The organism is uncultured Rothia sp., assembly GCF_916715725.1.
GTDB lineage: Bacteria > Actinomycetota > Actinomycetes > Actinomycetales > Micrococcaceae > Rothia.
The window spans coordinates 57,672-115,342 of record NZ_CAKAPD010000001.1; the positions used below are offsets into that span (position 1 = coordinate 57,672).

Annotated in this window: 49 protein-coding genes and 1 tRNA gene (2 of these 50 cut by a window edge); 29 read left to right on the plus strand and 21 right to left on the minus strand. The window is 59.1% G+C overall.

The window, feature by feature from the left end; genetic code table 11:
* The 5 genes from zwf to QZ822_RS00195 form a co-directional block, all read right to left on the minus strand.
* A protein-coding gene (zwf, locus tag QZ822_RS00175; RefSeq protein ID WP_070830755.1) for a glucose-6-phosphate dehydrogenase crosses the window boundary here: on the minus strand, positions 1–30 show its start. The gene continues 1,518 nt to the left of window position 1, outside the view; 30 of the gene's 1,548 nt are visible here — the first part of the coding sequence; it begins with the start codon at positions 28–30; the stop codon falls past the left edge of the window.
* Between the two features lie 393 nt (positions 31–423).
* Entirely contained in the window at positions 424–1,524 is a 1,101-nt protein-coding gene (tal, locus tag QZ822_RS00180) for a transaldolase (protein ID WP_294641716.1), read from the minus strand.
* A gap of 202 nt (positions 1,525–1,726) precedes the next feature.
* On the minus strand, positions 1,727–3,829 hold the full coding sequence (gene tkt, locus QZ822_RS00185; protein ID WP_294641718.1) for a transketolase: 2,103 nt from the start codon (positions 3,827–3,829) through the stop codon (positions 1,727–1,729).
* A gap of 691 nt (positions 3,830–4,520) precedes the next feature.
* Positions 4,521–5,483 (minus strand): ABC transporter permease, encoded by a 963-nt coding sequence (locus tag QZ822_RS00190; protein ID WP_294641720.1) that lies wholly within the window; start codon positions 5,481–5,483, stop codon positions 4,521–4,523.
* Entirely contained in the window at positions 5,480–6,613 is a 1,134-nt protein-coding gene (locus QZ822_RS00195) for an ABC transporter ATP-binding protein (RefSeq protein ID WP_294641722.1), read from the minus strand. The genes QZ822_RS00190 and QZ822_RS00195 overlap by 4 nt, the downstream gene beginning before the upstream one ends.
* Positions 6,614–6,789: 176 nt before the next feature.
* On the opposite strand from QZ822_RS00195, the gene QZ822_RS00200 reads away from it, so the two are divergent.
* The 6 genes from QZ822_RS00200 to QZ822_RS00225 all read left to right on the plus strand — a co-directional run bounded on the left by QZ822_RS00200 (position 6,790) and on the right by QZ822_RS00225 (position 12,580).
* Positions 6,790–7,638: a metalloregulator ArsR/SmtB family transcription factor gene (locus QZ822_RS00200; RefSeq protein ID WP_294641723.1), complete on the plus strand. Its 849-nt coding sequence runs from the start codon at positions 6,790–6,792 to the stop codon at positions 7,636–7,638.
* Between the two features lie 222 nt (positions 7,639–7,860).
* A complete protein-coding gene (gene sufB, locus QZ822_RS00205; RefSeq protein WP_005506110.1) occupies positions 7,861–9,318 on the plus strand; it encodes a Fe-S cluster assembly protein SufB in 1,458 nt (485 codons plus the stop codon).
* Positions 9,318–10,592 (plus strand): Fe-S cluster assembly protein SufD, encoded by a 1,275-nt coding sequence (gene sufD / locus QZ822_RS00210; RefSeq protein WP_294628949.1) that lies wholly within the window; start codon positions 9,318–9,320, stop codon positions 10,590–10,592. Before sufB ends, sufD begins: the two co-directional genes overlap by 1 nt.
* Before the next feature lie 19 nt (positions 10,593–10,611).
* Entirely contained in the window at positions 10,612–11,370 is a 759-nt protein-coding gene (sufC, locus tag QZ822_RS00215; protein WP_294631093.1) for a Fe-S cluster assembly ATPase SufC, read from the plus strand.
* Between the two features lie 39 nt (positions 11,371–11,409).
* On the plus strand, positions 11,410–11,739 hold the full coding sequence (locus tag QZ822_RS00220; protein WP_005506103.1) for a metal-sulfur cluster assembly factor: 330 nt from the start codon (positions 11,410–11,412) through the stop codon (positions 11,737–11,739).
* 235 nt (positions 11,740–11,974) lie between these two features.
* Complete coding sequence (locus tag QZ822_RS00225; protein WP_294641725.1) at positions 11,975–12,580, plus strand: Ltp family lipoprotein; 606 nt, start codon at positions 11,975–11,977, stop codon at positions 12,578–12,580.
* An 81-nt stretch (positions 12,581–12,661) separates the two neighbouring features.
* Here QZ822_RS00225 and QZ822_RS00230 read toward each other — a convergent pair whose 3' ends face one another.
* Complete coding sequence (locus tag QZ822_RS00230) at positions 12,662–13,162, minus strand: HD domain-containing protein (protein WP_294641726.1); 501 nt, start codon at positions 13,160–13,162, stop codon at positions 12,662–12,664.
* Positions 13,163–13,711: 549 nt separating this feature from the next.
* Here QZ822_RS00230 and QZ822_RS00235 point away from each other — a divergent pair.
* Positions 13,712–14,566, plus strand: coding sequence for a DUF4253 domain-containing protein (locus QZ822_RS00235; protein WP_294641727.1), 855 nt, complete (start codon positions 13,712–13,714; stop codon positions 14,564–14,566).
* Positions 14,567–14,673: 107 nt separating this feature from the next.
* On the opposite strand, the gene QZ822_RS00240 is transcribed toward QZ822_RS00235, so the two are convergent.
* The 3 genes from QZ822_RS00240 to QZ822_RS00250 are packed head-to-tail and all read right to left on the minus strand — an operon-like array spanning position 14,674 to position 16,896.
* Positions 14,674–15,348, minus strand: a complete 675-nt coding sequence (locus tag QZ822_RS00240; RefSeq protein ID WP_294641729.1) for an energy-coupling factor transporter transmembrane protein EcfT — start codon at positions 15,346–15,348, stop codon at positions 14,674–14,676.
* Positions 15,338–16,231 (minus strand): energy-coupling factor ABC transporter ATP-binding protein, encoded by an 894-nt coding sequence (locus tag QZ822_RS00245; protein ID WP_294641731.1) that lies wholly within the window; start codon positions 16,229–16,231, stop codon positions 15,338–15,340. Before QZ822_RS00245 ends, QZ822_RS00240 begins: the two co-directional genes overlap by 11 nt.
* Positions 16,232–16,263: 32 nt before the next feature.
* Positions 16,264–16,896 carry a biotin transporter BioY gene (locus QZ822_RS00250; RefSeq protein ID WP_294641732.1) on the minus strand — a complete coding sequence of 211 codons (633 nt, stop codon included), beginning with the start codon at positions 16,894–16,896 and terminating at the stop codon, positions 16,264–16,266.
* Positions 16,897–17,189: 293 nt separating this feature from the next.
* On the opposite strand from QZ822_RS00250, the gene QZ822_RS00255 reads away from it, so the two are divergent.
* Positions 17,190–18,788, plus strand: a complete 1,599-nt coding sequence (locus tag QZ822_RS00255) for an ABC-F family ATP-binding cassette domain-containing protein (RefSeq protein WP_294641733.1) — start codon at positions 17,190–17,192, stop codon at positions 18,786–18,788.
* 795 nt (positions 18,789–19,583) lie between these two features.
* Here QZ822_RS00255 and QZ822_RS00260 read toward each other — a convergent pair.
* Complete coding sequence (locus QZ822_RS00260; RefSeq protein WP_294641734.1) at positions 19,584–20,312, minus strand: metal-dependent hydrolase; 729 nt, start codon at positions 20,310–20,312, stop codon at positions 19,584–19,586.
* A 139-nt stretch (positions 20,313–20,451) separates the two neighbouring features.
* The gene (locus tag QZ822_RS00265; RefSeq protein ID WP_294641735.1) at positions 20,452–20,679 is read right to left on the minus strand and encodes an acetone carboxylase; all 228 of its coding nucleotides are present in this window, start codon (positions 20,677–20,679) and stop codon (positions 20,452–20,454) included.
* 286 nt (positions 20,680–20,965) lie between these two features.
* Between QZ822_RS00265 and QZ822_RS00270 the strand changes: the two genes are divergently transcribed.
* From QZ822_RS00270 to QZ822_RS00295, 6 genes are all read left to right on the plus strand, one after another.
* Positions 20,966–21,682, plus strand: a complete 717-nt coding sequence (locus tag QZ822_RS00270) for a beta-ketoacyl-ACP reductase (protein WP_005509097.1) — start codon at positions 20,966–20,968, stop codon at positions 21,680–21,682.
* A gap of 73 nt (positions 21,683–21,755) precedes the next feature.
* Positions 21,756–22,499 carry an SDR family oxidoreductase gene (locus tag QZ822_RS00275; RefSeq protein ID WP_060824810.1) on the plus strand — a complete coding sequence of 248 codons (744 nt, stop codon included), beginning with the start codon at positions 21,756–21,758 and terminating at the stop codon, positions 22,497–22,499.
* 244 nt (positions 22,500–22,743) lie between these two features.
* Complete coding sequence (locus QZ822_RS00280) at positions 22,744–23,532, plus strand: ABC transporter ATP-binding protein (RefSeq protein WP_294641736.1); 789 nt, start codon at positions 22,744–22,746, stop codon at positions 23,530–23,532.
* On the plus strand, positions 23,529–24,407 hold the full coding sequence (locus tag QZ822_RS00285) for an RNA methyltransferase (RefSeq protein ID WP_294641738.1): 879 nt from the start codon (positions 23,529–23,531) through the stop codon (positions 24,405–24,407). Before QZ822_RS00280 ends, QZ822_RS00285 begins: the two co-directional genes overlap by 4 nt.
* Before the next feature lie 253 nt (positions 24,408–24,660).
* On the plus strand, positions 24,661–24,915 hold the full coding sequence (locus tag QZ822_RS00290) for a type B 50S ribosomal protein L31 (protein ID WP_005506069.1): 255 nt from the start codon (positions 24,661–24,663) through the stop codon (positions 24,913–24,915).
* A gap of 327 nt (positions 24,916–25,242) precedes the next feature.
* The gene (locus QZ822_RS00295; protein WP_049347609.1) at positions 25,243–26,430 is read left to right on the plus strand and encodes an LCP family protein; all 1,188 of its coding nucleotides are present in this window, start codon (positions 25,243–25,245) and stop codon (positions 26,428–26,430) included.
* Between the two features lie 221 nt (positions 26,431–26,651).
* Here QZ822_RS00295 and QZ822_RS00300 read toward each other — a convergent pair whose 3' ends face one another.
* Positions 26,652–27,908, minus strand: coding sequence for a hypothetical protein (locus tag QZ822_RS00300; RefSeq protein ID WP_294641741.1), 1,257 nt, complete (start codon positions 27,906–27,908; stop codon positions 26,652–26,654).
* Between the two features lie 389 nt (positions 27,909–28,297).
* Positions 28,298–30,970: an aminopeptidase N gene (gene pepN / locus QZ822_RS00305; RefSeq protein WP_294641742.1), complete on the minus strand. Its 2,673-nt coding sequence runs from the start codon at positions 30,968–30,970 to the stop codon at positions 28,298–28,300.
* Between the two features lie 219 nt (positions 30,971–31,189).
* On the opposite strand from pepN, the gene QZ822_RS00310 reads away from it, so the two are divergent.
* Positions 31,190–31,275: transfer RNA gene (locus QZ822_RS00310), tRNA-Leu, on the plus strand.
* Positions 31,276–31,428: 153 nt separating this feature from the next.
* Here QZ822_RS00310 and QZ822_RS00315 read toward each other — a convergent pair.
* Positions 31,429–32,514 carry a 2,3-butanediol dehydrogenase gene (locus QZ822_RS00315; RefSeq protein WP_294641744.1) on the minus strand — a complete coding sequence of 362 codons (1,086 nt, stop codon included), beginning with the start codon at positions 32,512–32,514 and terminating at the stop codon, positions 31,429–31,431.
* Between the two features lie 339 nt (positions 32,515–32,853).
* Between QZ822_RS00315 and QZ822_RS00320 the strand changes: the two genes are divergently transcribed.
* The 8 genes from QZ822_RS00320 to QZ822_RS00355 all read left to right on the plus strand — a co-directional run bounded on the left by QZ822_RS00320 (position 32,854) and on the right by QZ822_RS00355 (position 42,655).
* Positions 32,854–34,428, plus strand: coding sequence for an amidohydrolase (locus QZ822_RS00320; protein ID WP_294641746.1), 1,575 nt, complete (start codon positions 32,854–32,856; stop codon positions 34,426–34,428).
* A gap of 277 nt (positions 34,429–34,705) precedes the next feature.
* Entirely contained in the window at positions 34,706–35,665 is a 960-nt protein-coding gene (locus tag QZ822_RS00325) for an L-lactate dehydrogenase (RefSeq protein ID WP_294628501.1), read from the plus strand.
* Positions 35,666–36,013: 348 nt separating this feature from the next.
* A complete protein-coding gene (locus tag QZ822_RS00330; RefSeq protein ID WP_070830788.1) occupies positions 36,014–36,289 on the plus strand; it encodes a hypothetical protein in 276 nt (91 codons plus the stop codon).
* Between the two features lie 183 nt (positions 36,290–36,472).
* A complete protein-coding gene (gene recO / locus QZ822_RS00335) occupies positions 36,473–37,339 on the plus strand; it encodes a DNA repair protein RecO (protein WP_294641750.1) in 867 nt (288 codons plus the stop codon).
* A gap of 192 nt (positions 37,340–37,531) precedes the next feature.
* The gene (locus tag QZ822_RS00340; protein WP_049341241.1) at positions 37,532–38,323 is read left to right on the plus strand and encodes an isoprenyl transferase; all 792 of its coding nucleotides are present in this window, start codon (positions 37,532–37,534) and stop codon (positions 38,321–38,323) included.
* A 69-nt stretch (positions 38,324–38,392) separates the two neighbouring features.
* Positions 38,393–39,481 carry a quinone-dependent dihydroorotate dehydrogenase gene (locus QZ822_RS00345; protein ID WP_049341239.1) on the plus strand — a complete coding sequence of 363 codons (1,089 nt, stop codon included), beginning with the start codon at positions 38,393–38,395 and terminating at the stop codon, positions 39,479–39,481.
* A 304-nt stretch (positions 39,482–39,785) separates the two neighbouring features.
* Entirely contained in the window at positions 39,786–41,804 is a 2,019-nt protein-coding gene (locus tag QZ822_RS00350) for an AIPR family protein (RefSeq protein ID WP_294641752.1), read from the plus strand.
* Positions 41,805–41,998: 194 nt separating this feature from the next.
* Complete coding sequence (locus QZ822_RS00355) at positions 41,999–42,655, plus strand: DUF6318 family protein (protein ID WP_294641754.1); 657 nt, start codon at positions 41,999–42,001, stop codon at positions 42,653–42,655.
* Between the two features lie 173 nt (positions 42,656–42,828).
* Here QZ822_RS00355 and QZ822_RS00360 read toward each other — a convergent pair whose 3' ends face one another.
* Complete coding sequence (locus QZ822_RS00360) at positions 42,829–43,458, minus strand: DUF3043 domain-containing protein (RefSeq protein ID WP_219101443.1); 630 nt, start codon at positions 43,456–43,458, stop codon at positions 42,829–42,831.
* A gap of 126 nt (positions 43,459–43,584) precedes the next feature.
* On the opposite strand from QZ822_RS00360, the gene QZ822_RS00365 reads away from it, so the two are divergent.
* From QZ822_RS00365 to QZ822_RS00390, 6 genes are all read left to right on the plus strand, one after another.
* Positions 43,585–44,979, plus strand: coding sequence for a M20/M25/M40 family metallo-hydrolase (locus QZ822_RS00365; protein ID WP_294641757.1), 1,395 nt, complete (start codon positions 43,585–43,587; stop codon positions 44,977–44,979).
* A gap of 234 nt (positions 44,980–45,213) precedes the next feature.
* Positions 45,214–45,567, plus strand: a complete 354-nt coding sequence (locus QZ822_RS00370; protein ID WP_049358261.1) for an iron-sulfur cluster assembly accessory protein — start codon at positions 45,214–45,216, stop codon at positions 45,565–45,567.
* Positions 45,568–45,677: 110 nt separating this feature from the next.
* Positions 45,678–46,751, plus strand: a complete 1,074-nt coding sequence (gene trpD / locus QZ822_RS00375; protein WP_294641759.1) for an anthranilate phosphoribosyltransferase — start codon at positions 45,678–45,680, stop codon at positions 46,749–46,751.
* A gap of 533 nt (positions 46,752–47,284) precedes the next feature.
* Entirely contained in the window at positions 47,285–47,734 is a 450-nt protein-coding gene (locus QZ822_RS00380) for an NfeD family protein (RefSeq protein WP_005506036.1), read from the plus strand.
* A gap of 80 nt (positions 47,735–47,814) precedes the next feature.
* Complete coding sequence (locus QZ822_RS00385; RefSeq protein ID WP_294641761.1) at positions 47,815–48,810, plus strand: SPFH domain-containing protein; 996 nt, start codon at positions 47,815–47,817, stop codon at positions 48,808–48,810.
* Between the two features lie 189 nt (positions 48,811–48,999).
* Positions 49,000–49,338 (plus strand): RNA polymerase-binding protein RbpA, encoded by a 339-nt coding sequence (locus QZ822_RS00390; RefSeq protein ID WP_005506034.1) that lies wholly within the window; start codon positions 49,000–49,002, stop codon positions 49,336–49,338.
* Between the two features lie 201 nt (positions 49,339–49,539).
* Here the strand turns inward: QZ822_RS00390 and QZ822_RS00395 are convergent, their stop codons facing one another.
* The 6 genes from QZ822_RS00395 to QZ822_RS00420 all read right to left on the minus strand — a co-directional run.
* The gene (locus QZ822_RS00395; RefSeq protein ID WP_294641763.1) at positions 49,540–50,274 is read right to left on the minus strand and encodes a polyprenol monophosphomannose synthase; all 735 of its coding nucleotides are present in this window, start codon (positions 50,272–50,274) and stop codon (positions 49,540–49,542) included.
* Between the two features lie 134 nt (positions 50,275–50,408).
* Positions 50,409–51,587, minus strand: coding sequence for an amidohydrolase (locus QZ822_RS00400; protein ID WP_294641765.1), 1,179 nt, complete (start codon positions 51,585–51,587; stop codon positions 50,409–50,411).
* A 233-nt stretch (positions 51,588–51,820) separates the two neighbouring features.
* Positions 51,821–54,850, minus strand: coding sequence for an RNA helicase (locus QZ822_RS00405; RefSeq protein WP_294641766.1), 3,030 nt, complete (start codon positions 54,848–54,850; stop codon positions 51,821–51,823).
* Positions 54,851–55,118: 268 nt separating this feature from the next.
* Positions 55,119–56,000: a twin-arginine translocase subunit TatC gene (tatC, locus tag QZ822_RS00410; RefSeq protein ID WP_294641768.1), complete on the minus strand. Its 882-nt coding sequence runs from the start codon at positions 55,998–56,000 to the stop codon at positions 55,119–55,121.
* A 133-nt stretch (positions 56,001–56,133) separates the two neighbouring features.
* The gene (gene tatA, locus QZ822_RS00415; RefSeq protein WP_005506024.1) at positions 56,134–56,379 is read right to left on the minus strand and encodes a Sec-independent protein translocase subunit TatA; all 246 of its coding nucleotides are present in this window, start codon (positions 56,377–56,379) and stop codon (positions 56,134–56,136) included.
* Positions 56,380–56,816: 437 nt separating this feature from the next.
* Positions 56,817–57,671, minus strand: the end of a protein-coding gene (locus QZ822_RS00420; RefSeq protein ID WP_294641770.1) for a WYL domain-containing protein. The gene runs 1,407 nt beyond the window's last position; 855 of the gene's 2,262 nt are visible here — the last part of the coding sequence; its start codon lies off the right edge, out of view — the gene reads right to left on this strand; the stop codon is at positions 56,817–56,819.

A 57,671-nucleotide genomic window follows, 5' to 3' on the forward strand; every position in this document is an offset into this window, starting at 1 on the left:
CAGGGGGTTCGCTTCATGACCGTTAGTCACAATATATTCCTTTGATTGCCTTGGTTGGTTCGTGCGGCGCGCGGTTCGTACCTTATTCGCGCGGAGGCGATGCCGCATTCTGGAAGGTGTGTCCCTGTATTGTACCGGTTTTTGACGGAATGATATGAGGGGCACCTAACCCGCCGAGATTCTCTGGGACGCCGCGGGCGGTGAAGCCCTGCGGGAACCCTGGCGAAAATCCCGGTCAGAATCTCTACGAGAATCCCGGCGGATTGGTGCTGTGCCCACAATATGTTGGGCGTGCATATCGGTTGGTGTGCGTCGGGTGGCGCATACCGGGAACGCATTGGTCATGCGCTATATTTCAGCGGCTGCTGAACTTCAGTGGCTTCCGAATTTCAGCAGCTATAGATTCGGCTGTGTCGCCTAGTTCTACTTAGCCTGCTCGAGTGCTTCGCGGACGGTCTGCAGCAGCTCTTCCCAGGAGACATCGAACTTGGACAGGCCCTCAACCTCGAGCTTCTCCACGACCTCCGCGTAGGAGACGTAAGCGGAGATAGCGTCCAGAACCTTATTCGCTTCGGAGTAGTTCGGCACGATGGTGTTGTCGGTGATTTCGCCGTGGTCGGCAACAGCGTTCAGGGTTGCCTCGGGCATGGTGTTCACGGTGTTGGGTGCGACCAGACCGGTGACGTACAGGGTGTCCGGCAGGGAGGGGTCCTTCACGCCGGTGGATGCCCACAGCGGGCGCTGTACGTTCGCGCCGTGTGCCTGCAGGCGTGCCCAACGCTCGGAGGAGAACATTTCCTCGAACACCTCGTAGGCGAGGCGTGCGTTTGCCAGGCCTGCCTTGCCCTTGAGCTGCACAGCGTCGCCGCCTGCAGCTTCGAGGCGCGCATCGATTTCGGTGTCTACGCGGGAGACGAAGAAGGATGCGACCGAGTGGATGGTGGACAGGTCCTTGCCGTTCTCCAGCGCCTGCTCCAGGCCGAGCATGTAGGCGTTGATAACCTCGCGGTAGCGGGTCAGGGAGAAAATCAGGGTCACGTTCACGCTGATGCCAGCTGCCAGGGTCTCCGCGATGGGGCGCAGACCTTCCTGGGTTGCGGGGATCTTGATCATGACGTTTTCGCGGCCCACGCGCTCGTAGAGTTCGCGTGCCATCTTGGCGGTGCCCTCAGCGTCGCGTGCCAGGCGGGGGTCAACCTCGATGGAGACGCGGCCGTCAAAACCGTTGGATGCCTTGTAGACGGGTTCGAACACGTCGCAGGCGTTGCGTACGTCGTCGCAGGTTGCAGCGAAGACTGCTTCTTCAACGCTCGCGCCAGCAGCGGCAAGTTCACGCATCTGCTCGGCGTATGCGGCGCCCTTGGAGAGCGCACCAGCGAAGATGGTGGGGTTGGTGGTCACACCGACGACGTTGTGGGTCTTGATGAGTTCGGCGAGGTTGCCGCTGGTCAGACGCTCACGGGAGAGGTCGTCAAGCCAGATGGAGACACCGGCGTCGGAAAGCTTCTGAGTGGACTCAGACATGTGAAAACCTTCGATTCTTTGTCGAGATTGAAATATCGAAATTGAAAATTGAGATATCAGTGAAATCTTCTGGGCGGCGGGAGGCTCCGGCTGAGTGGTCAGCCGGAGCCTACCCGTTGCGTCTGCACCCCACCCGTACAGAGGAGCCCGCACAGGAGGGGGGGCGCAGTGTGCGCGGCAGTTACCGCGGCGTTGTTATTGCTTACTTGGCAGCGTCGATGGATTCCTTAGCGGCGGCCACGACAGCCTCCGCGGTGATACCAAATTCGCGGTACAGGGTCTTCGCATCGGCGGATGCACCGAAGTGCTCGATGGACACGGCGCGGCCGGCGGTGCCGAGCAGGTCGTACCAGCTCATTGCCAGGCCAGCCTCGACGGAGACACGCGCTGCAACCGAGGAAGGCAGGACCGACTCGCGGTACTCTGCGTCCTGCTCAGCGAACCACTCGCGCGAAGGCATGGAGACAACGCGAGCCGCGATGCCCTGCTCAGCCAGGGTTGCGCGAGCCTGGATAGCAAGCTCAACCTCGGAGCCGGTAGCGATCAGAATGACGTCCGGGGTGCCCTCGGTGTCAGCCATGATGTAGCCGCCGCGTGCGGTGCCCTCAGCGGATGCGAACTTCTCGCCCTCAGCGTCCGCGTGTACGTCTTCACGAGCCCAGACGGGCAGGTTCTGGCGGGAGAGTACGAGGCCTGCGGGGCGGTCGGACTTCTCCAAGATGGTGCGCCATGCGACGGCGGTTTCGTTAGCGTCCGCGGGGCGAACCACGTCGAAGCCGGGGATAGCGCGCAGGGAGGAGAGGTGCTCAATCGGCTGGTGGGTGGGGCCGTCCTCGCCCACACCAATGGAGTCGTGGGTCCACACGTACAATGCGGGAACGCCCATCAGCGCGGAGAGGCGAACAGCCGGGCGCTGGTAGTCGGAGAACACGAAGAAGGTACCCGAGAACGCGCGGGTCGGGGAGGAGAGCACAATACCGTTCACGATGGCTGCGGCAGCCTGCTCACGGATACCGAAGTGCAGAACGCGACCGTAGGGGTTCGCGGTCCAGTCTTCGGTGCTGCGCGAAGCCGGGTTGAAGGACTCTGCACCCTTGATGGTGGTCAGGTTCGAGCCGGCGAGGTCAGCGGAGCCGCCCCACAGTTCGGGGAAGGTGTCAGCAATAGCGTTGATGACGGTGCCGGATGCCGCGCGGGTTGCCACGGAGGTGCCAGCCTCGAACACGGGGAAGGCAGCCTTGTAGTCTGCGGGCAGTTCGCCTGCGACGAGGCGCTTGTACAGTTCGGCGCGCTCGGGGTTTGCCTTTGCCCACGCCTCGAACTTCTCGTCCCATGCCTTGTGTGCCGCAGCACCGCGCTCGACGAGCTGGCGGGTGTGCGCCAGGACGTTCTCCTCGATGAAGAAGCTCTTGGCGGGGTCGAAACCGAGCAGTTCCTTGGTTGCGGCAACCTCTTCAGCACCGAGCTTGGAGCCGTGCACTGCGCCGGTGTTCTGCTTGGTGGGGGCGGGGTAGCCGATGATGGTGCGTAGCTCAATGAAGGAGGGCTTGTCGGTGACAGCCTTCGCACGCTCAATAGCGGCGTAGAGCTCTGCGACGTCCTCAACGTAGTCACCGGTGCGGGTCCAGTCCACGCGCTGAACGTCCCAACCGTAGGACTCGTAGCGCTTTGCCACGTCCTCGGTGAAGGCAACGTCGGTGTCTTCTTCAATGGAGATGTGGTTGCGGTCCCACACGACAATCAGGTTGCCGAGCTCCTGGTGACCTGCGAGCGCGCACGCCTCGGCGGTGACGCCTTCCTGCACGTCACCTTCGGAGGCGATGACGTAGACGTGGTGGTCGAAGGGGGAGGTGCCCGGTGCTGCTTCGGGGTCGAACATGCCGCGCATACGGCGCTGTGCGTAGGCGAAACCAACGGCGGATGCCAGGCCCTGGCCGAGCGGGCCGGTAGTGATTTCTACACCCTTGGTGTGCTTGTATTCGGGGTGGCCGGGGGTGAGGGCACCCCAGGTGCGCAGGGCTTCCAGGTCCTTCATTTCCAGGCCGTAGCCGCCGAGGAACAGCTGAGTGTACAGGGTGAGGGAGGTGTGGCCGGGGGAGAGGATGAAGCGGTCACGGCCTTCCCAGCGGTCGTCGGAGGGATCCTGGTTCATGACCTTCTGGAAGAGCAGGTAGGCGACCGGCGCCAGGCTCATTGCGGTGCCGGGGTGGCCGGATCCGACCTTTTCTACGGCGTCTGCGGCGAGGATACGTGCGGTATCTACGGCGCGCTGGTCGGTTTCTGTCCACTGGAAGTTCTCTGCCACGTGGGTGTCCTTTCACAACGTGAGTGGATGCGCCAGCAGGCTTGTGCTAGCGCGCTGTCAGTCGGGTGTAACGTGCCTTCGGGGGCGCTTATTCCCGCGCCGGTAGGTGACCGGGTAGGTACCAGGGTAGGTGCGGGGCGCCGGGAGGTTTGTTTCGACCCTTTCGTTTTAACAGGATAGTTCACTGGGCGGAAGTATCCGGTGTGTGAATGCAGACATTCACAGGGTGATACGGGGCTGAGATGGAGAAAAAGCGACGCTACAACGCGAGCGCTGTGGATTTCACGGTGCACGTTTGAGCTGTGTTTCTGAGCTATGCGCTGAATATTGTTCAGTAACGTAACAATTTTTGTGTAAGTGGTGAAGCTCATGTTAAGGTTGAGCAGGAAGGTTGCAGACCGAAACAGTGGTTGGGTCGGTCTGCATCTCGGTGATTGAAGCCCCTCCTCCGCGTAAGAACCATTGATTATCTTACTGTGGTGGTGAGATAAAAGGTTCTGGAGGAGGGTGCTTTCTTTTAGTCTCGGACCGTGTACATGGTGCAAGGTTGAGGCTAAAGGTTTGTGTTATATGAATGGGCGCCGGATATGTATCGGAACATATCCGGCGCCCGCCTTTTAATTTGCAATTAGAAGAAGCTCTGTCTGCTCTTGCACTGTCTACGCTTGCGTTGTCTGTATTTGCGCTGCTGCTAGTCGGACCACTTGAACTTGCGTGAGGCAACAAACCCAATGACCACGGTCCACACGATGATTACCCAGTGCGGGTCGGCAAGCCACTGATGCTGAATGAAGTTGCCGCGCAACGCATCGCCCAGAGCCGCCGAGGGCGACCACGCCACGATTCCGGCGTACCAGTCGGGGAAGGACTTGAGCGGGAACACCACGCCGCCGGCACCGGCAAGAATCACCCAGGCAATATTCACGATGGCGAGGGTCGCCTCCGCACGTACCGTACCGGCAATGAGCAGACCCAGCGCTGTAAACGCGCCGGCGCCCATGAGCATCGTGATGATGGAGCGTGAGACGGCGATAGCGTCCGGGCGCCAGCCCAGACCGTACCCGAGCGCCGCCACCAGTGTGAACTGAATCGCCACGACCACCAGCACCGCAATGCACTTGCCCATGATCAGGCCGTTACGGCCCAGGGGAGTGGTCGCAAGGAACCGCAACACGCCGTAGCGGCGATCAAAACCGGTGGCAATGCCCTGGCCTGACAGTGCCGTAGAAATCACGCAGAGCGCCAGAACGCCGGGGACCGCCGCATCCATGCGGGATACCCCCACCGAGTTCGCGTACTCATCAATCAGACCGGTGAACCGCAGGGCGATAAGCGCCATGACGGGAAAAATAATGTTGAGCATCAGCTGTTCGCCGTTGCGGAGCATCGCCATCGTCTCGTAGCGGCCCTGCTCAATCACGCGCACGAGCGGGTAGTTCGCGCGCGGGGGAATGTACTCCTCATCTTCGTCAATAGAAGAGACCTTGGGGTGGGTGTCTACGGGGTGGGTGTTCGCGGCGCGTTCTTCCATTCGGTTCCCTTCCGCTTGGTTCTCTTTTGCTCGGTTCTCTTCTGCGGACTTTTCTTTTACTTGGTTTTCTGCCGCCTGGTTGTTGGCCGCCCGGTTGTTGTTAGTGCGTGCGGTGTTACTCATCGGATATCACGTCCTGAAATGTCGAGGAAGACATCCTCAAGAGTCTTCGGTTCCATGGTCAGAGAAATCGGCATGAGGTAACGTTCGGCGAGCGCCGAGGTGAACGCCGCCAGGTGCTCGGGACGCAGTGTGCCGACCAGCTCATACTCGCCGGGTACGGAGGGTGCGCCGTCACGAGCCGGGGTGTAGGGCACCTTTTCGATGAGCTCCACACCGGCACGCAGATGCGCGGGCAGCAGTTGCTCACGGGTGGGGGTGGGTGCATCCAGTGTGTACTGCAGGCGGTTCGTGCCGTCGCTGGCGATAAGCTCGGAGACGGTGCCTTCCTGAACGGTGGTGCCGTTTTCAATGATGTAGACGTAGTCGGCGAGTTTCTGCGCGTCGTCAATCAGGTGCGTGGTGAGCACGATCGCGGTGCCGAGTTCACGCTGTTCACGAATAATGTCGAAGACCACGTTGCGGGATTGCGGATCCAAGCCTGCGGAGGGCTCATCGAGGAAGAGCACGTCCGGGCGGCCAATGAGGGCTGCGGCGAGAGAGACACGCTGCTTCTGACCGCCCGAGAGGCGGCGAATCGTGGTGCCGTTAAAAGTATCAATGCCCAGGCGTTCTGCGAGCTCTTCGACCGGGTACGGGTCGGTGTACATGGTCGAAATGTGCTCGAGCAGCGGGATGGGGTGCATGGCGTTGGGCAGGCCGCCGTCCTGGAGCATAATGCCGACCTTGGCGCGTAGCTCCGGGTCCGCCTGCAGCGGGTTTTCGCCGAGGAGGCGCACGGTACCGCGGGTTGGCTTGAGCAGGCCCTGAGCGCAGGCGAGGGTTGTGGTTTTGCCGGCGCCGTTAGCGCCGAGCAGGACGACCACTTCACCGGGGAAGACGCGCAGGTTGACCTTGTTGACGGCGCGGTAGAGCCCGCTGGCGGTGAGCCGTTCGGGGTATTTGGTGCGGAAGGCGCGTGAGGGCTTGAACTCTTTGATGAGGTCTTTAATGCTGAGCGCTGGTTCTTCTGCGATGGTGCGTCGTCGTGCGGTGGGGGAGGCGCTGGGCTCCGTGTGGTGCTCAGTGCGCGCCGTTGGTGCGGCGGATGCACGCCCCGGGTGGTCCTGCTGGCCCGCGGTGGTGGTCTCCATAGACAGTCACTTTCGAGTTTTTCGATGAATGAGCGTGTGTGCACCTTTCATCTTATGCCCTAACTCACGTTTAAGGCACACCCGTTACGACTCAAATGTTCACCTTCAGGTTGAAAAGTTATCAAGTAGGGGTACCTAACTAGCCAAATAAAAAGTAATTAGGACATACTTTATTTGTGTATTCCGTGAATAAGACCTCTCAGCGCGCCTCAATGAACGAGGCGCAGACCCGAAACGGCACCCGAACCGCCGCCTCGGGCTCTACTGGTGCTTCCAGTACAAAGTCCTCCGCGGCACGCACATCCAAGCGCAAAGCCGAGGCAGAAGAACGCACCAGGGATCGCGTTCTCCGCGAAGTTCTCAACAACGGCCCCGTATCCGCAGCAACCCTCGGTGAGCTCCTCAGCCTCACCCCCGCAGCGGTACGCCGCCACCTCGACGCCCTCGAATCCAACAACATGATCGAGGTCGCGCCCATCAAAAAGCACGGCGCCGGAGCTGGACGACCCGCCCGCCGCTACGTGATCGCCCCCCAGGGCCACGAACGCCTCGGCAACGACTACCTCATCATCGCCCGCGACGCCCTGCAAATGCTCCGCGACACGGTTGGGCAGGAAGCCCTCGAAGCTTTCGCCTCCGCCCGCGCCGCAGAAATGGAAGCCCGCTACCGACCCGTCGTAGAAGCCGCCGGTGATGATGTGGCAGCCAGAGCGCAGGCGCTCGCAGAGGCAATGAGTAAGGACGGTTTCGTGGCGACCGCTCAGGTCACCGCGCCTCCTGCAGGGCGGACCGTTCCCGAGCATTTTCTGGCAAGTATTCAGCTCTGTCAGGGTCACTGCCCGGTACGCGACCTCGCTGGAGACTTCCAAGTATTCTGCGAGCAGGAAACCGGGATTATTTCTGACCTGCTCGGCGTTGATGTCCGTAGGCTTTCAACCATGGCTTCGGGTGCTCACGTGTGTACCACGCACGTGCCCCTGAACCGCGTCACCGCCGAGGGTGAGAAGAACGCAGAAGAATCCTAGAGAAACCTATTCCTAGAGAAACCTTCCGCGTAACACTTACCGCAGTACCCCGCGGCGCACCCCGATGAACCCCTTATAAGGGTGCGACCCGCACGCTTGAACCCGCCTACACCACGCACCGCTACGCGTCGTGGTTGAGCGCGGCATCAGCCCCCTAAACTACCGCGCCTGCAACCGGCAGGTGGCGGCGAGAAATGTAATAACCATCGAAGAAAGGCCGTAATGACTGAGAAAGTTGGGCAGAACGCCAACGACACCGTCATTTCAGAGATCCTGGAGATGAACCCCGAACTCGAGGGCATTGGCAACTACGAGTACGGTTGGGCAGACTCCGACGAAGCAGGCCAGGTAGCAAAGCGCGGCCTGGACGAGAACGTCGTGCGCGACATCTCTGCAAAGAAGAACGAACCCCAGTGGATGCTGGATATGCGTCTGAAGGCGCTGAAGTTCTTCGAGCGTAAGCCTATGCCCACCTGGGGTGCGGATCTTTCCGAAATCGACTTCGACAACATCAAGTACTTCGTGCGCTCGACCGAGGGTCAGGCGGCTTCTTGGGAGGAACTGCCCGAGGACATCCGCACCACCTACGAGCGTCTGGGCATTCCCGAGGCGGAGCGTAACTCCCTCGTCGCGGGTGTGGCTGCACAGTACGAGTCTGAGGTCGTGTACCACCAGATCCGTGAGGACCTGGAGAAGCAGGGCGTGATCTTCGTCGACACCGACACCGGTCTGCGCGAATACCCCGAACTGTTCAAGGAATACTTCGGCTCCATCATCCCGATTGGTGACAACAAGTTCTCCGCACTGAACACCGCCGTGTGGTCCGGTGGCTCCTTCGTGTACGTTCCCCCGGGAGTTCACGTGGAAATCCCGCTGCAGGCGTACTTCCGTATTAACACCGAGAACATGGGTCAGTTCGAGCGTACCCTAATCATCGCTGACGAGGGCTCCTACGTTCACTACATTGAGGGTTGCACCGCCCCCATCTACAAGTCCGACTCCCTGCACTCCGCAGTGGTTGAGATTGTGCTGAAGAAGAACGCACGCGTTCGCTACACCACCATCCAGAACTGGTCGAACAACGTCTACAACCTGGTGACCAAGCGTGCGGTTGCGCACGAGGGCGCCACCATGGAATGGGTGGACGGCAACATCGGTTCGAAGGTCACCCAGAAGTACCCGGCTGTTTACATGGTCGGCGAGCACGCTAAGGGTGAGACCCTGTCCATCGCATTCGCGGGTGAGGGTCAGCACCAGGACACCGGCTCGAAGATGGTTCACATTGCACCGAACACCTCCTCGACCATTGTGTCCAAGTCCGTGGCACGTAACGGCGGCCGTAGCGCATACCGCGGCCTGGTTCAGGTTCGTGAGGGCGCTAAGCACTCCAAGTCCTCCGTGGTCTGTGACGCACTGCTGGTGGACACCATCTCCCGCTCCGACACCTACCCCTACGTGGATGTCCGCGAGGACGATGTGACCATGGGTCACGAGGCGACCGTTTCCCGCGTCTCCGAGGACCAGCTGTTCTACCTGATGCAGCGCGGCCTGAGCGAAGAAGAAGCAATGGCGATGATCGTCCGCGGCTTCGTTGAGCCTATTGCCCGCGAGCTGCCGATGGAGTACGCACTCGAACTGAACCGCCTGATCGAACTTCAGATGGAAGGATCTGTGGGCTAATGCCGACCAACGAAGAAACCCTGGGTTACCACTCCCCGATCATCCCCGGCATGGACCAGGAGGGCGAGAAGCTCGCCACCGAGTTCGCCCACGATGACACCCTGTACCGTGCCACCGAGGCACACCACCAGGGCTCCAACCCGAACAACGTCCAGAAGGTACTCGAAGCATCCCGTGCAGAGCGTAAGACCTCCTTCAATGTGGAGGACTTCGCGCCCCTGACCGGTCGTGAAGAGGACTGGCGCTTCACCCCGCTGAAGCGTCTGGGCGGTCTGCACCTGGAGAAGCTGACCGGCACCGCACCGGCACCGAAGGTGACCGCACCCGAGCAGGTTCAGGTTGAGACCGTCTCCCGCGAGGATGCACGCATCGGCTCCGCAGGTATCCCTGAGGACCGCGTGGCAGCAAACGCATGGTCCAGCTTCACCGAAGCAACCGTGGTGACCATCCCCGCCGAGGCTGAGCTGTCCGAGCACGTGGAAATCGACATCACCGGCACCGGTAACGAGGCAGCCGCACAGCACATCGTGATTGAGGCTAAGCCCTTCTCGAAGGCTGTCGTGGTTATCCGCCACACCGGCTCCACCGTCCTGGGCCAGAACATTGAGTTCGTGGTGAACGACGAGGCTGAGCTGAACGTTGTTTCCGTGCAGCAGTGGGCTGATGACGCAATCCACGCCTCCGCACAGTACGCTAAGCTGGGCCGCAACGCACGCTTCAAGCACGTTGTGGTGTCTCTCGGCGGCGACCTGGTGCGCGTGACCCCCTCCACCAAGTTCACCGCTCCCGGCGCTGAGACTGAAATGTACGGCCTGTACTTCGTAGACGCTGGCCAGCACATTGAGTCCCGCCTGTTTGTGGACCACTCCGTACCCAACTGCAAGTCCCGCGTGACCTACAAGGGCGCGCTGCAGGGTAAGGGTGCGCACTCCGTATGGGTTGGTGACGTTCTGATTGGTAAGGATGCAGAAGGCACCGACACCTACGAGCTGAACCGTAACCTGCTGCTGGAAGTTGGCCCCCGCGCCGACTCCGTGCCGAACCTGGAGATTGAAACCGGCCTGATTGAGGGCGCCGGCCACGCATCCACCACCGGTCAGCTCGATGAGCAGCACCTGTGGTACCTGCAGGCTCGCGGTATTCCGGAGGCTGAGGCACGCCGTCTGGTCGTGCGCGGCTTCCTGAACGAGATCATTCAGCAGATTCGTGTTCCCGAACTTGAAGAGCAGCTCACCGAGGCCCTTGAGGCAGAGCTCGCCCTCAGCAACAACTAAGCTTTACCAGGAGAAATCAATGTCTACCCTTGAAATCAAGGACCTTCACGTCTCGGTTATCCTCGACGACGAAACCACCAAGCCCATCCTGAAGGGCGTTAACCTGACCATCAACTCGGGCGAAATCCACGCAATCATGGGCCCGAACGGTTCCGGTAAGTCCACTCTGGCTTCCACCATTGCTGGCCACCCCAAGTACCAGGTTGACTCCGGTCAGATCCTGCTCGACGGTGAGGACATCACCGAGATGAGCGTGGACGAGCGTGCACGCGCAGGCCTGTTCCTGGCTATGCAGTACCCGGTTGAGATTCCCGGCGTGACCATGTCCAACTTCCTGCGTTCCGCTAAGACCGCTGTGGACGGTCAGGCTCCCTCCCTGCGTACCTGGACTAAGGACGTTAAGGAAGCCATGAAGAACCTGGAGATTGACCCTGCGTTCATCGCACGTAACGTGAACGAGGGCTTCTCCGGTGGTGAGAAGAAGCGCCACGAGATCCTTCAGCTGGAGCTGCTCAAGCCCAAGTTCGGCATCCTGGATGAGACCGACTCCGGTCTGGACGTTGACGCACTGAAGATCGTGTCTGAGGGCGTTAACCGTGCGCACGAGGCAAACGACATGGGCGTCATGCTGATTACCCACTACACCCGCATCCTGCGCTACATCAAGCCGCAGTTCGTGCACGTGTTCGTGGACGGCAAGATGGTTGACCAGGGCGGCCCCGAGCTGGCTGACCGCCTGGAAGAAGAGGGCTACGTAGCTTACGTAGGTAAGAAGTAAGCTTCTTCCCTGACCGGATTCTGACAGAAAGATAGAACTATGACTGAGACTGTGCAGGGTCGTGTTCCTCAGGAAGAGATTGAGGAAGCCCTCAAGGAGGTCATTGACCCGGAGCTTGGCGTCAATATTGTTGACCTCGGTCTGCTCTACGGTCTGCGCTGGGATGAGGATGGAACCCTCATTCTGGACCTGACTCTGACCACTGCGGCGTGCCCGCTGCAGGAGGTTATTGAGGAGCAGGTTCAGAGCAACCTGGATAACCTGGTTGATTCTTGGCGTGTGAACTGGGTTTGGATGCCGCCGTGGGGCCCGGAGCGTATTACTGAGGACGGCCGCGATATGATGCGCGCGCTGGGCTTCAACATCTAAGCTCCTGACTCGCAGATAGGTGCCCGCCCGGTGCGGAAGGTGTATGCCTTCGGCACCGGGCGGGTATTTTTATGCGATATCAGATATGTCAGCAGTGGATGCTTGTTCTGAGCAACGCCAATTTTTGCCACTTTGACAATGGGGGGGGTCAAGTATATTTCCTTGTGAATTATCCACTCACTTCATATTGGTTTTCTTCATGCAACGGTTGCTTGAGGAAAGCCGAAAGGAAATCATGGCACAAAAGATTATTGCCGCTGACGGTTCTGTCTACGTTAAGAAGAAGCCCTTCTACCTCCGTTGGTGGTTTATCACTCTCGTAATTATTTTTCTTCTTGGTGGTTGCGCTTCGATGATGGGCGGCGGCTCTAAGAGCTCCACTAAGGTAAGTGCCCCCTCATCTTCGGCAGCTACTGATTCGTCGGCACCTAGCGCTTCTTCCGCTACGGTAGGTACGGATACCTCTTCTGCGGCAGATGCCGGTACCTCTGCGGCTCCTGCTACCACTGCTGCGGAATCCAAGGCAAAGCAGGGCGATAAAGTACCGACCGAGTACAAATCAGCGTTGAATTCGGCACAGTCGTACTCCCGCCTTATGCATATGTCGAAGCAGGGTATCTATAACCAGCTGACAAGTTCTGCCGAAAAGTTTAGCCCCGAGGCGGCTCAGTACGCCGTGGATAACGTGAAGGCTGACTGGAATGCAAATGCTTTGGAATCGGCAAAGAGCTACCAGAAGACGATGAACATGTCTCCCGAGGCAATCCGTTCCCAGCTGACTTCATCTGCTGAAGGATTCACCGAGGAAGAAGCTGATTACGCAGTCTCTCACCTGGACTAATTCAATAGATGATTCATAGAAGCCGCCCGGCATGGAACACATTCCATACCGGGCGGCTTCTATTTTCGGTTAGCGCTGAACCTAATCGTTCAGGTGCAGCAGCTTCAGCGAGTGCTCATACTTGATCATGAGGCAGGTACGAGTCGGTTCCTCCAGAAGCGCCAAACGCTGCGGGTCAGTATTATCCGCAATATCGGCAAGCTTCACCAGACGAGCCAAATCATTCACACGCACCCGGCTCAGATACGACTCACGAGACTCACCCGGGCGGCGAGTCAACGCCTCAATCGCATCCACAATACGCGCCGAGAAATAACGTCCCAGATAGGGGAGAGTCACCCCCGTATCCTCAACCGTGTCATGCAGCAGCGCCACAATCTGAGCCTCGGTCTTCAGCTCTTCCAAAGACACATCGGGATGAACGGCGGCAGCCATTTCAGAGGCAAGCTTACGCGCCCCAAGAGCCACACGGCGGGGGTGGGAGATGTAGGGCCAGCCGTTACGGTCAGTCTGCCCCTCATGCGCCTTATCAGCGATGCTGTCAGCCAGGCGAATCATCTCTTTGTAGTAGCTATTCGACATGAGAACCTCCATTGGTTAAAACTCTTACGAGTTCACGGCACCCGCCACCGTGCCGGTACGTTGCGCTAAGCCGATACGGAACGGTAGCTGGTACCAACACTCTACGCCAGCTGTGGGGAGGCTGTGGCGTAACTCGCCCAAAATACCCGTAATACGTCAAATATGACGCGCCGAAGAAGAAAATAGGGTGTTTATCCTCAAAAAATGGTGGGTTTGGTACCCGTTCTGCCTCGTATCTGCGGTTGAAGATAGCGCCGCAGGAGGCGCCCGTCACCTCCGCGAAAGTGTCCGCCGAACCCTTTCATGCCGCCCGGCATAACCGACCCAAAATCTCACATGGTGGCGAAAAATTTCTAACTTTTTCTGACGAAAACAGGCGCACAAACCGCCCAACACTATGGCAGTTTAAGCGTGTTTAGCACACACCGATACACACTCATCAAACGAAAAAAACACTCGCCCTGCGTGCCCTCCTAAAACCTCCAGAAACCCGTATTTTTCCGCGAAAATACGCGCTAAACTGGGGGCAACCAAACATCGGAGAACACCATGGCAGAGCTCTACGAGCGCTTCGTCGCTTTGTATCCCTACCCACACGAGCGAATCCGCCACGGCGCCCCACGAGCCGAACTTAACCGGCGATACCTCGAACACCTTTACGAGGGCAAGAACCGGGGAACAACCCCCATCGTGGTTGCCCTCGACCCGACCCTGCTCGGGACTATTGAGAATAACGTCTCCCTGCGCACCTCAACGCCCGTGCAGAACATCACTGCCGACACCATCGAGCGGTACGCACACGACCTCATCACCGACCAGCACCATTACCTGGACCAGGTCGGTGTAGAAGTCGCCGCGCACGAAGCCTTCCGGCACCTGAACGAGAGCGCCTACCTGCAGACCTACCGCCTCCTCATGGAGAACGGCGAACTCGGTGAAGATGACATCGGCACGCCCCTGAAAGCGGAGTACCCCTTCGAACTGACCGCCGGAATCATCAACGAGAAGGTCAAAGCCACCGACATTGATCGTGCCGCGGAACTGCTAATCATGGACCTGCCGCTGCGGGACGTATCCGGGGTGTTTGCCTACCTGCCCTTTGGCGGGTGGGACTCCAGCCCCAGTCCCGAGGCGATGCTGTCTATCGCCCGCTACTGGTTTGAACGCGATGACGCCTACCCGGCTGTTATTGCCTCGGACTTTATCGAGTTCTACACGCCGGTGCCGGTCACGACCCGCCGCGACGCAGAGATCCTGGCGGCCGAACACACGATGGTTTCCTCGGCGATGCCGGTGCGCGTCTACCGCGGCTTCGACAAGCTCGTGGAGGCGCTCTACGGTCAGCACGACTGGTATCTGTGGTGGGAGCAGCTCCCCGCGGCACTAGTTGTTGAGACGCCCTAAAGCGCCTGAGTTACTTGAAATAAAGTAAGGGGCGGGGTGAACTTTACGGTTCACCCCGCCCCTTTTCACGTATTTGTGCAGGTCCGCTCCGGGCTACATGCTCTGCGCTATTTCAGCTCGTCCACGTGCCGCGCCCGCAACGCCTTAGCGGTCGCCGCCGCGTAATCCACCGCCTGCACAACCCACGGAATCAGCAGTCGCCAATACGTGCGCTTAGGCAGGTTACGCGCCACCGCCGCACGACGCAGCGCACCCCAGCGGTCCATGAGCGCCGGAATTGAGCGGACCATCAACGCAATCAGCAGACCCAGGCGCTCGGGAGACAGACCCACAAAACGCAGAGGCGAACAGAGCCGCACAAAGCCGTCAATCAGAACCGGCAGGGGAGTGCTCACCAGCAGCGCGCGGGACGCGTAGAAAGCCGTCAGCATGGTCGCAATAGCATCCGCACCAGAGGCGTACTGTCCCGTGAACACGTAGTAGGCAACCATGATCAGCAGCAGCAGAGACAGCGTGCGGACCACCAGCCACAGCTGGGAGGCGGGCACACCAGCCCACAACGCGCACAGCGTGGACGCGACCAAAGCCACCAGCGCCACCTGCCAGCCGGTCACCGCCAACAGCAGGAACAGCCCAAAGAAGAGCGTGCCCTTGAGCCACAGCGGCGCCCGATGCACCGGCGTGTTCAACGGCTGGTAGAAACCCACCAGCAGGGTACCGGGGTTGAAATCCGAGCCCTGGGAGGCGGGACGAGGGTTCACGCGCGGCGTGTTAGCGCCCATGCGCGCCTCCTGACGAGTCCAGACCTTCGGTAGCGCCCTCGTTGGGGAACCCCTCGGCACACCACGTGCGGTACTGCTGCACCAGCTGCGCCGCATCCCCCTGAGCGAGCAAACGGCCGTCATGAATAATCACGGCTTCATCGCAGGATGCCGCCAAATCCAGGTCGTGCGTGCTGAGCACCAGCATCTGATCCAGCGACTCCAAATGCTTCAGCAACCGCGCGCGATTGCGCAAATCCAGCAGGGTGGTCGGCTCATCGAGCAGAAGAATCTGCGGGCGCGCCGCCAGCACACTGGTGAGAGCGACCAGCTGCTTTTCGCCTCCTGAGAGAGTGAAAACGCTCTGGTCCTCCAGACGTTCGAGGCCACGCTCACGGAGCAGTTCACGAATCCGTTCGCGGCGCTGCTCACCTCTGAGGGAACTACCTTCAACGGCTGCGGCACGGCGCAGACTCAGGTCAATATCCTCGGCAACGGTGGGCATAATCAGCTGCGCCTCCGGCTGGGCAAAGAGCATGCCCACACCCTCAAAAGCGACCTGTGAATTACCGCGAGCACCCGCACCCTTCGAGCTGCGGCTCGGCGCCTCCAGGGTGTCGACACCGTTCACGCGCACGACACCCTCATCCGGGTGGGTGAGCCCATTGAAAAGCCCCAGCAGGGTAGACTTGCCGCTACCGTTCAGACCCAGAACCGCGGTGCGCTTCGCCGTGAACCGCAGGCTCACATCCTTGAGGATACGGCGATGCCCGCCTTCGGGCAGCTCGGTGAAAACACTCACCGATTCAAGCTCAAGGGCGGGCATGCTGGTAGAGGCGCTCACCGCCTGTTCGCCCTGTACCTGCTGCGGTGCAGGCTGGCGCGTGGAGCGGCGAAAAAACATAGCTATCCTCTCGTGCGGCACATTGTGTGCCTTTAACGCTGGGTAGAAGCCAGAGACGGGAAGGCGCGGCGTACCGACAAACCAACCAGAACCGCGATCGTGGACTTCACCAGATCCCAGGGAACGAACACCATTGCCGCGCTGAATGCGGCGTCAAAAGTCATGTGGGCGTTCACCATCATACCGGCGATACCGCAGGCGGTCAGAACCACAAAACCGCAGAAGTTCGCGAGCAGAGCCATGAGGAAGGTTGCACCCACCGAACGGGTGTTGCGGGTGAACAGGTAGGCGAGGGTACCGGCAATAGCGGCGAAGGGCAGGAAGCCGAGCAGGTAGCCGGCACTCGGGGAGGCGAGCGTACCCAGACCAGCGCCGCCCTTAGCGAAGATAGGCAGGCCCGCGAAACCAACCAGCAGGTACAGTGCCACGGAGGCGGTGGCGCGCTTGCCGCCGAGCACCTGAGCGGTGATGTAAATGCCGAGGGTCTGGAAGGTGAAGGGAACCGCAACGCCACCCAAGCTGACGGCGGGCATGATGGCGAGCGCGGCGATGAAGCCTGCAAACACTGCGATGAGGGAGAGGTCGGTGGCGAGCGAGGTCTTTGCCGCTACGTTACGGCGCGGTGCCTGGGTTGCTTGGGATGATTCGCGCACGGAATCGGTCATTGGGGTGGTGCTCCTTTGGTACGTATTTCTCCGCAGATTTTTCTGCGGAGTTGAGGGTAGCGGTGGTTGACTTGCTTGTCACAACCCAGTTTTTGAACAATGTTCTATGAATGGTGTCCGGTATGTATAGTACACCGCACACCATGAAAACAAAAGGTGCCCCACATGCGCACTCGGCACACCTGCACTAAAATTGATGAGGTGCTCCGCGCGCTCGCCGCTTCTAACCCGGCGAATCCCGCCTACCGAGCATTACCAGCCCACACACCAGACCGCCATCCGGAAAGGCACCCATGATTGCTGTACAGAACCTCGAATTGCGTGCAGGCGCGCGCCTGCTCATGGAAGAGGTCACCTTCCGCATCGATAAGGGCGACAAGATCGGTCTGGTGGGCCGTAACGGTGCCGGCAAGACCACTATGACTAAGGTGCTTGCCGGTCTGACCCTGCCCGCTGACGGTACGGTCACCCGCAGCGGCACTATTGGCTATCTTCCGCAGGACCCGAAGGTAGATGACATGAGCCAGCTGGCGCGTGACCGTATCCTTTCGGCGCGTGGCCTGGACGGTGTGGCGCGCAAGATGCGTCAGGCGCAGGACGATATGGCGAGTGAGGACCCGGCGGTGCGCGCTAAGGGTATGCGCCGCTACGACCGTCTTGAGGCTGAGTTTATTGCCGGTGGCGGCTACGCGGCTGAGTCGGAGGCGGCGGTCATCACCTCCAATTTGGACCTGCCGGAGCGTGTACTCTCTCAGCCACTCTCAACCCTTTCGGGTGGTCAGCGTCGCCGTGTGGAGCTGGCGCGCATCCTCTTCTCTAATGCAGACACCATGCTGCTGGATGAGCCGACCAACCACCTGGATGCCGACTCGATTCTGTGGTTGCGCGATTTCTTGAAGAACTTCTCGGGCGGCCTGATGGTCATTAGCCACGATGTTGACCTGATGGAGCTGGTCGTCAACCGCGTCTTCTACCTGGACGCGAACCGCTGCGTGATTGACCAGTACAACATGGGCTGGAAGAACTACCTGACTCAGCGTGAGCAGGATGAGCACCGCCGCAAGCGTGAGCGTGCGAATGCGCAGAAGAAGGCGAATGCTCTGATGGAGCAGGCGAATAAGATGCGCGCGAAGGCGACGAAGGCTGTTGCTGCTCAGCAGATGATTAAGCGTGCTGAGAAGCTTCTGCGTGGCCTGGAGGAGGAGCGTCAGAGCGATAAGGTTGCGGCGATTCGCTTCCCGGATCCGGCACCGTGCGGTAAGACCCCGCTGTCTGCGCAGGGGCTGTCCAAGTCCTATGGTTCGCTGGAGATTTTCACGGATGTTGACCTTGCCATTGACCGCGGTTCGCGCGTGGTGGTGCTGGGTCTGAACGGTGCCGGTAAGACCACTCTGCTGCGTATGCTGGCGGGTTCGACTCAGCCCGATACGGGTGAGGTTGTGTACGGTCACGGCGCGAAGCTGGGCTATTTTGCGCAGGAGCACGAAATCCTGGATGGTGACCGCACCGTCTTTGAGAACATGAAGTCTGCCGCGCCGGATCTGGACGACACTCGCGTGCGCACGATCCTGGGTTCGTTCCTGTTCTCCGGTGATGACGTGGATAAGCCCGCCGGCGTTCTTTCCGGTGGTGAGAAGACCCGTCTGTCGTTGGCTACTCTGGTGGCGTCGAGTGCGAATGTGCTGCTGCTGGATGAGCCGACCAACAACCTGGACCCCGCCTCGCGTGAGGAGATTCTGAACGCGCTGAAGGCGTACCAGGGCGCTATTGTGATGGTTTCTCACGATGAGGGCGCTGTGGAGGCACTCGACCCGGAGCGTGTGCTGCTTCTGCCGGATGCGGTGGAGGACCTGTGGTCGAAGGATTACCAGGATCTAATTTCGCTGGCGTAAAGCGTGATCCGCTGACATAAGAGTACGGGGAGGCCCCGGTACCGTGTGGTGCCGGGGCCTCCCCTGTGTATTGCGGTTCTGTGTATTGCGGTGTATTGCGCGCTGTTTTATTGTTCTCCGCGTATTTTCTGTGGTCTAAACATGTGTTGCGGATATATTGCAGTCATTTTTCTGGTGCATATCGCAGAAAAATGTGACCTGACCCGTGGGGTTGTATTGTTTTCTGATCATATGTGGTGTAATTGCTTTCCCGTGCATGTGACTTGTGGGTTCTGACACACGAAACTCGCGGCGTATTTGACGGGAAATCATGTTGCCTTGTGGGTTTTTCTGAGTAAAAGAAAAGCTCTCAGTCGATATTTCAGGGGGTCTGTGTGGGCTTTTTGAATTTTTCGTGTGTCTCTACATACATTGTGGGAAAAATGGTAGAAACACAACATGTACGAGGCGTAGACTTATAACTGTTCCCGCCATTGCGAGGACGCAAATGCGAAACATTAGGGCTCACTACCGATGGTGAGCTAACGCGGGGGAGAAGAGATTCCCGCCCGCTCACGAAGGAGAACTACCAATGCACAACACTGAGTTCGAGAAGTACCCCACCTCCGGTGAAGAGAACGTTGAGGTTGACGTCTTCTGGCCCATCCAGGACGCTTAATCTCTCACCCCGATAGGTCGGGATAAGGATTAGAAAAGCGCCCCGCCGCTTCCATAGGGAAGTGACGGGGCGCTTTGCTGTCTAAATTCTGTTATCTGAACGCTACTGTCTGAGTCATGTTGCCTGAGCTCTGTACGTTATGCGGCGTGAATACCCAACCCAAACATTTGCAGGGGGTATTCGATAAAGCCCATCATGGCTGCCGCGTACCAGGCAACGTAGCCGGTCAGCGCTAGAACGAGTGCCTTCTCGCGCACGCTACCGGCATCACCCAGAATAGGCAGTGCCATGTACCCGCTCTTTTTCCATAAGGGAGACGCCACCAGAGGCTTGATAACAATGGGGTAGAGGGGTAGTAGTCCGCGGGTGGTGAGCAGGTCGCCAATCAGGTGAATAGTCGCGCCGACTGAAATAGCCCAGGGGAGTAGCGCCAGCGAATCGGTCGTGTAGGCGGCGTATCCGAGGGCAACGGCACCGATCCATCCACCCGGTGCACCGAGCACACGCAATGCTAGACCGCCCGAGAACGCCGCAAGGAGCAGTGAAGCCCAGGGGATTCCGTTATAGCTCAGGTTGGCACTGAAATAGGCAATCGCCCAGAAGGCTACCAAACCCAGGATGGAGTGCGTTCCCTTACGATGCCCGCCGCTGACTGCCCCGACAAAGTGCGCTACCCAGCGTGAAATGGGCGGAATGGAGTTGGCGATACTGCCGTTGTGGTGGTCAATATCCGGCAGCATTCCGGCACCGGCACACGCCAGGGTGGTCACAATGAGGGTGGGTGTGTCGGGAACCTGCACTACTCCCGTCTCGACGAGCACGAGCCAGCCAGCTGCGGCGCTGACGGTGTGCGAATAGCCCATCATGGGGGAGGTGCCTCCTTGAGTGTGATGACTCTGTGTCCCGGGATGCTATACCCGAATGTATTAGAACAAATATAGCATATATCGAAATTACTTTCGATAGCGCTTGGGTCGCCGCCTCAGCCAGAGACCTCAGCCGGCGCTACCCCTCAAACGGCAGAGTCTGCTTCCAGAAATCGCGCTCGCGCAGGTAGTTCTCCAGCCAGCCCACGTGCTCCGAGCATGCCAGCCAAATCTTGCGGCGCTCGGGGGTGTGCACCTTCGGGTTGTTCCAGAGCAGCTGAAATTCTGCCGCCTGCTGGCAGCCCTTGCGGGAGCACTTGGCGTACTCGGGCTGTGCGTCCTGTGAGAGTGAGCCGAGCAGATCCATGTCTTCTTATCCTTACTATTGCGCCTCTACGTGCGGTATTACTCCGTGCCTGTGCAACCCCGCAGAAAAGGGGTGCGGGCAGTTCCGCTTCAGCTAGTGTACGCGCCCGATGAGGCATGTAAAAGAAGGGGAGTAGGCGTTCAGTGTTCAAAAGCGGAGTGTAGCCTGCGGCACCATCACCCTAAAACGCGGTAAAATAAGGTTCGACTGTCCATCCGTCCACACCCCGACCGCGGAGCCGCTGCATCGGCTCCGATTGCGAGGGGTCGACTCATCAAGGAAGCTCATGAGCGAGAACACTCCCAAGACCGTGCTGGTCACCGGCGGCAACCGAGGCATCGGCTACGAAATTGCCAAGGAATTCCAGGCAGCAGGCCACAATGTCTGCATCACCTACCGTAGCGGTGAAGCCCCCGAAGAATTTTTCGCCGTCAAGGCAGATGTACGCGATGCCGACAGCATTAACGAAGCTTTCAAGGAAATTGAAGCAGAATTCGGCCCCGTGGAGGTGCTGGTCGCCAACGCAGGTATCACCCGCGACATGCTGCTGATGCGCATGAAGGAATCCGACTTCACCGACGTGGTCGACACCAACCTCACCGGTTCTTTCCGCGTGGTTCAGCGCGCCATCAAGGGCATGCTGAAGCTCAAGCGCGGCCGCATCATTCTGGTTTCCTCCGTGGTGGGTCTGTATGGTTCTCCCGGCCAGGTCAACTACTCCGCGTCCAAGGCCGCACTGGTCGGTATGGCACGCTCCATCACCCGTGAGCTGGGCGGCCGTAACATCACCGCTAACGTGGTGGCACCGGGCTTCATTAACACCGCAATGACCGAGGTTCTGCCCGAAGAGACCAAGAAGAACTACCTGGCGTCCATCCCGGCTGGTCGTTTCGCGGAGGCGGAAGAGGTCGCTCGCGTGATTCGCTGGCTCGCATCCGATGAGGCTAGCTACATTTCTGGTGCTGTCATCCCCGTTGATGGCGGCCTGGGCATGGGCCACTAACCCCACCCCGTACGGACTGCACGAAGCGCCTGAACGTGGGCGCACCCCTTTCTAAACCTAAGGACATAAAACTATGGCACAGCTGACCGGCAAGACCATCATCATTACCGGCTCCTCCCGCGGCGTTGGCGCAGATACCGCACAGATTCTCGCCGCTGAGGGCGCGAACATTGTGGTGAACTACCGCTCCAAGGCACCGCGCGCGAACAAGATCGTCAAGGCTATTGAAGAGGCTGGCGGCAAGGCAATCGCAGTGCAGGCTGACGTGACCAACAGCGAGGACCTGCAGAACCTCGTCAACACCGCCGTGGAGACCTTCGGTTCCCTGGACTACCTGATCCTGAACGCTTCGGGCGGTATGGAAACCGGCATGGGCGAAGACTACGCAATGCGCCTGAACCGTGACGCACAGCTGAACCTGGCACGCCTGGCTGCAGAGAAAATGCCCGAAGGCGCACGCATCGTGTTCGTGACCAGCCACCAGGCGCACTTCATCCGCGAGGTTGAGACCATGGACGAGTACAAGCCCGTCGCAGAGTCCAAGCGCGCAGGCGAAGACGCACTGATCGCCGAGATCCCCGCACTTTCCGAGAAGGGTATCTCCCTGGTCGTCGTGTCCGCTGACATGATTGAAGGCACCGTCACCGCAACCCTGCTGAACCGCCTGCACCCCGGCGCTATTGAGCAGCGCCGCGAGACCGCTGGCAAGCTCTACACCGTCAACGAGTTCGCGCAGGAAATCGCGAAGATGGTCACCGCAGACGTTGAGACCGGCCACGTTGAGCTGGTCGGCGGCGCACGCGGCTTCATCGACTAATAACTTCAGCTGCTATAGGTGCCGTTGCGGATGCGCCCGCCCCTCTGACAAGGTACATTTGATGAGGCGCGCCGCCCCTTACGCGGCGGCACCTATAGCCCCTAAGGCTCCTATAGCTTCTAAGATTTTGCGCGAGGAACCCAATGTGGGGTGCCGCGCACTATGCGCCAACCACTCCGATAACCCGGTACGGGTTGCGGGGTGGGGGCGCATCCCATCCATCTAACTCACTGGAAGAAGAACCATGAGCACCGTACTCAACCTTCAGAATGTCTCCGTGATTCGCGGCGGCCGCCCCATCCTTAACAACGTTTCGTGGACTGTGAACGAAGGTGAACGCTGGGTCGTTCTGGGCCCCAACGGCGCCGGTAAGTCCACTCTGCTTTCGATTGCGGCAGCCCGCCTGCACCCGACCAGCGGCGAGGTTGAAATCCTTGACGAGACCCTCGGCGCTGTTGACGTATTCGACCTGCGCCCGCGCATTGGTCTGTCCTCCGGTGCTTCGGCTACCCAGATTCCCGCCAACGAGAAGGTTTCCGACGTTGTCGTGACCGCAGCGTACGCTGTGTCCGGCCGCTGGAAGGAAGAATACGACGTCATGGACGACGAGCGTGCCACCGAGCTGCTGGCTGAGTGGGGTGTCGATACCCTCGCGGACCGCACCTTCGGCTCCCTCTCCGACGGTGAGCGCAAGCGTGCACTGATTGCCCGCGCCCTCATGACCGACCCGGAGCTGCTGCTGCTGGACGAGCCCGGCGCAGGCATGGACATCTCTGGCCGTGAGGACCTGGTTGAGCGTCTGACCGCACTTGCCGCTGATCCCTACGCACCGGCTACCGTGCTCATCACCCACCACCTCGAGGAAATCCCGGCGGGCTTCACCCACGCCCTGCTGATCCGTGACGGCGGCGTGGTCGCTGCCGGCCCGATCCTGTCCACCATCACCGAGGCGAACCTCGCCGCAACCTACGACATGGATCTGGCTCTGACCGTCACCTCCGCGGGTCGTTACTCCGCGTTCAAGCGCGCATGAGCCGTGCCCCGAAGCAGCTGAGCGCCGAACAGATTGCTGAGCGTGCCGAGCGTGTCTTCGCCATTGAGTCGGTCACGGCTCTGGCGCAGGCACCCGAGCAGGCTTTGCGCTACTACACGCAGCTGACCGACGTGAAGCTCCGTAGCGCCATGGAGCCGCAGTGGGGTATTTACATTGCGGAGTCCTCGAAGGTGATTCGTCGTGCGCTCGCTGCCGGTCATCAGCCCGTTTCTTTCCTGATGAGTGAGAAGTGGGCTGATGATTTGGCGGATGTTCTGCGCGCCCATCCTGACACTCCCGCGTATGTGGGTAGTGAGGAGCAGCTGGAGCAGGTGACCGGTTTTCATCTGCATCGTGGCGCGTTGGCGGCGATGGCTCGTCCGGAGCCGCAGCCTCTGGAACGGTTGCTACAGGGTGCCTCTCGCGTGGCAATCCTGGAAGATATTGTGGACCACACGAATGTGGGAGCTATTTTCCGTTCGGCTGCCGCCCTGAACGTGGATGCTGTGCTGGTGACTCCGCGGTGCGCTGATCCGCTGTATCGCCGCTCGATTCGCGTGTCGATGGGTACTGTTTTTCAGGTGCCGTGGGCTCGACTGGAGTCGTGGCCTGCTGACCTGCAGACTCTGCACGAGCTGGGCTTTAAGAGCGCGGCGTTGGCTTTGGAGGAGGACTCGCTGACCCTGGAGGAGCTGTCTGCCCGCCGGGATGAGAAGCTGGCTCTGATTCTGGGCACAGAGGGGCACGGTCTGTCGCCCCGTACCCTCGCGGCGTGTGACGATACGGTGATGATTCCGATGTCGCACGGCGTGGATTCTTTGAATGTTGCGGCGGCGAGTGCCGTGGCGTTCTGGGAGACCCGCCCGCGTTCATAACCTGAGTTCCTAGCTTGATTCTTAACCCCCGTGAGCGCCTTCTTCGGGTGCTCTTGCGGCAGCTAGGTTGGTGCCTGTGAGGGAACGTACTGGGATTTAATCCGTGAAGGTGGTACCCTTAATGGGTTGTGCGCGCCCTATGCGTGCACAATGGTGATGCGCTCTGAGATTTTCTCGATAGCTGCACATCGAAAAACCTACTCCATCTATATAAGGGCTACTGGCAAAATCCAGTAGCAGAAGAAGGTAATCAATGAAGGCAGAAATCCACCCGGACTACAACCTGGTTCTGTTCCGCGACCTCGCATCCGGCAAGGTCTTCCTGACCCGTTCCACCATGACCTCGGACAAGACCGAGAAGTGGGAAGACGGCAACGAGTACCCGATCGTCGAGGTTGAAATCTCGTCCGAGTCGCACCCGTTCTACACCGGTAAGCAGCGCATCATGGACTCCGCAGGTCGCGTCGAGCGCTTCAACGCACGCTTCGGCAACTTCGGTAAGAAGTAAATCTTCTTTCCCAGTTTTGCTTTTTAGCGAAATCAATGCCCCGTTCTCCTTGGTTTTCAGGGAGGCGGGGCATTGTGCGTTCTGCGAACCATCGCAGAATAGCTCGCGCGAACGTGAGGAAAGTTGTAATGTAAAACCTTTCGTTCACTGGTGCGTAGACCCGCTGACGGCGTTACAATGGGAAAGTATTTTGCGAGCTGTGCATTTTCTGTGCCCTCCAGCACCGCCCCACATCGGCGGGTTATTTTCCGGCTCTCTGCACTCTAGAGACTTCGCTGGATGCGCCGCGCACCTCGCGTATCACCACCTCAAACAAAGGACAACTTAATGAGCGACGCTCACTCTGAACCGTCGCAGAAGAAGAAATGGGTCAAGCGTATTCTGCTGATCCTGCTGATTCTTCTGCTGGTTATTACCCTCGGTATTGGTTTCTTTATCTGGCGTGCTGGCCACACCTGGGATAGCAAGACCGAGAAGTTCGACTCCATCACTAAGGTGGATGAAGACCTCAGCAAAATTAAGGAGCAGCTTGGCGAGGCTAAGAAGCTCAACGTGACGGAGCTGAAGGCTCCGACCGTGACTAACTCGGATACTGGCAAGAACGGCACTAACGCTAACGGCTCCGATGCTGCCGCGGCTCTTGCAGCGAACGCTAGCGAGCACGATAAGGACGGCGACGGTATCCTGGATAACGGCTATAATTACGGCGTTATCAAGGGCCCCGGCAAGAATATCCTGCTGCTCGGTAGCGATACTCGTACCGGCGCTGATGCAGCTCTGGTGAGCGGTTCCCGTGCAGACACCATTATGCTCATGCACATCCCGGCTGACGGCAAGGGCGTGTACATCATCTCGATTATGCGAGATACCTGGGTTGATATTCCCGGATATGGTACGGCTAAGGTGAACGCAGCACTGAACTATGGCGGTGTTTCCCTGCAGGTTGCTACCATCGAGAACTTGGTGGGCGTCAAGATCGACCACGTGGCTGAGATTGAGTTTGAAGGCTTCAAGTCTCTCGTGAACGCTATTGGCGGCGTGGACGTTCAGGTTCCCTTCGCATTCACCAGTAATGTCTGGACTTTTACTCCGGGTCTGATGCACCTCAACGGTAGTGGCGCTCTGAGCTTTGTTCGTGAACGTTACTCTTTCGCTGATGGCGACTACCAGCGTGTCCGTAACCAGCGTGCGTTCCTGCGCGGTCTGTACAACACGATGAAGGCGAAGGGCGCGTTGAGCAACGTGGCATCTTTCCAGTCTTCTATCGAGTCTCTGACTGACTATATGCGCGTGGACCAGGGTCTAAACGCAGCGCAGATTGCTCAGATTGCGGCTCCGGTGCTGACTAGTGGTGACACCACGATGCGTATGACCACCCTGCCGAACGCGGGTCCGGGCTGGTCTTACGATGGTCAGTCAATCATTTTTGTAGACCAGGCTGCAAATGCGCAGCTGGCACATGCTCTGCAGAATGACACGATGGATCAGTTCATGGCGACTTACGGTCAGGACTAAGGTCTGACTCCTTGCGGGGGGTGAAAGCTGATGAGGCTTTTACCCCCGCTGGTTTTTAACCGATTCCGGAAAGTCCTGGAACGCGGGCACCCGCAGGGGCTTTCGTTAGCGTGTAGAGAAACGTTCATGAGAGCTGCTGGGCGCACGAAAGGGGCGGCTACCTCACCGTGATGGTGGGGTAGTCGCCCCTTTCGTATTTTTACGTCCTGTTGGGAAGGAGTTTATGCCTTCGAGTCTGCTTCTTCAGCCTCGTCAGTCTCTTCGTATTCTTCCTCGTACTCGTCGTATTCCTCGTAGTCGTCGTAGTGGGGCTGGCGACCAAAGTAGAACGCTACAGCCGCGACAGCGCCACCCAGAATCGCGATGAGCATGCCGAGCATCGGGGTCCACAGCATCGAAATCAGGCCGGCGACCAGAACTGCGAGGCCTGCACCCTTAACCAGATTCAGAAGACGCTCACGTTCGGAGGGCTCGTAGTATTCCTCTTCCTCAATGCTGTACTCGATGGCAGGCTTCTCTGCGGCGGGTTCGCTGCGGGTCGGCTCGGGGGTGGAGGAACCACCGGTCAGGGAGCTCATGAAACCGCGACGCTTCTTCGGAGCCTGCTGTGCGGAAGACTCCAGGTAGTGGCGTTCACCTTCGGTGGGCACGAATGCCGGGGGCACATCGTAGTCTTCACCAACGGGCAGTAGAGCCGGAACGTTGTTGGGCAGAGTCTCGTACCATTCCTGCGGAATATCTGCGGGGCGTGCCGCCTGAACGGTCAGCGACAGCTCAAGGGTGTTACCGCGAATAGTGCCCCATGCGCTGGTGAGGCGGTCGTTCTCGAACGCGTAGCGAATCACGGGTGCGAGCTGCTCAGACATCTGGGTGCTCAGGCGACCGACGAGCTTGCGGTCGTGGCGCACCTCCACGCTGTCAACAACGCGGCCGTCGGAGGTCTTCAGCTGGTTCGCTTCCAGGGTCAGAATGACGCGACCCTCACCGCTGGGCGGCAGGATGCTGTGCAGGTATTCGGAGTGTTCCTTCTCGTCCAGCACCTTCATAGAGGGGCCCTGGGGCAGCAGGGTCGCGCGGGTCGGTGCGTCGTTGAGGGGGAAGAGGGACCCGGGTGCGGACAGGGAGAGCACGCCGGTGCTCTTCACGTGCATGCCGCCGCCTTCAGCGCGTACGGCAACAGCGGAGAGCTGCAGGTGCGCGATGGGTTCGTAGCCGGAGGCGACCACGCGGGTAATGGAATCCCAGTACGCGGCGGAGTCTGCCGCGCTCATGCGGCCCACCTTGAATTCGTCAATGTAGACGGCAATGCTATTGGGCTCGTAGGGGTTATCCGGTTCGGGCACGAGACGCGCTTCACCGTACCAGATACGTTCACGGTCGATGTGCAGTTCCTCGAAAATTTGGAGGGTTTCTGCTTCGTAGTAATCATCGGTGACAATGTCAACGCTACCGCGGTCACCGAGTGCGTAATCGACCACTGAAAACTCCTTCTGATATGTCTAAGCGAGCGGATACCTAGTCTATTCTCTCATGCTTTCAGAGCGGACAGCTCACAAAAAAGGGGTGACATTTATCTGTCTTTTAGCACCGGGTGCATATAGTTTTGTGTCCCAGTGAAACTGCCCCGGTAATGAGTGCCCACGTCAGTACGTGAACCACCGCATGAGGGAAATATTTAGACGGCACACCGCCGCTGTGAATTCTATAGATGAGTCAGAAAAAGACCACCGCCCGGCACCTCCCGGTGCGTTACCGGGAGCGTGCCGAACGGCAGTCTCTCACAGCGGATTGAGAACCTGGCGGGGGAGAACGGAACCTAGTCTAGGCACCGGTCCACACCCCGCCTCAGCTACTCAAACCATGCAGCTTAGTCCTGCAGGGAAGCGTTGAACTTCTGAGCCACAATCGAACGACGACCGTGGTCCTGAGCCTCCAGAACCAGACGACGCAGAGCCGACGGAGCCTCGGGGTTCGCCTCCAGCCAACGCTGAGCCAGCGCCACGGAGGGGTTGCCCTCAACGCCCAGACCCTCGGTGGAGCCGGTGTTGTACGGAGCCTTCGGGTACAGGCCACGCACAATGCGGGTCGCCATACCAATCGAACGAGACGCCCAAAGGGGCAGCAGAGCCTCGAAGTAGGAGTCGTAGTAGGACTCACGCAGCTCAACCGGACCGCGAGCAAAACCGTTAATGGTCGAAGCCAGAGCGTCGTTCGACAGCGACTCGTCTTCCATGATGGTCTTGTACGCCGCAGCCTTACGCTCAGCAGAAGGCAGGGCAACAATCGCGTACGCGTAACCGTTCGAAGAAATCGAGGAGGGGCTGTACTTAGCCGCACGGTCCAGATCCTCAACGGTCACCAGGTTACGGCTTGCGAGCGCACCCAGTGCACTCCAACCCAGGTTCTGGTCGTAAGGAATGCCGGTTGCATCAGCGATGTCGCCGGTGGTGTCTTCGAAAGCACCGCGGGCAATATCGCGGCAGAGCTCCTCGCCCTTGGTCGCGTTGGTGGAGACCGAAATCAGGCCGCGCAGCAGAATCAGCTGCTCATCGGAGCCGGGCTTAGCCTGTGCCAGTGCGGCTGCGAATGCGTCGTAGAGAGCGTCGTAGAGGCGCTCGCGGCCGGTGGGTGCGGAGAAGGTTGCGATAGCGACCTGTGCGTTGTTGACCATGGTGCCCAGCAGGGATGCGCTCGGCTCCTTGGAGACGTTGCGGACCACTGCGTCGACGTAGGTGGTGACGGGCAGGCGTGCATCGCGGACGTTCTCCCAGAGGGAGCCCCAGATGAGGCCGCGGGAGAGCGCGGACTCGAGGGTGGAGACACCTTCGATAGCTGCCTGCAGGCCGTCTTCGTCGGTCAGGGCAACCTTGGCGTAGGTGTGGTCTTCTGCGTTGAGCATGAGCAGGTCTGCTTCGCCAACGAGCTTCTTCTGCTCGTCGGTGAGCTCTACGCGGTACTCGGAGACGGGTTCTGCCGGGTACTCGAGGGAGAGCAGGCCGGTGGAGACGAGCTTGCCGTCGGTCAGTGCGAAGGTTTCCAGCTTTGCCACGTGGGGGCGGCCCAGACCTGCGGGCTGCTGTGCGGGCAGTTCCTGGGTGAGGATCAGGTCGGTGAGCTGACCGTCTTCGCCGTAGACGCGCTTGGTGCCCAGTGCGGACACGCCGGAGGTCTGCAGCCATGCGTTAGCCCATGCCTGCATGTCGCGGCCGGAGACCTCGTTGAGTACCTGCAGGAAGTCGTTCAGGGAGGTGTTGCCCCACTCGAAACGCTTGAAGTACACGCGTGCTGCCTCGATGAAGGTATCGAAGCCGACGTAGGCGACCAGCTGCTTGAGCACGGATGCGCCCTTTGCGTAGGTGATGCCGTCGAAGTTCTGCGATGCTGCTTCCAGGTGGGGGATGTCAGCGACGATGGGGTGGGTGGTGGGCAGCTGGTCCTGCATGTATGCCCATGCCTTGCGGTTGTTCGCGAAGGTGACCCATGCGTCGTTGAAGTTGTTGGCTTCCTTAGCGCCGAGGGTGCCCATGAAGTCTGCGAAGGATTCCTTGAGCCACAGGTCGTCCCACCACTTCATGGTGACGAGGTCGCCGAACCACATGTGTGCCATTTCGTGGCAGATGGTGTTGGTGCGGCCTTCGAGGTCGTCCTCGGTTGCGCCGGAGACGAAGATGTAGTCTTCGGTGAAGGTGACCAGGCCGGGGTTCTCCATTGCGCCGATGTTGTATTCGGGCACGAATGCCTGCTCGTACTTGGGGTACGGGTAGGGGTAGTCGAAGAGGTCCTGGAAGAAGTCCAGGCCGTTTTCGGTGACCTTGAAGATGTGGTCGTAGTCGAAGTGCGGCTTGAGGGACTGGCGGCAGTAGACGACCAGGGGAATATCACCGCTGTTGACCTTGCTCTTGGGCTTGTAGGTGGTGGTTGCGGTGAAGTATTCGCCAGCGACGATTGCGGTGATGTAGGTGGAGATCTTTGCGGTGGGGGAGAAGACTCGCTTGGTGATGGAGTCGTCGGTGGGGTCTACGACCTGGGATTCGAGTACGCCGTTGGAGCTGACGACCCAGTCCTTGGGTGCGGTGATGCGGAAGTTGAAGACTGCCTTCAGGTCGGGCTGCTCGAAGTTCGGGAAGACTCGGCGGCAGTCGGAGGGTTCGTACTGGGTGTACAGGTAGACGCGACCGTCGGAGGGGTCGAAGTAGCGGTGCATACCTTCGCCGGAGCGGGAGTAGTAGGAGCGACCGTGGATGGTGAGCACGTTTTCTGCCTGCAGGTTGGGCAGGGTGATACGTGCGCCGTTGACGACATCTGCCAGGTTCAGTTCGGTGCCGTTGAGCTTAACGGAGTCGACGCTGTGGTGGATGTAGTCGATGAAGGTTTCTGCGCCGGGGGTGTTGCAGGAGAATCGGACAGTGGTGACGGTGGGGTAGGACTCGAATTCGGGGTCCTTGGCGTTGGTCAGGTCGACATGCACGTCGTAGGTGTCGACACTGATGAGAGCCGAACGTTCTGCGGCTTCTTCGCGGGAGAGGTTCTCATTATTCATGCTCTTTATTCTAGTCGGTATGACCGGAAATATGGCAGTTGAACGGGCGTGCCCGTCATATTAGTTGAGGTGGGAGGGGCTGCGACGCGGTTTGAAATAAACGATACTCAATATGTGACACAGAACATACTCTTTCGATTTGCGGAGTATCCAGAAAGCCCGTATAGTATTACGTGTTGCTTCGAACGGCACCGAAAGGAAAACGTTCGAAAGTCACCTGCGCGGGTGGCGGAATAGGCAGACGCGCTAGCTTGAGGTGCTAGTCCTCGTATTAGAGGGTGGGGGTTCAAGTCCCCCCTCGCGCACAGATAATCCCCGGTTCTTCGGAACCGGGGATTTTTGTATGCCCAGTAAAAAGCACACAAAAAAGTAGTGGGGTGAGGCTCCTTCAAGGAACCTCACCCCACACTAGCTACGCTAAGGAAGCTAGAAGAGCAGCTACATCAGCTGAAACTGAATTACTCAGCCAGACGCTCCGGGTCGGTGGTGACCAGAATCTTCACAGCGGTCTCGTTGTGGTGAATCAGGGTGTCGAAGCCCTTGTCAATCAGGTCTTCCACAGCGATCTTGCCGGTGATGAAGGGCTTGAGGTCAATCTTGCCGGACTCAACGAGCTTGATGGTCTCCGGGTGGGAGTTCACGTATGCGATGGTGCCGCGGATATCGAGCTCCTTGAGCACAACCTTCTGAACATCCAGGGAAGCGGGCTTACCCCAAATGGAGACGATGACGACCTTACCGGTGGGCTTGAGAGCATCCAGGATCAGGTCCAGTGCGGGCTGAACGGAGGTGCACTCGAACGCGATGTCAGCGCCACGGCCGTCGGTCAGCTTGTGAATCTCAGCCAGGACGTCAACCTCTGCGGGGGAGAAAGCGTAGTCAGCAACGCCGGAGTCCAGAGCCTTCTGGCGGCGCAGCGGGGACAGCTCAGAGATGATGACCTTAGCGCCCTTAGCCTTCAGAACTGCGGAGGTCAGCAGGCCGATGGGGCCGGCACCGGTCACCAGTGCGAATGCGCCCTCTTCGAACTCGCCTGCACGCTCAACAGCGTGGTAGCCAACGCTCAGGGGCTCAATCAGTGCAGCTTCGTCCAGGGGAATGGTGTTGGGGATCTTGTGAACCCAGCGGCGCTTGACAGCAACCTTCTCGGACAGACCGCCACCGCGACCTGCCAGGCCGATGAAGTTCATGTCCTTGGACAGGTGGTAGTCCTTGGAGTCGGGGCCGGTGTAAACGTCATCACGAATGATGTAGGGCTCGACGACAACGTGGTCGCCAACCTCAAGGTCGTCTACGCCTTCGCCCAGTGCCTCAACAACACCGGAGAATTCGTGACCGAGGGTGACGGGGGAGTCTTCACCAGAAATGGGGTGGGGATGACCGTGCTGGGGGCAGAAGATGGGGCCGTCCAGGTATTCGTGCAGGTCGGTACCGCAAATGCCGCACCATGCGACCTTGACCAGAACCTCGCCCGCAGCGGCTTCGGGTGCGGGGATGTCTTCAATGCGGATGTCGTGGCGGTCGTAGAAGCGTGCTGCCTTCATGGGATGGAGCTCCTTAGCGTGGTTGTGGCGCTCACTGCGGTGTGTGCTTGCCGGTACGGTTCGCATCCATGGGTCTGTCACAGTATTGACAGAGGCCCAAACGACATGGTCTGGACCGGTTGTGAACTGTCCTGCCGGCATTCGCATCGCTAGCGCCGGATGGTGATGGGTGCGGCTGGATTGTCGCTCCCATGTGCTTAACGCTACTCCTATGAATCAAAGATTCCTAGGATATATACAAATTTTCTTTTATGTGACACAAATTTCTTTTTGGGTGTTTTCGACTCCATCACGCCCGAGCATCTAGCGCCCGGCGAGCGCAGACGGTAGCGTAGAAGTATGACTGACGCGAACGCACAGGGCACCGCCGCCCACACCCAGCCCACTTCTGACAGCTCCGGTCGAACGGCACCGAACCGACCCGCCGCAATAACCCGCCACTATGACGCGCCCGATGCTGATTGCGTGCGCGGTAGCGAGTACTCCGAGATTCTTGCCCTCGAAACCGAGCGGCGTAAGCGTGCCGCTGAGCACCGCCGCAAGCGCGGGCACGCGCATCCCGAGCAGGAACATGCTGACCACGGTCAGCCCGAGCAGGAACGTAGCCACGGCAACCGCCACGGTCATGGAAAGGGGCACGGTCACCGCCTCGACGAAGACAGTGGGCTGGCGCATATTCGCCGCGACCTCGCCGAATCCGTCGCCACCCGCGCGGATTCTTTGACCGCAATTCTCAAGGCGATTCATGCGCATCCTGAGACTGCCTACGAGGAGTATTTTGCCTCCCGCACGCTCGTTGATGCGGTCCGCGAAGCCTACCCGAACCTCAGGATCGAGTACCCCGCCTTCGGTCTGGATACCGCGTTCAAGGTGGAGCTCACCAGCGCCGACTACGACCCCGCCAAGCACCGCACCATCGCGATTCTCTCCGAATATGACGCACTGCCGGGCATCGGTCACGGCTGCGGCCACAACGTCATCGCGGTATCCGGGCTGGGCGCTTTCCTTGCCCTGGCGGATGCGCTCGCTACCAGCCCCGAGGCGTTCAGTGGCAGGGTCCTCTACTACGGCACACCCGCCGAAGAGTCCGATGCCGGTAAGGAGCTGATGGCGCGTGCCGGCGCGTTTGAGCAGGTGGACGCCGCCATTATGGTGCACCCCTACTTTATTGATGTGGCTGATCAGGCGTGGTTGGGTCGCCGTGAATGCCGCGTGACCTACACGGGCGTGAGCGCGCATGCTTCCTCGCACCCGTTTATGGGTCGTAACGCCCTGGATGCGGCGAACCTGGCGTATCAGGGTTTGGGTTTGTTGCGTCAGCAGATTCCCGGTTCTGACCGTATTCACGCGATTATCGACCACGGCGGGGACGCCCCGAACCTGATTCCTGCCTCCGCGAGCTTGCACATTAATATCCGTTCTAAGCACGCGCCGACTCTGCGCGCGCTGTCGCGACGGGTTGAGGAGGTGCTGCGCGGTGCGGCACTCATGGCTGGCGTGAGTGCGGAGGTGACTTGGGATTCTTCGCCGATGACCATGCCGGTGCGCACGAACCGTCCGCTGCTCAAGCGTTGGGTTTCGGCTCAGCGTTCGGTGGGCCGTCACCCGTACCCGCCCGGTACGGTGAGCGACACGCTGGCGGCTTCGACCGATTTCGGTAACGTGAGCCTGCGCGTGCCCGGTATTCATCCGCTCATTCAGATTGCGCCCGAGGGCACCGGTATGCACACCGTGGAGTTCGCGCACTGTGCGGATACTCCGGCGGCGGTGGATGCTGCCCTGGATGCGGCGTTCGGGTTGGCTTCTGTGGCTTTGGACTTCCTGGTTGATGACGAGTTAGCTCAGGCGGTCCGTGCCGATTTTGAGGCTTCTGGAGGCGCGGTAGATGTGGAGGGCTACTTTAGCGACATGTGACCTTGCTCAAAAGGTCAGAACGTCATTATTTGGTTTTGTGAGTGAAAAACACCCCCTAGAACCCATAAAGTCACCAGCACCCATCGAAAAAAGCAAAATAACCCAACACAAAACGCAAAATCTGCGGCATAATAGAAAGTAACGAAGCGAGCCCACCGGGGAAGAACGACCACCCTAAGGAAATTCACCCCCGAGGCACACACCCGCTTCCTTATAGACCCCGCGAGAATCCTCTCGCACCACACGGATAACTCTCACGAAAAGAGGGCATACAGCAATGAACGGTGTCAACAACCCCACCAAGCTCGGCGTCATCGGTGCAGGCGGCGTCGGTAGCGCAACCGCATACGCAGCTATGGTCCGCGGCTCCGCAGACGAAATCGTCCTGTACGACATCGACGGCAAGCGCGCACACGCTGAAGCACTGGACATCGCACACGGCGCAATGTTCGCACACGAAGCAACCGTAACCGGTGGCGACGACATCGAACTGCTGCGCGACTGCGACATGGTCATCATCACCGCTGGTGCTCGCCAGAAGCCCGGCCAGCCCCGCCTCGAACTGGCAGGCGCAAACGTCGCAATCCTCGAGAAGCTGCTGCCGAACATCCTGTCCGTAGCACCCAACGCGATCATCATGCTCGTCACCAACCCCTGTGACGTTCTCACCATCGTGGCTCAGAAGATTACCGGCCTGCCCGCAAACCGCGTGCTGTCCTCCGGTACCGTTCTGGACTCCTCCCGCCTGCGTTGGCTGATCGCTAACAAGGCTGGCGTCTCCATCAAGAGCGTTCACGCAAACGTTGTTGGTGAGCACGGCGACTCCGAGTTCCCCGTCTGGTCCGCAGCAAACATCGGTATGGTTCCCCTGACCGAGTGGGAGCAGGACGGCAAGCCCCTGTTCACCGAAGAGGTCCGTGCAGAACTGGCAACCGAAGCTATGCGCGCAGCATACAAGGTCATCGAGGGCAAGGGTTCCACCAACTACGCAATCGGTATCTCCGGTGCACGTATCGCTGAGGCATTCCTCGGCGGCCAGAACGCAGTGCTGCCCGTCTCCACCACCATTGCAGGCGAGCTGTACGGCTTCAAGGACGTTGCACTGTCCCTGCCCACCATCGTGAACCGCGAGGGCATCCAGCGCGTGCTCGAGGTCCCCATGAACGAGGCTGAGCTGGCACAGCTGAAGGCATCCGCTGAGGCAATCCGCGCATCCGCAGCTTCCCTGGGCTTCTAATTCTCTCGGGTTCATAACCCGTATGAAGCAACCATTCAGTAGGCGCAGCGTCAAGCTGAGCTAACCGATAGAAGAACCCGCCGCACCCGGCACTCGCCCCTTTGAGGAGCAGGGAACTGGGGACGGCGGGTTCGCTGTGCCTGTGAAGCGTTTTTATGCGGTACTTTATGTGCCGCGTGCATGCTTGGCTTACCCAGCCTGGCTTTACCGCTCTGGCTTTGGCGTTCTCTATTATTGCCGCGATTTTATCTGCTGCTTTACCTGCCACGCCCGTTCATAGTTCCGCGTTTAAGCCGCCGCATGACCGCCCGGCGCACACCATAGGCGCGTAGGTAGTAGAATAATGGCATGAGCATTGATCCTCGCACCGAACTCACCCGCCTCCTTGACGCGCTGGAGGCGCACCTGACCGCCGTTGTTAACCGAAGCGGCGAGCACGACCCTGCCGTCGATGAGGCATACGTAGAAATCGCCAACGCCTTTGAAGCCTACGAAGATGCCCTCTTCGAGGCATACAACGAGGTCACCCCCTTGAGCGTCTACGGCGATGAAGACGAGGACGACCTCGAAGAGATCCTCGACGATGAAGACGACATCGACGACGATATCGAGTACGAGGACTAACTAGCGCCTCGCCCATACGTTACGGACCGACCCCTGACCGGTACCCCCTATGCGGGGTAATACGGCAGGGGTCGAACCGTACCCGCAACACCCGCGCAGCTCTTGCCCTCAGCGTCTCCGGGCGGCCGCAGAAAACCTACCCACCAGATACCCACCGAGCATGTACCGAGAACGGAGACACCCGTGAGCGAACCCCGCACCTGGCGCGATGCCGCCCTCATCCTCCGCACCCAAAAACTCGGCGAAACCGACCGCATCATCATCATGCTCACCCGCGATAACGGAATCACCCACGCCGTCGCCAAAGCCGTACGCAAACCCACCTCCAAGTTCGGCGGGCGACTCGAACCGTTCATGCACACCGACCTGTCCTTCAGCCGCGGCAGAACCAACCTGCACACCATCACCCAGGCGGCGACCCTGCACGCCTATACCGCACCGATCATGGCGAACTACGATGCGTACACGTGCGCCTCCACCATCGCCGAACTGGCGGAAGCACTCACCAAAGACACCGACAGCACCTCCGATATTTACACCCTGACCCACGGGGCGCTTGCCGCGCTCGCGCACGGCCAGCATGTGCCGCAGAGGATTCTGACCCGCTACCTGGCGCGCAGCATGAACGCCGCCGGCTGGCCCCTCATCGGTGAGAACTGCACCCGATGCGGCAACCCGCTCGTGAACACAAATTACCCTGGCGATAACGGAGCAGACACTAGCACCCCCGGCACTACAATCCCCGGCGCTACAGGCGGAAGCGGCAGGTACATTGCCTTCCACACCGCTCACACCTACGGGCACCACACGGTCCTCTGCCCCCAATGCGCACCCGCCACCGACACACCCCTAACCGGTCTGCGTGCCGAAGAGCTCGGCTATGCGCTCGCCACCGCATCGGCGGATCCGCGCGCCTGGGCGACTATTGATGCAGCACCCGTGCCGGTTGCCTCCAAAATTCTGGGGCTCTACCTGAAAACCACCCAGAACCTGCTCGAACACCCCCTGAAAACGGCGAGCGCCCTCGAGAACGAAAGTCCTTCGCTGTAAAGAACCGCCCGCACAGTGTAGATGCACGCCGGTGCTTCAATCGCGCGTCAACCAGGACGCAAAATAACCCCGAAGCACCCGCCCATGCGCGCTATGTCACGGTAAAATAGCTAACAGCACGCCAGGTTTATATCTGGCGCATATCTAGGCAAACGACCCCGGGGGAGAACCCGCCAGGGAAGAAAGGCACACATGGCACGCACCCAGCCCGTACCCCCGCCCGCCCACCCCACCGGGGCAACCCCGCCGCCAATCCCGAAGAAGTTCATTCCGCAGCACGTCGCCGTCGTCATGGACGGTAACGGCCGCTGGGCGAACGAACGCGGCCTGCCCCGCACCGAGGGCCACCGCGCCGGCGAGGCGGCACTGCTGGACGTTGTTGCGGGCGCTATCGAAATGGGTATCCCGTATGTGACCGCCTACGCGTTCTCCACCGAAAACTGGAAGCGCTCACCCAGCGAAGTCGCGTTCATCATGCGTTTCTCCACCGAGGTGCTGCAGCGTCAGCTGGCAACCCTCAAGACCTGGGGTGTGCGCATCCGCTGGGCTGGCCGCCGACCCAAGCTGTGGAAGAACGTCATCGAAGAGCTCGAACACTGCGAGCGCGAAACCATCGACAACACCGTCTGCACCCTCACCATGTGCGTGAACTACGGCGGCCGCGCAGAAATCGCTGACGCGGCGGCAGCTATCGCAGCGGACGCTGTGGCGGGCAAGATTAAGCCCGGCAACATTACCGAAAAGACCATCCAGAAGTACCTGGACGAGCCCGATCTGCCCGACGTTGACCTGTTCCTGCGTTCCTCCGGTGAGCAGCGCATCTCGAACTTCTTGCTCTGGCAGAGCGCCTACGCCGAGATGATTTTCATGAACGTGCTCTGGCCCGACGTTGACCGCCGCACCCTCTGGGAAGCTGTCGAAGAGTATGCGCGCCGCGACCGCCGCTACGGTGGCGCTGTCGACGCCGTCGCCAACGACAAGTAGCGGCCCGGCAGACAGTCCCGGCTCATAGCCCCATAAACCACCCACACCCTCCAACACTAGGGAGAACAAATGCGCATCTACCCGACCTTCTTCAACATCTTCTTCAAGGGCATGGACCCCGAGAAGGCACACCACGTCGGCTTCTGGGGCGTTCAGACCCTGCGCAACGTCGGAATCACCCGCGCGCTGCGCAAGTACTTCCAGCCCGCACCGGAACTGGCAACCACCGTCATGGGCATTACTTTCCCCTCGCCGTTCGGCCTGGCTGCAGGCTTCGATAAGGGAGGTAAGGGCATTGCCGCGCTGGCTGGTATTGGCTTCGGCCACGTCGAGATCGGTACCATCACCGGTCAGGCGCAGCCCGGCAACCCGCAGCCGCGCCTCTTCCGCCTCGTGGAAGATAAGGCGGTCATCAACCGCATGGGCTTCAACAACGACGGTGCCGCAGCGGCAGGCCCGCGCGTAGCCGCTGCCCGCGCAGACCTCGAAACCGAATACCGCGGCGCCGTACGCCCCGTCATTGGCGTGAACATCGGCAAGACCAAGGTTGTTGAGCTTGAGAACGCTATCGAGGACTACCTGATCTCTACCCGCACCCTGGCACCGCAGGCAGACTACCTGGTCGTCAACGTCTCCTCCCCGAACACTCCGGGTCTGCGCACCCTGCAGGCTATCGAGTCGCTGCGCCCGCTGCTTGCCGCCGTGCGTGAAGAGGCAGACCGCGTATGCCCCAACCGCCACGTACCGCTGACCGTGAAGATCGCGCCGGACCTGGTCGATGAGGACGTTATCGAGGTGGCAGCCCTTGCGAAGGAACTGAAGCTGGACGGCATCATCGCCACCAACACCACCATCGCCCGCGACGGCCTGGGCCTGACCAGCGACATGACCAAGGTTAAGGAAATCGGTGCCGGCGGTCTTTCCGGTGCGCCGCTGAAGCCCCGCTCCCTGGAGGTGTTGCGCCTGCTCAAGCGTGAAATCGGCGACGACCTCGCCATCATCTCTGTTGGCGGCGTGACCACCGCCGAGGATGTGCAGGAGCGCCTGGACGCTGGCGCCGACCTGGTGCAGGGCTACACCGCGTTCCTGTATGAGGGTCCGCTCTGGGCGGCACACATTAACCGTGGCCTGGTGAAGCTGCGCCGCGCTCGCCGCTAGAAGGTTTGCAGGCGGGAGCGTTATGCTCCCCGGCGCGCTGACATGGCGTGTTGACTCTGCGTGCTGAATAGGGGCACCGTTCTCTACCCGTAGGGGTGGAGGCGGTGCCCCTTTTGTATGCCTATTCAACATGTAAGGGGTGTGGTTGTGCTGGTATCTGAGGGAGGTGGCTGAAGCTTTACTTGAGATTCTGTTAGCGTTTGGTGTGTTGTGGATTGCACTCTGACATGGAGCGATAGTACTATCAGAGTGGTGTAGCACCGACGATTGCACCATCACACTACACATTCAAAGGAGATTAAACATGAGTTCTAGCAGTGGCTATCAAAAGAATGCATTATTGAAATCTAGCATTAATAGTTTTGCAAGAAAATTCAATATATCTACCGGCAGTGAAGATGATTTGTTTGAATACTTTACTGGTTATGTCATTTCGTCAAAACATAGCGACTATGAAATACGCGACCCTAAATCTATCCATAATGGTGGAGCAAATGATCAGGGGATAGATTCAATAGCCATTATTATTAATGGAAAACTGGTAACAAAAACATCAGATATCGATAATTTTCAAAATTCAGGAAATGAATTAGATGTAAAATATATATTTATTCAGGCAAAGAATCAGCGAGATTATAAAGGTCTAACCGCACATATCAGCAACTTTGCCGCAGGAGTTCAGTTTGCACTTAATCAAAACGGAATATCCAAAGAAGTTACGGGTAGTGCTTCTCAAAAATTCAAAGATTTCATAGATTTAAAAGCAGAAATTGAAGATTTAGACAATCTAAAAAAGTTACCAGAAGTATATCTATATTTTGTTACGGCCGCTGATTCACACGCTGAGCAGTCTGTTCCGGCAGGAATGCTGGCAAAACGTGATGCAGCACTAAATTCGCTAAACAATATTTCAGGATTCTATAAAGTACACACGTACGAAATAGTAGGCCCTGAAAAACTGCTTGATATGTACAGGAAGCTTCATAATAGGTCAGAAGCTGTATTTGATGGGTCGACTTTGCAATCGTTTACGCCTGTAAAGGACGATCAATCTGTTGAGAGCATTGATTTTGGATATCTGCCACTGGAAGAGTATCTGAAGATAATCCATGATGAAGATAACAGAATTAAGCCCAGTGTTTTTTATGATAATGTTCGTAGTTATATAGGTGGAACAAAAATTAATAAGTCGATTAAAGATTCACTAAATAGTAATTCAGGAGGTCACCTGTTTTTTGCTCGTAATAATGGAGTTACTATAATTACGGATGAGGCTGTTCGTCTCCCCAATAACAAGATGAAAATCACCAACTACAGCATTGTTAATGGCTGTCAGACGAGTCATATTCTGAGTGAATATTATAATGAGAGAATGAGTGAATTGAGAAAGTTTGAATCAAAAATCCCTTCATGTTACAGGGGAGGTCACCTTGACGATATAGACAAAGCACTGAAAGATGCTTTCAAAGAGGGTAAGATTACTCAGGATGAGTATTTTAGCATTGATGAAAATATTGTAAAATTCAAGGATCTTAATGAGCAAATTGATAAGATGGTATCTTCTATATGCGTCCCGGTCAGAATTGTTAGTAGCTCAGATGAAGATGTGGTTTCAAGTATTACTGAGTCAACAAATAAGCAAAATGCTATTAAGAATCTAAATCTTGAGTCGAGAACTCAATTCCATAAGAATCTGGAGGCCTATTTCAATGGAAGGTCTGACCAGAAGCTATTATATGAAAGGCTTGAAGGCTCCTCCAAGACAGATTATGAGTATGTGAATCTTGATTCCCTTATGAGAGCTTTTTGTAGCGTTTATCTGCGAGAACCTAACTTGGCTGCTCGTAGCCCGCAGACCATTAAGGGGTATCTCGAGTGTCCGGATACGGTGGAGGATAAGCGTAAAGTATTTTCTGCTTACCACAATAGAGCCTCCTACTATTTGGTCGCGAAAATGTATGCGGATTTATTGAATCGAACAAATGCAAAAAATATGAAGGATAAGGATGAGCGTAATAAAAATAAGCGATATAAGTGGCACATTTTATATGCGTTGTTTATCGAATTTATATCCTCTCTTAATAGTTCAAGTTGTGATGCAAGTTCGGTCGAAAGTATGCGTGTATACACGAGTGGCAAGAATGAAAATGTTGTAAATAGGAACGTGGAGAAATATCTGTCTTCTGATTTTGACAGCTTCTATGTCAAAGCATATAACAGGTTAAATAAAGCTTTAGAGAAATTTGAGAGTAAGTATCCAGATGTCGAAAAAGGTGAGATTAGTAAAAATCGTAAATTAGTTGATTTTATTTCCGCAGTATAATTTAAATTGTAAATAGTGGAGTCCGAAATTTTAAATATTTTCGGACTCCACTATTTATTTAATTTGAACAGTCTCATCTTTCCAGAAGATAGGCCGCCACGCGCGCTGGGAGCAATGACAGTTTCCCAGCGCGCGCTCGCGCATAATGGAGATAAGCGGGAGACCATGCACTACAACGATGTGGAGGACCAACCATGAACCCCAACATGCCGAACCGCCGCTCAATGCTGACCGGAGGCACTCTCCTCAGCCTCAGCGCCCTACTCGCCGCCTGCGTGCCGCACGACATCACAACTGCAGGAGACGGATCCACAGCCTCCGGCACGCCTGCCACCAGCAGCAGCTCAAGCAACAGCACCAGCAACAATGCCGGTAGCGGCGAATACCGCAAGGCCGATGCAAAGGGCCCCGCCCAGAACGTCCCCAAACCCAACGCCCCCGAAAACGGATACCGCGCAAAGACCCCCGACGGCATCCTCAAAACCATGGACGCCTGGAACCAATGGATTAACTACGGCGTGCAAACCGGCGACTACAGCAAAGCACGCGAATTCCTCTCCACCTCAAACGACGGAGAACTCAAAATCTACCGCGAAATAGAAGCACTCTACCAGCGCGGCGGCTGGGTCATCGACGGCATCGAACACTTCGAACCCGAAGGCATACCCAGGACCGACGACCATCAAACCTACTACCTGAAAACCAGCCACGAATGGGACAAACACACCGAGGTAGAACCCGACGGCCGCCAAGAAACCTGGAGCAGCGACAAGGAAGAAGAGATCTACACATTCGCCCTCGAACACCGCGACGGCAGGTGGCAGATCCTCTACTCCCGAATCGAAGCCTAACCGTACCGGCGTCTAACCTCGATACATTCACCCAGAAGCCACATGTGTTTCGAAAAGCCACTAAAGAAGTAGCTTTTCGAAACACATGTGGCTTTTCGCGTAAGAACATAAAAATAGGGGAGAGGCCTGAACCATCAGGACCTCTCCCCAAGCACCTACAAGGCACTAACGACTTAGCGCGGGTACTCGCCGTACTTCACCATCGGAACCGGGCGGCGCATACGACGAATCATCATCATACGGTTAAACGCATACATGCCAGAACCGCGCTGAACCTCGCCGAACTTCGCAATCAGCTTCTTCTTCAGGCTGCGCCACAAAATGAAGTAGTCAACAACCCACAGAATCATCAGCGCATACATTGCGTACACGGAACCGTAATAAATCGGCGCCGCCGCAGAAGACGTACCAGACACACCCTGAGCAATCCAGCCACCAATGAGCAGAACCAGCAGCACAGCCAGCATGAAATCGCCAAGGTTACGGCGCGCATCCACATAATCACGGATATAACGGCGCTGCGCACCACGGTCCACGGCGGGCAGGTAACGCTGATCGCCACCCATCAACGCATCATTCTGACGCTCACGAGCCTTCGCCATCGCCTCACGTTCACGAGCCTTCGCCTCCTTACGGTCATTAACAACCAGAGGCTGACGACGAGCCGCCTGCTGCTCCTTACGCGAAGGAGTAGGACGGCCCTTCTTCGGGGTGAACTTCGGATTAACCGGAGCCTGAGGCTCCTCTACAACCTGCGGCTGAACAGCTTCCGCTTCAGCCTTCTCTTTCTTACGACCAAACACCCTCCCATCATACCCGAACGGTACACATCAAACCCGCCCCCACAAGCCCACACCAGCAACTGAAACAACCCCAACCACCCGGCGGTTGGGGCCAAGGCGGGGACAAGGTGGGGGTAAGGTAGAAACATGACTACTGAATTCACCCACCACAGCGCCCTCAGCGCCGCCGTCACTAAAAACTTCGAAGCAACCCTGCAGACCCTCACCGAGCTCGTCGCCATTCCCTCCATCGCCTGGGAATCGCACGACCTCACCCAGGTAGACCGCAGCGCCGAGGCAGTCGCCGCGCTCGCAACCAAGGCAGGCTTCAACAACGTACGCATCGAACGCGCCACCTACACCACCGCAGACGGCACCGAAAAGCAGGGCATGCCCGCCGTCATCGCCTCCCGCCCCGCCGCAGAAGGCTACCCGACCATCCTGCTCTACGCCCACCACGACGTGCAGCCCGCCGGCGACCTCGACCTGTGGGACACCGACCCCTTCGTCGCAACCCGTAAGGGTGACCGCCTCTACGGACGCGGCGCAGCAGACGACAAGGCAGGCATCCTCGTGCACCTCGCCGCGCTCGCAGCCCTCAACGAAACTCTCGGCGAAGACTTCAAGCTCGGCGTAAAGCTCTTCATCGAGGGTGAAGAAGAGGCAGGCTCGCCCTCCTTCGTCTCCTTCCTCAACACCTACCGTGAAGAACTGTCCGCCGACTACATTGTCGTCGCAGACTCCGCCAACTGGCGCGCCGGCGTACCCGCCCTGACCACCAGCCTGCGCGGCGTCGCATCCGGCGACATCGAAGTACGCGTCGGCAGCCACGCCATCCACTCCGGCATGTTCGGCGGCCCCATGCTCGACGCCCACACCCTCATGGCGCAGCTACTCGCCACCCTGCACGACGCCACCGGCGCCGTAGCCGTCGAAGGCCTGCACCGCGCGCCCGAACCCGAACTCGAATACGCCGAAGCAGACTTCCGCAACGATTCCGGCATCCTCGACACCGTACCCCTAGCAGGCACCGGTAGCGTTGCCTCCCGCCTGTGGACCCAGCCGGCAATCTCCGTCATCGGCATGGACATCCCCTCCATCGCAACCTCCTCCAACACCCTTGCCGTCGTATCCCGCGCACGCATCAGCACCCGCCTAGCACCCGGCGACAACCCCGAAAACGCACACCGCGCACTCGCCGAACACATCAAAGCACACGCACCCCACGGCGCGCAGGCGAACTACACCGCCGTTGACTCCGGCATGCCCTTCGCCACCGAAGTCGACGCAGACGGCGCACAAACCGCCCTCGACGCAATGCGCGCCGCATGGGACGTCGAACCCGTGCAGACCGGCATGGGCGGCTCCATCCCGTTCATCTCCGACCTCAAGGACGTCTTCCCGCAGGCACAAATCCTCGTCACCGGCGTAGAAGACCCCGACACCCGCGCACACAGCGCCAACGAGTCCCTCTACATCCCGGACTTCAAGAACGCAATCCTCGCGGAGGCGCTACTGCTCAGCGCACTCGGCGCTCGCTAAAAACATCCACAAAAAGTGGGGGAGAAGGGTCACAAACCCCAACCCCCACTTTTTCGGTATCCTAGAAGCAGAATTACATGTCAAGCCCCCACGCAAACACTCACGCCCCCGGCGAACTATGCACACCCTAGGTTGTGCTCAGCTCCACCCGGCGCGTATCGTGAAGGCTAAAACGCCCACACGCACCCACACGCGGCGCACACGGGCAACCAACCAAACAAAAGGACAACACCAATGAGCGAAACCACCACCGAACTGCCGACCCACGGCGTCAACCTCACCGAAGTAGCACAGACCAAGGTCCGCACCCTCCTCGAACAGGAAGGCCGCACCGACCTGCGCCTGCGCATCGCCGTCCAGCCCGGCGGCTGCTCCGGCCTCATCTACCAGCTCTACTTCGACGAGCGCGTCCTCGACGGCGACGCAGTCCGCAACTTCGACGGCGTAGAAGTCATCGTTGACAAGATGAGCGCACCCTACCTCGAAGGCTCCACCATCGACTTCGAAGACACCATCGAAAAGCAGGGCTTCTCCATCGACAACCCCAACGCAGCAGGCTCCTGCGCATGCGGTGACTCCTTCCACTAAACCGAAGGCACCCACCACGCGCCACTAAAGCGCAACACACCTAACAAACCCCCGTCTCGCATACTGCACCCAACCATGCAGATACGCGGCGGGGGTTTTACACTTAACACATGACTACGCACGAAATCACCTGGAAATACATCCTCAACCAGCTCGTCAAACACCAAAACCTCACCGACACCGAAGTCGCCTGGGCAATGGACCACATCATGACCGGCCAAACCGAACAGCCCATCCTCGCATCCTTCCTCACCGCCCTCCACTCCAAAGGCGAAACCCCCGAAGAACTCGGCGCACTCGCAGCCGGCATGATCGCCAAAGCCGAAACCGTCGACATCGACCCCCACGCCGTAGACATCGTCGGCACCGGCGGCGACCAGCAAAACACCGTCAACATCTCCACCATGGCTGCCCTCGTCATCGCAGGCACCGGCGCCACCGTCGTCAAGCACGGCAACCGCGCCTCCACCTCCAAATCCGGCTCCGCAGACGTCCTCGAAGCCCTCGGAATCCGCCTCGACATGCCCATTCCCGCAGTCGCCGAATGCGCTCGCGAGACCGGCATCACGTTCCTGTTTGCGATGACCTTCCACCCGGCAATGCGCCACGTGGGCCCGACCCGCCGCCTGCTGGGCATTCCGACCGCGTTTAACTACCTGGGTCCCATGACGAACCCGGCTCGCGTGAAGTCCTCGGCTATCGGTGTTGCTAACCCGGTCATGGCTGAGAAAATGGCTCACGTCTTCGCGGAGCGCGGTGATCACGCCCTGATTTTCCGCGGTGATGACGGCCTGGATGAGCTGACCATCGCCACCACCAGCCGCCTGTGGGAGGCTGTAGACGGCGAACTGACCGAGTACCGTTTTGACCCGACCGAGTATGGTCTGCAGAACGCACCGCTGGAGCAGCTGCGTGGCGGCGACGCTGAGTACAACGCGGGCGTTTTCCGTGCCATTTTGGCGGGGGAGGGCGAGGCCCAGAAGAGCCCGCTGCGCGCTATTCACGACGCTGTGCTCATCAACGCGGCCGCAGGCCTAGTGGCGTACCGCCCGGTCAACGGTGAGAGCTTTGAGACCCGCTTCACTCAGGCTTTGGCTGATGCACGTGAATCTATTGCATCCGGTGCAGCGGAGCGTGTGCTCAACGCATGGGTAGAGTTCAGCGAAAAGCACGCAGAAGCGTAAAGCTCCAGAAAATCGATAGTAGACACCCGAGACGAACAGAGCGCACCGAAAGGTGTGGAGCTGGGGTCTCGGGTGTTTGTCGTTTAATGTGAGCCACTGAGGGGCATACTGAGGAGCCCAAAGGTTCGGAGCATTGGAGCGCGCAGCTGGGTGCCAAGAAAGGCGTGAGGCGCGCGGAGCCTGAGCAATGGACGAGAACAGCGTAATTGCATCACGAGGAGCGCAGGTTCGACCCGCGCCACCCAGAGCGCTAAAAGCATCGGTGAGTATCCGGTGGGGTAGTGAAAAATAGGTCTACTTTACATAATGTATATTATCGGCTTTTTAGGGAGGTCTAGAGTGAACCCGAGATTCCCCGTATCCAAATAAAGTCTTAACAGTTCATGTATTAACCTCATTCGGTCACCAGAACTATCGCTTGTACTCAATCCACCTGAAATAATGGATATACCCCGCATCACGAAGGTGTCGTCGCCTCGTATGCAGATTCAACGTCAACCACGCCGGTTGATGTACATCAAAGGAGAAAACTCGTGGATTGGCTCTTTGAGACACCCTGGACACTCTGGGTTGCACTCGCCCTCGTTTTCGCCGTCATAGAAATGCTCAGCCTCGACCTGTTCTTTCTCATGCTGGCGATCAGCGCAGGCATCACCGCAGCAATATCGCCCTTCGTGGATAACATGCTGATTCGAACCGTTATTTTCGTGGTGATCTGCCTGATTCTGGTTCTTGGCTTGCGCCCGCCGCTGCTCAGGAAGCTCAATAAATCAGCCACCGGCGCTGTTACTAATGCTGAAGCACTCATTGGTGCTGAGGTGCGCATCACTCAAGATGTGACTAGTGAGACCGGTTTGGTGGTACTAGCTGGCGACACCTGGACGGCACGCACCGCCTCCGGAACGCTCCCTGCAGGATCACACGCGAGGGTACGAGCCATTGAAGGCGCTACCGCAATCGTAGAGCCTCTCCCCCACGCCTAAGACCCATCTGAATACCGGCTCCAAATACCAATTCAGATACCCTAAAAACACACCATATAACTCACCGATAAGGAGAAACAATGCCTATCAGCCTTATTCTGACGGTCCTACTCATCCTCTTCGTGCTGACGATGCTCGCAAAGACCGTGCGCGTCATCCCGCAGGGACGAGCCGGCATCGTCGAACGACTGGGCAAGTTCCACGCCGTTCTCAACCCCGGCCTGCACATCGTCATCCCCGTAGTTGACCGCGTGCTGCCCCTCATCGACCTGCGCGAACAGGTGGTTTCCTTCCCCTCGCAGTCCGTGATTACCGAAGACAACCTCGTGGTCGGCATCGACACCGTCGTGTACTTCCAGGTCACCGACCCTCGCTCGGCAACCTACGAAATCACCAACTACATTCGCGCCGTGGACGAGCTGACCAGCGCAACCCTGCGTAACGTCGTTGGTGGCCTGAACCTGGAGCAGACCCTCACCTCTCGCGACCAGATTAACGCGGAGCTGCGAGGCGTACTCGACTCAACCACCGGCCGCTGGGGCCTGCGCGTCTCCCGCGTGGACATCAAGGAAATCCAGCCCCCGGTATCCATCCAGGACTCCATGGAGAAGCAGATGCGTGCAGAGCGTGACCGCCGCGCCGCAATCCTCACCGCAGAAGGCCAGAAGCAGTCCGACATCCTGACCGCAGAAGGTGAATCCCGCGCAGCCATCCTGCGTGCAGAGGGTGAAAAGCAGGCACAGATCCTTCGTGCAGAAGGTGACGCACAGTCCGCAATCCTGCGCGCAAACGGTGAAGCAGAAGCCGTGCAGAAGGTCTTCGCGGCAATCCACGAATCTAACCCCAGCCAGCAGCTGCTCACCTACCAGTACCTGCAGACCCTGCCCAAGCTCGCCGAAGGCGACGCCAACAAGCTCTGGTTCATCCCGACCGAACTGGGCGATGCACTGCGCGGCCTGGGCAACGCATTCGGCACCCTGCCCGCATCCGACCTTGCGGACGCGCCGAAGAAGCCCGCAGCAGCGGCTCCCAAGAGCGCACCGCAGGCACCCGGAAGCTACGGCATCAACGGCTAAACGCGAAAACTAACGCATAAAAAGGCGTGAATCACCAAAAATCACGCCGAATAAACACCACCACGCTGGGCGGGTGGAGACTATTACCGATATAATGGATGTTTTGTAAACGTTCGAGGGAATAGCTCTCCCCCGCCCAACGTTATGCCTAAAGCGCCAAAGAGCGCACCCGACGACACTGGAGGAAAAATGAGCGATCGTAGCCTGCGCGGTATGCGCCTGGGTTCCCAGTCGATGGAAACCGAATCGAACGTACAGCCCGCGCCCCGCCAGCGCGTCGAATACCGTACCGCCGACGGTGACCGCGTTTTCGTGACCTTCGCGGCAGAAGCAGAAATCCCCTCGGTATGGACCGCAAAGTCCGGCAAGGAAGCATACCTCGTCAACGGCGACTCCACCGCAGACGCCGAAGAAGAGAAGCCCGCACGTACCCACTGGGACATGCTCATGGAACGCCGCAGCATCGAAGAGCTGGAAAAGACTCTGGAAGACCGCCTGGAATACTACCGCAAGCACTACGCGCTCTAAAAGCACCGTAGACACGCCGTAGAAAGGCTGTAGAAGCCCGCTAAGAGCCACTTGCGCTCTGAGCGGGCTTTCTTTGTTTTGGTGGTGGCTTCGTCGGTACGTGAGCCAGGAAAGAGCGCCAGAGAAAACAGAAAAAGGCCGGGGCGGATACGTTATGTATCCGCCCCGGCCTTTCGTATAAGTCTCAGAACGAGGGATGTTTTACTTGCCCAGAGCCTTCTTCAGCTTCTGAACACGGTTGGTCAGACCCCAGCGAGTCACCTTAGACATCGAGTCAAAGATGATGTTGCCGTCCATCTTCGAAGCGCCAATCTCACGCTCAACGAAAGTAATCGGAACCTCAACAATATTCAGACCAGCCTGCTCAGAACGCCACGCCAAATCCACCTGGAACACGTAACCCTTCGAGTCAATACCGTCCAGGTTCAGGCGCTGCAGAGCGTCACGGCGGTACGCACGGAAACCAGCGGTAATGTCCTTGATGGAAGTGCCCAGAATCAGGCGGGTGTACAGGTTAGCGCCGCGAGAGAGAATCTGGCGGTGAGCCGGCCAGTTCTTGGTCTTGCCGCCGGGAACGTAACGCGAACCAATAGCCAGGTCAGCGCCCGCCTCCACTGCACGAACCAGGGAAGGAAGCTGCTCAGGCTGGTGCGAGCAGTCAGCGTCCATTTCAATCAGAATGTCGTAGCCTGCCTCAAGGCCCCAATCGAAGCCAGCGAGGTATGCGCCACCCAGACCGTCCTTAACGGTGCGGTGCAGAACGTGAATCTGGGAATCCTTAGCAGACAGCTCATCAGCAATCTGGCCGGTGCCGTCGGGGCTGTTATCATCCACCACGAGAATGTCCACCTCGGGAGCTGCCTTGCGAAGACGCTCTACCACGATGGGCAGGTTCTCCTTCTCGTTATACGTCGGGATGACAGTTAGAACGCGCATATTACTCCCTCACAGGTGCATATAAAACAGGCAGTGTAGGTATCCAGTATACCGGGTAAACATGCGGGCACCTGAATCCTCGGGGGCTTCCACTGCCCCTAAACCGCCTAAAAAGGTGTTGACAAGCTAAAAAACTAGTTACTTTCAGTGTAAATAGATTCCAGAATGGGCAGAGGCGAATCCTCATCCAGCACCGGAAGCAACGGAATGCGAGCGCGGGGGTCGGTGCTCCACGATGCGACGCGGGAGTCGGGTGCTTGGACCATGAGGGCTTCGACGCGCCATTGTGCTACGTATGCGGGGGTGTCGGGTGCGAACTGGCCGGTGAAGGGGTTTTCTTCGTGGGCTAGGCGGTATACGCCGCGTGTGAGGGCGGCGAAGGCGCTGCGTGCGGAGATGCCGTGTTCGTCGTTGACGAGTTCGCGGATGAGGGACCAGGCGCCGGGTGCATAGAGTTGGGTGTCGGAGCCGAGGGCGATGGAGGTGCCGGCTGCGTTTGCGCGGCGGGCTACGGAGGCTACTGACTCGCGTGCTTCTCCCCCGGCGTGTGCGAGGAGTGCTTGGACGGTGTCGTTGGTGGCTTCGTCTTCTTCGGGTTCGCAGACGCTCAGGCCCAGGTTGATGCGTGCTTCTGCCAGCTGGGTGAGGTGTTCGTCGGTGATGGGGTCTTGCGGGGTGCTGATTGCTGCGTCGAGGCGGATGGGCAGCCAGGGGCGGGTTTTGCGTGCGGCGAGCGCGGCTTCGGCTGCGGTGGTGAATCCGGCGGAGGCGTCGATGGAGAGCAGGAGTGCGGCGTCTTCGGCGACCTGTGCTGCTGCGGGTGCCTCGGTGGGTGCGACAAAGATGCCGACTAGCTGCAGGCCCTTGATGGCGCGTTCGCCTTCGGTGAGGGGGCGTAGTGCCTTGATGGCGCTGATGAGTTCGTCGGTTTCTACGCCGGTGGCGTTGAGGATGAGGCGGATGTCGGGTACGCTGTGTTCGGCGCTGTAGTAGCTGAGTGCGGAGACGAGGTCGGGTACGTCTTCCATGCCGGCGAGTAGGGTGTGGGTGTGGTAGCCGGCTGCGCGGTATGCCTGCAGGTAGTCGAGGATTTCGGGTGCTTCTTTGCCTGCTACCGGTGCTAGGGCGCGCGCAAAGGTGGGGGTCAGCAGGGCGCCGTCGAGTTCGGTGATGGTGGCTGATTCGTCGGCAATTGAACGTGCCCCGGAATCGGAACCAACCCAGCGGACGAAGCCGTCTTCGACGAGCATTGCGGTTGCGTACGGGTCGACCGGGCTGTACACGCTACCATCTACAAAAATACGGGTAGACATTAGATTCCTTTCACCTTTGAGGCGCGCCGAAAGCGCACACGGGGCGGGCACTTCAATTGTGCTCGCGTAGCTTAGCTGAGCGTCTCATTTGAGTATAGAAGCACCCCCGCTGCCTGTGGTAGTTCGTTCGTCCTTAGATGAGGCGGAACTTAGATGATGCAGAACAATGCACAGTAGCGGGGGTGGTGGCCCGAACCGATCGGGCGCGGTGTAGCACTCTGTGAAGGTGCGGGTTAGACGTCGAGTGCGACTACGCCGCGGCGGACCGCCTCGATTGCCTCTTCACAGCGGGCGCGGATGACCGGGTCCAGTGAACGGATGTGCGCGATCTGGTCCAGGGCGTCCAGTACCTGCTTTGCCCAGCGCACGAAGTCGCCGGCGGCAAGACCGGTGTCCTCGATTGCCTTTGCGAGGTGCGCGCCGTTCGCCCAGGCGTACATGGGTTCGACCAGGCCAAAGTCGCATGCCGGGGTCGGGTTGACCTTGAACTGTTCCTCGGCTGCGTTCAGGTCGGCGAGGCGCTGCGTAATCGTCGCGATGGGTGCGCGCAGGGACGGGTGCGGGTAGTGAGCCAGGTACTCCACCGCGTCGCGCTTACCCTGGTAGGTTAGTGCGGCGACGGTTGCCGCGATGGCGGCGGGCTCCAGTCCGTCGAGGAAGTGCGCGTCCAGGCACAGGGCGGTCAGTAGGTCGCGCTCGCCGTAGATACGGCGCAGAGCCTGTCCGCCGGTGGTTAGCGACAGTTCGTTATCCTCTGTGCGTTCGACGTAGCCGTAGCTCTCCAGCAGACGCGCAATGCGGTTGAAGACCTGCGCGATCGTGTTGGTGCGGCGGGCAATCTGACGGCGCAACCCTTCCGTTTCAGAGTTGAGCTTCTGCCAGCGTTCAGCCCAACGCATGTGGTTTGCGCGGTCGGAGCAGCCGTGGCACGGGTGGTTACGCAGCTGAGCCTGCAGAGCCTCCAGCTGCGCGTCAATGCTGTTCTGACGGGCCGGGATGTTCTGCTGTGCGAGCGCACGCGGGGCGCGGCCGTCGTAGAGTGCCTGGCGCATGCGGCTTGCGGTGTCGCGGCGTTCCTTGGCGGTTTTGAGGCTCAGGCGCTTGGGGATTTTGATGCGTGAGACCGGTTCGACGGCGCCTTCGAAGTCGCGGGTTGAGGCGGTGCGCTGGTGCGCGTCCTCGGTGATGATGCCGATGCGCGGGTCGGCGTGCGAGTCGGAGCGGGTGATGACGACTGCGTAGCCGCGGGAGCGGCCGTGCGGAATGTAGATGATGTCGCCGGGTAGGAGCTGTTGGATGCTGTGGTGTGCCTGCGCGCGTGCGTGGCGTTCGTTGCTCTTGGATGCCTTCTTTTCCAGTTCGGCGATCTGGCGGCTGAGCTGGACGTATTCGGTGAAGTCGCCCAGGTGGCATGCCATGGCTTCACGGTAGCCTTCTAGGGCGCTTTCGTTTTTGCGTACGCGGGAGGCGACGCCCACGACCGACTTGTCTGCCTGGAACTGTGCGAAGGAGGATTCCAGGATTTTGCGGGTGCGTTCGGCGCCGTAGGAGGCGATGAGGTTTGCCGCCATGTTGTAGGTGGGGCGGAATGAGGAGTTCAGCGGGTAGGTGCGGGTTGAGGCGAGGGTTGCCACGTGTTCCGGGGACATGCCGGGGCGCCACATGACGACGGCGTGACCTTCGATGTCGATACCGCGGCGGCCTGCGCGTCCGGTCAGCTGGGTGTACTCGCCGGGGGTGATGTCCACGTGGGATTCGCCGTTGTACTTGGTGAGTTTCTCCAGGATGACGGTGCGGGCGGGCATGTTGATGCCCAGTGCGAGGGTTTCGGTGGCGAAGACCAGCTTGATCAGGCCCTGGGCGAAGAGGGTTTCTACAACCTCCTTGAACAGGGGCAGTAGGCCCGCGTGGTGCGCGGCGATACCGCGAATCAGGCCGTCACGCCACTCGTAGTAGCCGAGGGTGTTCAGGTCGCGGGTGTCCAGGTGAGCTGTCGCTTCGGCAATGTAGGCGCGGATGGTCTGCTGCTGTTCAGGGGTGGTCAGCGTAATGTCGGCGGATACGCACTGGCTGACGGCGCCGTCGCAACCGGCGCGGGAGAAGATAAAGCAGATGGCGGGTAGCAGGCCCTGCTTGTCGAGGGCGCGCACCATTTCCGGGCGGGTAATACGCTGCGGGCGCAGAGGCTTCTGCTCGCCGCGCGCGTCAAAGTCCCGGTCATTACTGAAATGATTATTGCTGAAGCGATCGCGGCGGTTCGAGCCGCTGCTGAACGTCTCATTCAGCCAGCCTTCACGGCGGTGACGGAAACGTTCACGCTTACCACCGTAACGGCCACGGCCAGGTGCGGAACGGAAGCCGGGGCGTAGCGCCTTCAGCTGCGGGTTCAGACGCAGACCGGCAAGCAGCGGGTTAGCGCCCGCCTCCACGGTTGCGCCGCGCTGCTTAGCCTTCTGTGCCTTCTTCGCCTGCTTGCGGGAGAGCTTCTCCTCCGGCTCCTGGTTGTGGTTCTTGCCCTGCGCGGAGTTGTCTTCGGGTACGAACAGGTCCACCACGCGGTGACCGACCATCATGTGCTGCCACAGAGGCACCGGGCGGTGCTCAGACACAATGATGTCCGTGCCGCCGCGCACCGTATCCAGCCACGCGCCGAACTCCTCAACGTTCGACACCGTCGCCGACAGAGAAATAACGTTCACATGCTCGGGAAGGTGAATAATCGCCTCTTCCCACACCGCGCCACGGAAACGGTCCGCCAGGTAGTGCACCTCATCCATCACCACATAGCCCAGACCGGTCAGCGTGGTCGAATTGGCGTAGAGCATGTTGCGCAGCACCTCGGTGGTCATCACGACCACGGGTGCTTCCGTGTTAATGCTCGTATCGCCGGTCAGCAGACCCACGTAATCCTCACCGTACGCGCGCACAAAGTCGTGGTACTTCTGGTTGCTCAGCGCCTTAATGGGGGTCGTGTAGAACGCCTTCATGCCGCGGCGCAGCGCCAGGTAGATACCGAACTCGCCCACGATGGTCTTACCGGCGCCGGTGGGTGCGGCAACGAGGACGGAGCGGTCCGCCTCCACCGCGGCACACGCCTGACGCTGAAAATCATCCAGCGGAAAATCAAGGGACGCCTCAAAAGCCCCGAGGGCGGTCTTCGCGTAGGCGGCGCGCTCTCGGGATGCGGCGTAGGCGGCAGCGTAGTCGGTGCCGGTCTGCTCGTTAGAAGCGGTAGAAGTGTGCTGTGCGTGGTGCTTGCTCATAGTATGTCCAGTGTAACCGCTCGCCCACCGCCCACCTTCCGAAAGCATCCTGCACGGGCACTAATCCGGTATGGGCGAACAGCGAGCGCATCGGCTGCGCGGTTTCGGCGCAATATACGCTGCGTTTCTGCGGGGACGTACCGGCGGGCGTTGCAAAAATTTCGTCGGGGCGCCTCGAGACCCTTTTGTGGAATATGCGAAAGGGGCGGGGCACAGAGATTCTGTGCCCCGCCCCTTTCGGCGATGTTGCTCAAAGCGAGCTATTGAATTAGGAAGTCTTCTCGTCCTCGAAGTAACCCATCTTCGCCAGGTCTTCGGCGCTGGTTGCGGTGTTCAGGCTTGCTTCGTCTGCACCCTGCGCCAGCTTTGCGAGCTTGCGGTCGCGGCGCTTGTCGTTAATCATGCAGATGAGGATTGCTGCGAAGAAGAAAATCAGCAGCGGCGCCATGAGCACGAACATCATCATGATGTCGCTACCGGGTGCAGTCAGCGCTGCGATAACCGCAACGAGCACAACAACCCAGCGCCAAGACTTCAGGATGGTCTTACCGCGAATCAGGCCCAGCATGTTAATGCCGACCAGAATCACGGGGATGATGAAGGCGCAGGAGAACGTCACAACGAACTTCAGGATGAAGGAGATGTACACGCCCGCGTCAATGTAGTTACTTTCGTTGACGGGGGTGAACTTCAGCAGTGCGTAGACCACGCCGGGGAGGGTGAAGTACGAAATGGCGACACCGCAGGCAAACGCGAAAATAGATGCGGTGAGGAAGCCGAAGAGATACTTCTTCTCCTTGGTGTGCAGTGCCGGCAACAGGAATCGCAGCGCCTGGTAGAGCCAGACGGGAGAAGCAATCACCAAGCCGATGTACATACCGACCTTAAGCAGCTGGTCGAAAGGAGATGCGACGCTACCGTAGTTCAGGTTTGCGTTGCGGCCGGTTTCTGCGTTGATCTGTTGCAGGGGCGCAGAGATCATTTCAATGAAAGGCTGGTAGAGGAAGACCGTACCGATGATGGCTGCGATGACGGTTGCGATAGCCGCTTTGATGAAGCGGTCGCGGAATTCGCGCAGGTGTTCCTTGAGTTCCATGCGTGCTTCAGGATTGATTTTGCGGTTGCGCACGTCCTGGTCGGGTGTTGCCACGTGGTGTCCTCTGGGTGTCGGTGCCGTGTGTGATTCGGCTGAGGGGGTCTGGTGGGGTGTTTATGGGGTGGTGCCGCAAAACCCGTGCCGGCCGGTGGGCTGGCACGGGTTTGGTGCGTCGGTGGCGGGACCGTTACTTGGTTTCGGTCTTGCCGTCCTTGCCGTTGTCTACGACCTCAGCGGTGACGACCTCTTCGCCGTCCTTCTCGCGGGGGTCCTTCTTGGAATCGTTCTTCAGGCCCTCAACTTCGGTCTTGAAGATGCGCATGGACTGGCCGAGGCTGCGTGCCATTCCGGGCAGCTTGGGTGCGCCGAAGAGGAGGACGATGAGGAGGATAACGACGATGATGGTCGCGGGGTGGCTGAAAATCTGGCCCATGGTGGTGTGCCTTTCTGTTAGAGCAGGTCTCCGATGTTTTGAGGTTGGCCGAGTCGATCTCGTCGGGAGACCCGTCGCTTGATCCGCTCAGACCTGCGTGTCTGCTTACCTTGTTCGTAGTTATTGTATGCCTCAGTGATGGGTGTGAATACCCCGAGGGTGGTGTCTCGCGGGAGTTTTCGGCTTGCGTTCGCTTGCGCTGCGTCGAATTGTCCCTCGATTGACTCGACCCAGGTTACGGTTTCGTCAAGGAGTGTGAAACCGCGAGTGAGTGCTTTGTAGGTGAACCATGCCAAATAGAGGAGCGAGCAGATGATGAGCGCGCCCCATAGCAAAATCCAGAACCACCAAGACATGAGCACCATTATACAAGTTTTAGGTTAATGTTTTGGCGCCTTAGATGGGTTTTTAGGGCGTTTTTGCTTGTGGGTGAAGTTCTATTTTTCTGCGGGCACACCTGCGGGCGCACCCCTGCGGCTACTCGCGTTGAGGGTTTGCAACTGGTCAAGCAGCGCCGCGCGCAGGTGCGCAGGGCCGACCAGTTCGAGGGCACCTCGGTGTGCGATGACGGTGTCGAGGATGTTCTTATCGCCAGCGCCGTGGGCGTTGTTGTAGTAGTGGATGCGCACGTACTGGGTGCGTGAAGCCTTCTTCACGTGGTGGGTGCTTCGACGCATGTACGTTGCAGTGAGAGTATCGAGCGGCTCACCGCTGGGAATGTGCTCGGTCGGGTGAATCCGCAACTCAGCGAACGGGTTGGTCTGAGTGCTGTGCTGCTGAGCGTGCCAGTTTGGCACGGTGTCACCGGTGACCGGGTGGGTACGACCCGCGCCCGCCTCCTGAATGTGGTTGATGCGGGTGAGGCGGAAGTTACGCCAGAAGGTGGGTTCCTTCTCCCCCGCCTCACTGTCGGCACTGTTCGCTGCCTCGCCGGTGGCTGCGTGAGCAAAAGCCTCAGGTACCTGCGCGGGTACCTCTTCACCGCGCGCCGCATAGTAGCGTTCCTCAGCGGTACGGCACCACGCATGCAGGTACATGTGGTCGCGGTGCAACACCAGCGCATACGGATCCACCAGACGATCCGCGGCACGCTCAGAGGTACCGTAACCAATGGTCACGGCGTTGCCGCTGCTCAGGGCGGCAGTCGCCTCCTGCAGCAGAGGCTCCTCCGGGGCGAAGCACAGGTGCTGCGCATAGACAGGCGCGTTCGGGTACGCGGCGGCGAGCGCCGCACGGATACTGCCCAGACGCGCATCCGCTGGGTGCAGAATATCTGCAGCAGAGAGGGTAAA

Bases quoted from the DNA above. Each gene is read 5' to 3' on its own strand.
- tal (WP_294641716.1), bottom strand. From the start codon at position 1,524: ATGTCTGAGTCCACTCAGAAGCTTTCCGACGCCGGTGTCTCCATCTGG.
- QZ822_RS00190 (WP_294641720.1), bottom strand. From the start codon at position 5,483: ATGAGTAACACCGCACGCACTAACAACAACCGGGCGGCCAACAACCAG.
- QZ822_RS00195 (WP_294641722.1), bottom strand. From the start codon at position 6,613: ATGGAGACCACCACCGCGGGCCAGCAGGACCACCCGGGGCGTGCATCC.
- sufB (WP_005506110.1), top strand. From the start codon at position 7,861: ATGACTGAGAAAGTTGGGCAGAACGCCAACGACACCGTCATTTCAGAG.
- sufD (WP_294628949.1), top strand. From the start codon at position 9,318: ATGCCGACCAACGAAGAAACCCTGGGTTACCACTCCCCGATCATCCCC.
- sufC (WP_294631093.1), top strand. From the start codon at position 10,612: ATGTCTACCCTTGAAATCAAGGACCTTCACGTCTCGGTTATCCTCGAC.
- QZ822_RS00220 (WP_005506103.1), top strand. From the start codon at position 11,410: ATGACTGAGACTGTGCAGGGTCGTGTTCCTCAGGAAGAGATTGAGGAA.
- QZ822_RS00225 (WP_294641725.1), top strand. From the start codon at position 11,975: ATGGCACAAAAGATTATTGCCGCTGACGGTTCTGTCTACGTTAAGAAG.
- QZ822_RS00230 (WP_294641726.1), bottom strand. From the start codon at position 13,162: ATGTCGAATAGCTACTACAAAGAGATGATTCGCCTGGCTGACAGCATC.
- QZ822_RS00235 (WP_294641727.1), top strand. From the start codon at position 13,712: ATGGCAGAGCTCTACGAGCGCTTCGTCGCTTTGTATCCCTACCCACAC.
- QZ822_RS00240 (WP_294641729.1), bottom strand. From the start codon at position 15,348: ATGGGCGCTAACACGCCGCGCGTGAACCCTCGTCCCGCCTCCCAGGGC.
- QZ822_RS00245 (WP_294641731.1), bottom strand. From the start codon at position 16,231: ATGTTTTTTCGCCGCTCCACGCGCCAGCCTGCACCGCAGCAGGTACAG.
- QZ822_RS00250 (WP_294641732.1), bottom strand. From the start codon at position 16,896: ATGACCGATTCCGTGCGCGAATCATCCCAAGCAACCCAGGCACCGCGC.
- QZ822_RS00255 (WP_294641733.1), top strand. From the start codon at position 17,190: ATGATTGCTGTACAGAACCTCGAATTGCGTGCAGGCGCGCGCCTGCTC.
- QZ822_RS00260 (WP_294641734.1), bottom strand. From the start codon at position 20,312: ATGATGGGCTATTCGCACACCGTCAGCGCCGCAGCTGGCTGGCTCGTG.
- QZ822_RS00265 (WP_294641735.1), bottom strand. From the start codon at position 20,679: ATGGATCTGCTCGGCTCACTCTCACAGGACGCACAGCCCGAGTACGCC.
- QZ822_RS00270 (WP_005509097.1), top strand. From the start codon at position 20,966: ATGAGCGAGAACACTCCCAAGACCGTGCTGGTCACCGGCGGCAACCGA.
- QZ822_RS00275 (WP_060824810.1), top strand. From the start codon at position 21,756: ATGGCACAGCTGACCGGCAAGACCATCATCATTACCGGCTCCTCCCGC.
- QZ822_RS00280 (WP_294641736.1), top strand. From the start codon at position 22,744: ATGAGCACCGTACTCAACCTTCAGAATGTCTCCGTGATTCGCGGCGGC.
- QZ822_RS00285 (WP_294641738.1), top strand. From the start codon at position 23,529: ATGAGCCGTGCCCCGAAGCAGCTGAGCGCCGAACAGATTGCTGAGCGT.
- QZ822_RS00290 (WP_005506069.1), top strand. From the start codon at position 24,661: ATGAAGGCAGAAATCCACCCGGACTACAACCTGGTTCTGTTCCGCGAC.
- QZ822_RS00295 (WP_049347609.1), top strand. From the start codon at position 25,243: ATGAGCGACGCTCACTCTGAACCGTCGCAGAAGAAGAAATGGGTCAAG.
- pepN (WP_294641742.1), bottom strand. From the start codon at position 30,970: ATGAATAATGAGAACCTCTCCCGCGAAGAAGCCGCAGAACGTTCGGCT.
- QZ822_RS00315 (WP_294641744.1), bottom strand. From the start codon at position 32,514: ATGAAGGCAGCACGCTTCTACGACCGCCACGACATCCGCATTGAAGAC.
- QZ822_RS00320 (WP_294641746.1), top strand. From the start codon at position 32,854: ATGACTGACGCGAACGCACAGGGCACCGCCGCCCACACCCAGCCCACT.
- QZ822_RS00325 (WP_294628501.1), top strand. From the start codon at position 34,706: ATGAACGGTGTCAACAACCCCACCAAGCTCGGCGTCATCGGTGCAGGC.
- QZ822_RS00330 (WP_070830788.1), top strand. From the start codon at position 36,014: ATGAGCATTGATCCTCGCACCGAACTCACCCGCCTCCTTGACGCGCTG.
- QZ822_RS00340 (WP_049341241.1), top strand. From the start codon at position 37,532: ATGGCACGCACCCAGCCCGTACCCCCGCCCGCCCACCCCACCGGGGCA.
- QZ822_RS00345 (WP_049341239.1), top strand. From the start codon at position 38,393: ATGCGCATCTACCCGACCTTCTTCAACATCTTCTTCAAGGGCATGGAC.
- QZ822_RS00350 (WP_294641752.1), top strand. From the start codon at position 39,786: ATGAGTTCTAGCAGTGGCTATCAAAAGAATGCATTATTGAAATCTAGC.
- QZ822_RS00355 (WP_294641754.1), top strand. From the start codon at position 41,999: ATGAACCCCAACATGCCGAACCGCCGCTCAATGCTGACCGGAGGCACT.
- QZ822_RS00365 (WP_294641757.1), top strand. From the start codon at position 43,585: ATGACTACTGAATTCACCCACCACAGCGCCCTCAGCGCCGCCGTCACT.
- QZ822_RS00370 (WP_049358261.1), top strand. From the start codon at position 45,214: ATGAGCGAAACCACCACCGAACTGCCGACCCACGGCGTCAACCTCACC.
- trpD (WP_294641759.1), top strand. From the start codon at position 45,678: ATGACTACGCACGAAATCACCTGGAAATACATCCTCAACCAGCTCGTC.
- QZ822_RS00385 (WP_294641761.1), top strand. From the start codon at position 47,815: ATGCCTATCAGCCTTATTCTGACGGTCCTACTCATCCTCTTCGTGCTG.
- QZ822_RS00390 (WP_005506034.1), top strand. From the start codon at position 49,000: ATGAGCGATCGTAGCCTGCGCGGTATGCGCCTGGGTTCCCAGTCGATG.
- QZ822_RS00395 (WP_294641763.1), bottom strand. From the start codon at position 50,274: ATGCGCGTTCTAACTGTCATCCCGACGTATAACGAGAAGGAGAACCTG.
- QZ822_RS00400 (WP_294641765.1), bottom strand. From the start codon at position 51,587: ATGTCTACCCGTATTTTTGTAGATGGTAGCGTGTACAGCCCGGTCGAC.
- QZ822_RS00405 (WP_294641766.1), bottom strand. From the start codon at position 54,850: ATGAGCAAGCACCACGCACAGCACACTTCTACCGCTTCTAACGAGCAG.
- tatA (WP_005506024.1), bottom strand. From the start codon at position 56,379: ATGGGCCAGATTTTCAGCCACCCCGCGACCATCATCGTCGTTATCCTC.